Source organism: Kitasatospora sp. NPDC059795, assembly GCF_042732175.1.
Classification (GTDB): domain Bacteria; phylum Actinomycetota; class Actinomycetes; order Streptomycetales; family Streptomycetaceae; genus Kitasatospora.
Genome location: NZ_JBHWID010000009.1, coordinates 114,450 through 170,276 on the forward strand (window position 1 = coordinate 114,450; position 55,827 = coordinate 170,276).

At 73.4% G+C, this 55,827-nt stretch carries 50 protein-coding genes, 2 tRNA genes and 1 pseudogene (2 of these 53 running past the window's edge); 28 read left to right on the forward strand and 25 right to left on the reverse strand.

All coding sequences use genetic code 11. The features are described 5' to 3' along the window. The 5 genes and pseudogenes from ACFV4P_RS19865 to ACFV4P_RS19885 form a co-directional block, all read left to right on the forward strand. Positions 1-210, forward strand: the final stretch of a protein-coding gene (locus ACFV4P_RS19865) for an NAD(P)H-quinone oxidoreductase (RefSeq protein WP_380472809.1). 759 nt of this gene lie to the left of the window's left edge; 210 of the gene's 969 nt are visible here — the last part of the coding sequence; the start codon falls outside the window, past its left edge; the stop codon is at positions 208-210. A 118-nt stretch (positions 211-328) separates the two neighbouring features. Beyond that, positions 329-1,351, forward strand: coding sequence for a hypothetical protein (locus ACFV4P_RS19870; protein WP_380472811.1), 1,023 nt, complete (start codon positions 329-331; stop codon positions 1,349-1,351). Positions 1,352-1,439: 88 nt separating this feature from the next. Further along, on the forward strand, positions 1,440-2,051 hold the full coding sequence (locus tag ACFV4P_RS19875) for a bacterial proteasome activator family protein (RefSeq protein ID WP_380472813.1): 612 nt from the start codon (positions 1,440-1,442) through the stop codon (positions 2,049-2,051). 101 nt (positions 2,052-2,152) lie between these two features. After that, positions 2,153-3,472: pseudogene (locus ACFV4P_RS19880) on the forward strand (protein kinase); the annotation flags it as partial. 206 nt (positions 3,473-3,678) lie between these two features. After that, on the forward strand, positions 3,679-5,361 hold the full coding sequence (locus ACFV4P_RS19885; protein ID WP_380472816.1) for a protein kinase: 1,683 nt from the start codon (positions 3,679-3,681) through the stop codon (positions 5,359-5,361). 16 nt (positions 5,362-5,377) lie between these two features. Here ACFV4P_RS19885 and ACFV4P_RS19890 read toward each other — a convergent pair whose 3' ends face one another. Further along, entirely contained in the window at positions 5,378-6,466 is a 1,089-nt protein-coding gene (locus ACFV4P_RS19890) for a phosphotransferase enzyme family protein (RefSeq protein ID WP_380472819.1), read from the reverse strand. A 58-nt stretch (positions 6,467-6,524) separates the two neighbouring features. After that, positions 6,525-7,184, reverse strand: a complete 660-nt coding sequence (locus ACFV4P_RS19895) for a response regulator (RefSeq protein WP_380472822.1) — start codon at positions 7,182-7,184, stop codon at positions 6,525-6,527. A gap of 312 nt (positions 7,185-7,496) precedes the next feature. Here ACFV4P_RS19895 and pdhA point away from each other — a divergent pair, with 312 nt between their 5' ends. Genes pdhA through ACFV4P_RS19910 form a run of 3 tightly spaced genes read left to right on the forward strand, consistent with a single transcriptional unit; the run spans position 7,497 to position 11,084 of the window. Further along, complete coding sequence (gene pdhA, locus ACFV4P_RS19900) at positions 7,497-8,642, forward strand: pyruvate dehydrogenase (acetyl-transferring) E1 component subunit alpha (protein WP_380472824.1); 1,146 nt, start codon at positions 7,497-7,499, stop codon at positions 8,640-8,642. After that, on the forward strand, positions 8,642-9,616 hold the full coding sequence (locus ACFV4P_RS19905; protein ID WP_380472827.1) for an alpha-ketoacid dehydrogenase subunit beta: 975 nt from the start codon (positions 8,642-8,644) through the stop codon (positions 9,614-9,616). Before pdhA ends, ACFV4P_RS19905 begins: the two co-directional genes overlap by 1 nt. Positions 9,617-9,629: 13 nt before the next feature. Continuing rightward, on the forward strand, positions 9,630-11,084 hold the full coding sequence (locus tag ACFV4P_RS19910) for a dihydrolipoamide acetyltransferase family protein (RefSeq protein WP_380472830.1): 1,455 nt from the start codon (positions 9,630-9,632) through the stop codon (positions 11,082-11,084). A 55-nt stretch (positions 11,085-11,139) separates the two neighbouring features. Here the strand turns inward: ACFV4P_RS19910 and ACFV4P_RS19915 are convergent, their stop codons facing one another. Then, on the reverse strand, positions 11,140-11,403 hold the full coding sequence (locus ACFV4P_RS19915) for a helix-turn-helix domain-containing protein (RefSeq protein WP_380472833.1): 264 nt from the start codon (positions 11,401-11,403) through the stop codon (positions 11,140-11,142). A gap of 305 nt (positions 11,404-11,708) precedes the next feature. Here ACFV4P_RS19915 and ACFV4P_RS19920 point away from each other — a divergent pair, with 305 nt between their 5' ends. Both ACFV4P_RS19920 and ACFV4P_RS19925 read left to right on the forward strand, forming a co-directional pair. Then, positions 11,709-12,908, forward strand: coding sequence for a M64 family metallopeptidase (locus ACFV4P_RS19920; RefSeq protein WP_380472836.1), 1,200 nt, complete (start codon positions 11,709-11,711; stop codon positions 12,906-12,908). 80 nt (positions 12,909-12,988) lie between these two features. Continuing rightward, positions 12,989-14,368 carry a nitrate/nitrite transporter gene (locus ACFV4P_RS19925; protein WP_380472838.1) on the forward strand — a complete coding sequence of 460 codons (1,380 nt, stop codon included), beginning with the start codon at positions 12,989-12,991 and terminating at the stop codon, positions 14,366-14,368. A 7-nt stretch (positions 14,369-14,375) separates the two neighbouring features. Here the strand turns inward: ACFV4P_RS19925 and ACFV4P_RS19930 are convergent, their stop codons facing one another. Then, positions 14,376-15,203 carry a maleylpyruvate isomerase family mycothiol-dependent enzyme gene (locus tag ACFV4P_RS19930; protein ID WP_380472841.1) on the reverse strand — a complete coding sequence of 276 codons (828 nt, stop codon included), beginning with the start codon at positions 15,201-15,203 and terminating at the stop codon, positions 14,376-14,378. Between the two features lie 159 nt (positions 15,204-15,362). Here ACFV4P_RS19930 and ACFV4P_RS19935 point away from each other — a divergent pair, with 159 nt between their 5' ends. From ACFV4P_RS19935 to ACFV4P_RS19945, 3 genes are all read left to right on the forward strand, one after another. Beyond that, on the forward strand, positions 15,363-16,160 hold the full coding sequence (locus ACFV4P_RS19935; RefSeq protein ID WP_380472843.1) for a carbon-nitrogen family hydrolase: 798 nt from the start codon (positions 15,363-15,365) through the stop codon (positions 16,158-16,160). Positions 16,161-16,275: 115 nt separating this feature from the next. Next, positions 16,276-17,172, forward strand: a complete 897-nt coding sequence (locus ACFV4P_RS19940; protein ID WP_380472846.1) for a GntR family transcriptional regulator — start codon at positions 16,276-16,278, stop codon at positions 17,170-17,172. 45 nt (positions 17,173-17,217) lie between these two features. After that, entirely contained in the window at positions 17,218-17,868 is a 651-nt protein-coding gene (locus ACFV4P_RS19945) for a hypothetical protein (RefSeq protein ID WP_380472848.1), read from the forward strand. A 75-nt stretch (positions 17,869-17,943) separates the two neighbouring features. On the opposite strand, the gene ACFV4P_RS19950 is transcribed toward ACFV4P_RS19945, so the two are convergent. Beyond that, positions 17,944-18,729, reverse strand: coding sequence for an SLATT domain-containing protein (locus ACFV4P_RS19950; RefSeq protein ID WP_380472850.1), 786 nt, complete (start codon positions 18,727-18,729; stop codon positions 17,944-17,946). Positions 18,730-19,144: 415 nt separating this feature from the next. Between ACFV4P_RS19950 and purD the strand changes: the two genes are divergently transcribed. The 4 genes from purD to ACFV4P_RS19970 all read left to right on the forward strand — a co-directional run bounded on the left by purD (position 19,145) and on the right by ACFV4P_RS19970 (position 25,025). Continuing rightward, a complete protein-coding gene (gene purD / locus ACFV4P_RS19955) occupies positions 19,145-20,389 on the forward strand; it encodes a phosphoribosylamine--glycine ligase (RefSeq protein WP_380472853.1) in 1,245 nt (414 codons plus the stop codon). 439 nt (positions 20,390-20,828) lie between these two features. Beyond that, complete coding sequence (locus ACFV4P_RS19960; RefSeq protein WP_380472856.1) at positions 20,829-22,322, forward strand: hypothetical protein; 1,494 nt, start codon at positions 20,829-20,831, stop codon at positions 22,320-22,322. Between the two features lie 151 nt (positions 22,323-22,473). Beyond that, a complete protein-coding gene (locus tag ACFV4P_RS19965; RefSeq protein ID WP_380472859.1) occupies positions 22,474-24,018 on the forward strand; it encodes a N,N-dimethylformamidase beta subunit family domain-containing protein in 1,545 nt (514 codons plus the stop codon). 107 nt (positions 24,019-24,125) lie between these two features. Beyond that, positions 24,126-25,025, forward strand: coding sequence for a phosphoribosylaminoimidazolesuccinocarboxamide synthase (locus ACFV4P_RS19970; RefSeq protein ID WP_380472862.1), 900 nt, complete (start codon positions 24,126-24,128; stop codon positions 25,023-25,025). Positions 25,026-25,065: 40 nt separating this feature from the next. Here the strand turns inward: ACFV4P_RS19970 and ACFV4P_RS19975 are convergent, their stop codons facing one another. The 7 genes from ACFV4P_RS19975 to ACFV4P_RS20005 form a co-directional block, all read right to left on the reverse strand. Further along, positions 25,066-25,680 carry a response regulator gene (locus ACFV4P_RS19975; RefSeq protein WP_380472865.1) on the reverse strand — a complete coding sequence of 205 codons (615 nt, stop codon included), beginning with the start codon at positions 25,678-25,680 and terminating at the stop codon, positions 25,066-25,068. Then, complete coding sequence (locus ACFV4P_RS19980; RefSeq protein WP_380472867.1) at positions 25,677-26,927, reverse strand: sensor histidine kinase; 1,251 nt, start codon at positions 26,925-26,927, stop codon at positions 25,677-25,679. Before ACFV4P_RS19980 ends, ACFV4P_RS19975 begins: the two co-directional genes overlap by 4 nt. Before the next feature lie 43 nt (positions 26,928-26,970). Then, on the reverse strand, positions 26,971-27,783 hold the full coding sequence (locus ACFV4P_RS19985) for an ABC transporter permease (protein WP_380472869.1): 813 nt from the start codon (positions 27,781-27,783) through the stop codon (positions 26,971-26,973). Continuing rightward, positions 27,780-28,754 (reverse strand): ABC transporter ATP-binding protein, encoded by a 975-nt coding sequence (locus tag ACFV4P_RS19990; protein ID WP_380472871.1) that lies wholly within the window; start codon positions 28,752-28,754, stop codon positions 27,780-27,782. The genes ACFV4P_RS19985 and ACFV4P_RS19990 overlap by 4 nt, the downstream gene beginning before the upstream one ends. A 157-nt stretch (positions 28,755-28,911) precedes the next feature. Continuing rightward, positions 28,912-28,987: transfer RNA gene (locus ACFV4P_RS19995), tRNA-Gly, on the reverse strand. Positions 28,988-29,024: 37 nt separating this feature from the next. Continuing rightward, a tRNA-Gly gene (locus tag ACFV4P_RS20000) sits at positions 29,025-29,097 on the reverse strand. A gap of 154 nt (positions 29,098-29,251) precedes the next feature. Next, positions 29,252-29,569, reverse strand: coding sequence for an Lsr2 family protein (locus tag ACFV4P_RS20005; protein WP_073807183.1), 318 nt, complete (start codon positions 29,567-29,569; stop codon positions 29,252-29,254). 410 nt (positions 29,570-29,979) lie between these two features. On the opposite strand from ACFV4P_RS20005, the gene purS reads away from it, so the two are divergent. From purS to ACFV4P_RS20025, 4 genes are all read left to right on the forward strand, one after another. Further along, a complete protein-coding gene (purS, locus tag ACFV4P_RS20010; RefSeq protein ID WP_033250393.1) occupies positions 29,980-30,234 on the forward strand; it encodes a phosphoribosylformylglycinamidine synthase subunit PurS in 255 nt (84 codons plus the stop codon). Further along, positions 30,231-30,908 carry a phosphoribosylformylglycinamidine synthase subunit PurQ gene (gene purQ, locus ACFV4P_RS20015; RefSeq protein WP_073807185.1) on the forward strand — a complete coding sequence of 226 codons (678 nt, stop codon included), beginning with the start codon at positions 30,231-30,233 and terminating at the stop codon, positions 30,906-30,908. Before purS ends, purQ begins: the two co-directional genes overlap by 4 nt. Beyond that, on the forward strand, positions 30,908-33,163 hold the full coding sequence (gene purL, locus ACFV4P_RS20020) for a phosphoribosylformylglycinamidine synthase subunit PurL (RefSeq protein ID WP_380472875.1): 2,256 nt from the start codon (positions 30,908-30,910) through the stop codon (positions 33,161-33,163). The genes purQ and purL overlap by 1 nt, the downstream gene beginning before the upstream one ends. 74 nt (positions 33,164-33,237) lie before the next feature. Then, complete coding sequence (locus tag ACFV4P_RS20025; RefSeq protein WP_380472877.1) at positions 33,238-34,050, forward strand: sterol carrier family protein; 813 nt, start codon at positions 33,238-33,240, stop codon at positions 34,048-34,050. Positions 34,051-34,104: 54 nt separating this feature from the next. On the opposite strand, the gene ACFV4P_RS20030 is transcribed toward ACFV4P_RS20025, so the two are convergent. The 3 genes from ACFV4P_RS20030 to ACFV4P_RS20040 form a co-directional block, all read right to left on the reverse strand. Then, entirely contained in the window at positions 34,105-34,965 is an 861-nt protein-coding gene (locus ACFV4P_RS20030) for a DUF3152 domain-containing protein (protein ID WP_380472879.1), read from the reverse strand. 119 nt (positions 34,966-35,084) lie between these two features. Further along, positions 35,085-35,798 (reverse strand): hypothetical protein, encoded by a 714-nt coding sequence (locus ACFV4P_RS20035; protein ID WP_380472882.1) that lies wholly within the window; start codon positions 35,796-35,798, stop codon positions 35,085-35,087. A 44-nt stretch (positions 35,799-35,842) separates the two neighbouring features. Further along, positions 35,843-36,706, reverse strand: coding sequence for a nucleic acid/nucleotide deaminase domain-containing protein (locus tag ACFV4P_RS20040; protein ID WP_380472885.1), 864 nt, complete (start codon positions 36,704-36,706; stop codon positions 35,843-35,845). A gap of 125 nt (positions 36,707-36,831) precedes the next feature. On the opposite strand from ACFV4P_RS20040, the gene ACFV4P_RS20045 reads away from it, so the two are divergent. Together ACFV4P_RS20045 and ACFV4P_RS20050 are read left to right on the forward strand one after the other, a co-directional pair. Next, positions 36,832-37,812, forward strand: coding sequence for a nucleic acid/nucleotide deaminase domain-containing protein (locus ACFV4P_RS20045; protein WP_380472887.1), 981 nt, complete (start codon positions 36,832-36,834; stop codon positions 37,810-37,812). 61 nt (positions 37,813-37,873) lie between these two features. Next, complete coding sequence (locus ACFV4P_RS20050; RefSeq protein WP_380472890.1) at positions 37,874-38,452, forward strand: SUKH-4 family immunity protein; 579 nt, start codon at positions 37,874-37,876, stop codon at positions 38,450-38,452. 21 nt (positions 38,453-38,473) lie between these two features. Here the strand turns inward: ACFV4P_RS20050 and ACFV4P_RS20055 are convergent, their stop codons facing one another. Continuing rightward, complete coding sequence (locus ACFV4P_RS20055) at positions 38,474-39,259, reverse strand: hypothetical protein (protein ID WP_380472892.1); 786 nt, start codon at positions 39,257-39,259, stop codon at positions 38,474-38,476. A 170-nt stretch (positions 39,260-39,429) separates the two neighbouring features. On the opposite strand from ACFV4P_RS20055, the gene ACFV4P_RS20060 reads away from it, so the two are divergent. Continuing rightward, positions 39,430-41,208: a hypothetical protein gene (locus tag ACFV4P_RS20060; protein ID WP_380472894.1), complete on the forward strand. Its 1,779-nt coding sequence runs from the start codon at positions 39,430-39,432 to the stop codon at positions 41,206-41,208. Between the two features lie 53 nt (positions 41,209-41,261). On the opposite strand, the gene ACFV4P_RS20065 is transcribed toward ACFV4P_RS20060, so the two are convergent. Further along, the gene (locus tag ACFV4P_RS20065; RefSeq protein WP_073808251.1) at positions 41,262-41,681 is read right to left on the reverse strand and encodes a DUF3151 domain-containing protein; all 420 of its coding nucleotides are present in this window, start codon (positions 41,679-41,681) and stop codon (positions 41,262-41,264) included. A 98-nt stretch (positions 41,682-41,779) separates the two neighbouring features. Beyond that, entirely contained in the window at positions 41,780-42,802 is a 1,023-nt protein-coding gene (fbaA, locus tag ACFV4P_RS20070) for a class II fructose-bisphosphate aldolase (RefSeq protein ID WP_380472897.1), read from the reverse strand. Positions 42,803-43,065: 263 nt separating this feature from the next. Between fbaA and ACFV4P_RS20075 the strand changes: the two genes are divergently transcribed. Continuing rightward, complete coding sequence (locus ACFV4P_RS20075; protein ID WP_380472899.1) at positions 43,066-43,785, forward strand: DedA family protein; 720 nt, start codon at positions 43,066-43,068, stop codon at positions 43,783-43,785. Positions 43,786-43,935: 150 nt separating this feature from the next. Here ACFV4P_RS20075 and pyrE read toward each other — a convergent pair whose 3' ends face one another. The 5 genes from pyrE to ACFV4P_RS20100 form a co-directional block, all read right to left on the reverse strand. After that, a complete protein-coding gene (gene pyrE, locus ACFV4P_RS20080; RefSeq protein ID WP_380472902.1) occupies positions 43,936-44,472 on the reverse strand; it encodes an orotate phosphoribosyltransferase in 537 nt (178 codons plus the stop codon). 42 nt (positions 44,473-44,514) lie between these two features. Continuing rightward, positions 44,515-45,378 (reverse strand): CoxG family protein, encoded by an 864-nt coding sequence (locus tag ACFV4P_RS20085; protein WP_083646410.1) that lies wholly within the window; start codon positions 45,376-45,378, stop codon positions 44,515-44,517. Positions 45,379-45,492: 114 nt separating this feature from the next. After that, positions 45,493-47,151, reverse strand: coding sequence for a spermidine synthase (locus ACFV4P_RS20090; RefSeq protein ID WP_380472905.1), 1,659 nt, complete (start codon positions 47,149-47,151; stop codon positions 45,493-45,495). 79 nt (positions 47,152-47,230) lie between these two features. Next, positions 47,231-47,872, reverse strand: a complete 642-nt coding sequence (locus ACFV4P_RS20095) for a DUF2617 family protein (protein ID WP_380472907.1) — start codon at positions 47,870-47,872, stop codon at positions 47,231-47,233. Between the two features lie 381 nt (positions 47,873-48,253). Continuing rightward, positions 48,254-49,414 (reverse strand): pyridoxal phosphate-dependent aminotransferase, encoded by a 1,161-nt coding sequence (locus ACFV4P_RS20100; RefSeq protein ID WP_380472910.1) that lies wholly within the window; start codon positions 49,412-49,414, stop codon positions 48,254-48,256. Between the two features lie 198 nt (positions 49,415-49,612). Here ACFV4P_RS20100 and ACFV4P_RS20105 point away from each other — a divergent pair, with 198 nt between their 5' ends. The 3 genes from ACFV4P_RS20105 to ACFV4P_RS20115 all read left to right on the forward strand — a co-directional run bounded on the left by ACFV4P_RS20105 (position 49,613) and on the right by ACFV4P_RS20115 (position 52,895). Next, positions 49,613-50,128 (forward strand): hypothetical protein, encoded by a 516-nt coding sequence (locus tag ACFV4P_RS20105; protein ID WP_380472912.1) that lies wholly within the window; start codon positions 49,613-49,615, stop codon positions 50,126-50,128. A gap of 18 nt (positions 50,129-50,146) precedes the next feature. Continuing rightward, positions 50,147-51,238 (forward strand): peptidase, encoded by a 1,092-nt coding sequence (locus ACFV4P_RS20110; protein WP_380472914.1) that lies wholly within the window; start codon positions 50,147-50,149, stop codon positions 51,236-51,238. A 193-nt stretch (positions 51,239-51,431) separates the two neighbouring features. Then, entirely contained in the window at positions 51,432-52,895 is a 1,464-nt protein-coding gene (locus tag ACFV4P_RS20115) for a DUF2079 domain-containing protein (protein WP_380472917.1), read from the forward strand. Positions 52,896-52,970: 75 nt separating this feature from the next. Here ACFV4P_RS20115 and ACFV4P_RS20120 read toward each other — a convergent pair whose 3' ends face one another. Together ACFV4P_RS20120 and clpB are read right to left on the reverse strand one after the other, a co-directional pair. After that, positions 52,971-53,528: a YbjN domain-containing protein gene (locus ACFV4P_RS20120; RefSeq protein WP_380472919.1), complete on the reverse strand. Its 558-nt coding sequence runs from the start codon at positions 53,526-53,528 to the stop codon at positions 52,971-52,973. A gap of 185 nt (positions 53,529-53,713) precedes the next feature. Further along, a protein-coding gene (gene clpB, locus ACFV4P_RS20125) for an ATP-dependent chaperone ClpB (protein WP_380472921.1) crosses the window boundary here: on the reverse strand, positions 53,714-55,827 show its 3' portion. It continues 490 nt past the right edge of the window; the window shows 2,114 of its 2,604 coding nt (coding positions 491-2,604); its start codon lies beyond the right edge, outside the window; its stop codon occupies positions 53,714-53,716.

Consider the following 55,827-nt stretch of genomic DNA (forward strand, 5'->3'; position numbering starts at 1 on the left):
GCGGCCGTGGTCGCCACCAACCTGCGCGGGCGGCCGCTCGCGGAGAAGGCGGCGATCGTCGCGGCCGTCCGCGAGCACGTCTGGCCGCTGGTCGAGGCGGGTGTGGTCCGGCCGGTGGTGGACCGGGTCCTGCCGATCGCCGAGGCCGCCGAGGCGCACCGCGTGGTGGAGGCCGGCAGCCAGGTCGGGAAGGTCGTCCTGGAGGTGTGAGACCGGGGCCCGGGGCGGCGGAAATGCCCGAAATGCCCGGGTGTGTGAGGCTGGTCGAAAGCTGTTCCGCCTCCGCCCGCACCTCGTTGCGGGCGGCCGTCGGGAGGACCTGCTTTCCATGCTCGCTCGCCGCCGCCCCGTGCCCCCGGCCCCGCGCCGCACCCCCACCGCCCGCCCCGGCGCGCTGCTCCGCAGGGCCGCGTTGACCGGCCTGGCGCTGCCGCTGCTGCTGGCCGCCCCCGTCTTCGCCGTCGATCCGGCGGCCGATGCCCGTCAGCAGACCCAGGCGCAGGTGGACGCCGCCCGGCAGCAGGCCGGGGAGCAGTTCGACGCCGCGCGCGGGCAGGCCGCGGAGCAGCTCGGGCAGGCCGCCGCGTCGGGGCAGTCCGGGCAGCCGGCCGCGCCGACCGACGGCGCGATATCCGGGGCGGTCCCGACCGTCCCCGTTCCGGTTCCGGTGCCCGCCGCTCCCAGCGCGACCCGGACGGCAGGCTCCCCGAGCCCCGCTCCCGTCGCACCGTCCGTGCCGTCCGTGCCATCCGTGCCGTCCCGGACACCGATACCCGCCGCCGCGCCGTCCGCGGCCGGCCCCGCGCCGAGCGAGCCCCCTGCGGCCGAGTCGAAGCTGTCCGAGCCGTCCGAGCCGTCCAAGCCGTCCGAGCCGTCGAAGCCGGAGCCGATGTCGGAGCCGAGCCCGAAGCCGGAGCCCTCCGCCGAGCCCCCGGTGCGGGCGTCGAGCGAGGAGCCGGCCGCCGCCCCGGCGGGCGGACCGCCGCCCGGCCGGCCCGGGCGCGGGCACCACCACCGGCCGGCCGTGCCACCGGCACCGGCTCCGGCTCCGGCTCAGTCGCAGGCCCCGGCCCGGGTGCAGGCGGAGCCGCCCGTGGGGACAACCGGACCGGATCAGGGCGCACAGCGCGAGGGGGCGGCGGGGAGCGACGAGGACGCGGTCGAGCCGGCGGCGGGGGCGGGCGGGGACGATGCGGTGGTCGCGGGCGGTGCGCCGATGGCGGGCCCGGTGGTGCCGGTCGGCCCGCTGCGCCCGGGCGACCCGTCCGCGAAACAGCTGCCGTTGGGCGTCGGACTGGGCATGATCGGTCTGGGTCTCGGCCTGGTCGGAATGCGGCTGCGTCGGCGGTGAGGTCGCGCGACGCGGGTACCCGCAGGGTGGGACGATCCGGGGGCCAGGTCCGTTGACCTCCGCAATGGACGAAGCATATGAAGGAGCTATGACCAACCCGATGAACGAGCGGTCGCAGCAGGAGCCTCGCCAGACGTCGAGCGGGAAGTCCGAGGACAGCCCGACGGTGCTGATCGTCGGACCGGACGGCATGGCGGTGGGCACCGCCCCGGCCGGCGGGCTCGGCCGGGGTGGCGAGGACGACGAGCCGCGCGAGCTGCCGGTGACCGAGATGGTCGAGCAGCCCGCGAAGGTGATGCGGATCGGCAGCATGATCAAGCAGCTGCTGGAGGAAGTGCGGGCGGCGCCTCTGGACGAGGCGAGCCGGGCCCGGCTGAAGGACATTCACGCCAGCTCGATCAAGGAGCTGGAACTGGGCCTGGCACCGGAGCTGGTCGAGGAGTTGGAGCGGCTGTCGCTGCCGTTCGCCGAGGACAAGATCCCCACCGAGGCCGAACTACGGATCGCACAGGCGCAGTTGGTGGGCTGGCTGGAGGGCCTGTTCCACGGCATCCAGACCGCGCTGTTCGCCCAGCAGATGGCGGCGCGGGCGCAGTTGGAGCAGATGCGGCGGGCGCTGCCGCCCGGACTGCACGGCGCGGAGGGCGACTTGGACGAGCCGGGCCCGGGCCGCGGCATGCGGTCCGGTCCGTACCTCTAGGACCTGTCCGGCCGGCTCTCGGGGGCCGCGCTGCGGCGCGGCCCCGAACCGCTACCCTGGCCCCTGTTCGGAAGTACCGCGCGCCGAGGGGGAGCTGGGACATGACTGAGGGCACCACCGAGGGCCACTCGCTCGGCCACGGCCGGTACGTGCTGCAGCGGTTGCTCGGACAGGGCGGCATGGCGGCCGTCCACCTCGCGTACGACACGGTGCTGGACCGTCAGGTCGCGGTGAAGACGCTGCACACCGAACTGGGCCGGGAGGCCTCGTTCAAGGAGCGGTTCCGGCGCGAGGCGCAGGCGGTGGCCCGGCTCCAGCACACCAACATCGTCTCGGTGTTCGACTCCGGTGAGGACCTCGGGCCGGACGGGACGGCGACGCCGTACATCGTCATGGAGTTCGTCGAGGGCCGTTCGCTGAAGGACGTGCTGGACGAGCAGGTGACCACCCGCGGCGCGATGCCGACCGAGCAGGCGCTGAAGATCACCGCGGCGGTGCTGTCGGCGCTGGAGGCCTCGCACGACCAGGGGCTGGTGCACCGAGACATCAAGCCGGCGAACGTGATGGTGTCCACCAAGGGCGTCGTCAAGGTGATGGACTTCGGCATCGCGCGCGCCCTGCAGTCCGGGGTGACGTCGATGACGCAGACCGGCATGGTGGTCGGCACCCCGCAGTACCTGTCGCCGGAGCAGGCGCTCGGCAAGAGCGTGGACGCCCGGTCCGACCTGTACTCGGTGGGCTGCATGCTGTTCGAGCTGCTCAGCGGGCAGCTGCCGTTCGACGGCGACTCGGCGTTCTCGATCGCGTACAAGCACGTGCAGGAGACCCCGCCGGCCCCGTCCACGCTGAACGGGACGGTCACGCCCGCGGTGGACGCGCTGGTGGCGCAGGCGCTGCGCAAGGACCCGGCGCACCGGTTCCCGACGGCGGAGGCGATGCGCGAGGAGGTCGAGCGGGTCGCGGCGGGGGAGCAGGGCAACACGCCGCTGCAGGCGTCCACCCCGCTGGTGATCGGCGAGGGCCCGCGGTCGGTGCACGCCGCGCCGTCGCTGACCAACTTCCCGCCGGTGAGCGGCACCCTGGGCACCCCGCCGCCGCACATGCCGCCGCAGCCGTACCCGCCGGCGCCCGGGCCGCACACGCCGCCGCCGCACACCCCGCCGCCGTACGCGCAGACGCCGCAGCCGTTCCCGCAGGCCCCGCAGACGCCGCAGCCGTTCCCGCAGCCGCCGCCGCAGTTCCAGAAGGGCTTCCCGCAGGCCACGCCGCCGCCCTTCCCGCAGCAGCCGTTCCCGCCGCAGCCGATGCCGGGCCCGCCGATGCCGTACCCGCCGCCGCCGAACAACAGCAATGGCTGTTCGACCGCACTGATCGTGGTCGGTGTGATCGTCGGTGTGATCGTTCTTGCGATCATCATCGTGGCGATCGCGGTGGCCAGCGCCTCCTCGGGCAACTCGACCTTCTGAGTCCGCCGGCCCGAACTCGGCCCCGGAGCAGGCTCGCAGCGCCCGCTGTGAGCCCCGCACACGCCGTCCCGTGCCACGTCGGCGGGCGCGAGGCGGTAGCGTTCTGAGGACGGAACCGACAGGGCGAACGCGTGCCGAGCGAATGCCCGGGGCGAGGAGCGATGGGTCAGAGCGAACGACCGGACGACGGCCGGGCGGACCAGCGGGACGTCCCTGCGCAGTACGGGCGGGACGAGGGCGACGGCCGGGCCCGCGAGGTCACCGGCCCCACCGAGGTGATCCCGGTCGGGTCGGCAACTCCCGGTCGGGGCAACGCGGTTCCCTTCTCCACCGTCGGGGACGGCCGCTACCGGCTGACCGGGCGGCTGGGCCGCGGTGGCATGGCCGAGGTGTTCGCCGCGCAGGATCTTCGACTGGGCCGCACCGTGGCCGTCAAGCTGCTGCGCTCCGAACTCGCCGAGGACGACACCGCCCGGCTGCGCTTCACCCGCGAGGCACACTCGGTCGCCGCGCTCAACCACCACGCGATCGTGGCGGTCTACGACACCGGCGAGGAGCAGCAGGCCGAGGAGTCGACCCCGTACATCGTGATGGAGCTGGTCGAGGGCCGCACCGTCCGCGAGCTGCTGGTGGCCGAGGAGGCGCCGCCGGTCGACCAGGCGCTGATCATCACCGCCGGGGTGCTGGAGGCGCTGGCCTACAGCCACCAGCACGGCATCGTGCACCGGGACATCAAGCCCGCCAACGTGATCATCACCAACGGCGGCGCGGTCAAGGTGATGGACTTCGGCATCGCCCGGGCGCTGACCGGCGCGGCCACCACCATGACGCAGACCGGCATGGTGATGGGCACCCCGCAGTACCTGTCGCCGGAGCAGGCCCTCGGCAAGGCCGTCGACCACCGCTCCGACCTGTACGCGGCCGGCTGCATGCTGTACGAACTGCTCACCCTGCGGCCGCCGTTCGTCGGCGAGACCCCGCTCGCGGTGGTGTACCAGCACGTCCAGGACGCGCCGGTGCCGCCGTCCCGGGTGAACGACCGGGTGCCGCCGCAACTGGACGCGCTGGTGCTGCGGGCGCTGGAGAAGAACCCGGACGACCGCTTCCAGAGCGCCGACGAGTTCCGGGCGCACGTGCAGCACGCGCTGCGGCAGCTGCACGGCGCGGTCGCCGCGGGGTACGCGGCCGACGCGGCGGGCCTGGCGGCCAACGGCTGGGACAGCACCCCGCCGGCCGGCTCCGCCGCGCCGACCGAGGCGTTCGGGGCGGTCGGCTCCCCGACCGCCCGGACCGAGGCCCTGCCGTACCCGATGGCCTCGGGCTACCAGACGCCCGCGCACCCGTACCCGGGCGTGGGCGGCGGCAACGGCGGCAGCCACGACGGCGACGGCGCGGACGAGCGGCCGCGCCGCAACCCGTGGGGATGGGTGCTGGGCGCGGTCGCCCTGGTCCTGGCGGCCACCATCGGGGTGGCGCTGGCGCTGACCGCCAACCACGGCGACCCGTCCAACGACCAGGATCCGAAGCTGCCGGTGACCTCCACCGGCAGCCCGTCCTCCGGTGAGCAGACCGAGCACCCCACCACCGCCCCGCCGACGAAGGGCCAGGGCACCGGCCGCCAGACGGATGCGCCGAGCTGGTCGCCGTCCGCCAGCGCCTCCGCCTCGGCCAGCCCGTCGGCGTCCGCCTCGGCCAGCCCCTCGCACTCGACGAAGCCCTCGCCGTCGGCGAGCGCGTCCGGCGACAAGAGCTCGCCGCCGGCCAGCCCGAGCGAGGGCACCGGGGCGTCGCCCAAGCCGACCACCAGCGCGCCCGGCGGGGTGACCCAGCCGCTGACCGGCTGACCGGGCCGCGGGCAGGTCAGTTCGCGAACGCGTCCATGACCTGCTCGTAGTCCTGGCACCACCAGGTGAGCTGCCCGGCGGAGGCCGGGAACAGCGGGTCTGCCCGGTGGTCGCGGCGCTGGTAGCGCCACTGCAGCATCCACAGGTCGTTCAGCCGCTCCCACCACACCCGGTGGACCGCGGCGGCGACCTGTTCGGCGTTGGCGGCCCCGGTGGCCCGGTAGGCGCGCGCCCAGTGCCGGACCCGGACCAGGTCGAGGACGCCGGTGGCGCGGTCGTTGAACAGCAGCGTGGCGGCCCGCACGGCCTCCTCGGCGACCGGGTGCGGGGCGAGCTTGTCCCAGTCCAGGACGGCGCTGACGGTGTCGCCCCGGTAGAGCACGTTCAGGCCGTGGAAGTCGCCGTGGGTCCAGCCGGTGGGCGGCGCGTCGGTCGGGCCGGGGCGGCGGCGCCGGTGGGTGGCGAGCAGGTCCAGCCGTTCGGTCAGGCGGTCCTCGACGAGCCGGTCGAACGGGCCGTAGGGGCGGTGCGTCCGGGCCAGCTCGCGCAGTTCCAGGACGATCCGCTCGGTCTCCTCGACCTCGGCGCTGAGCACCCCTTCGGGCTGGCGCAGCGGGGCGCAGACGTCGCGGAGTGCGCCGTGCAGTGCTCCCAGGAGGCCGCCGAGTTCGCCGCACCGGGCGGGGTCGAGTTCGGTGCCGTGGCGGTGGCTTCCGGGCACCCACGGGTAGAGCGCGAACAGCCGGCCGCCGTACGAGGTGACGGTCCGGTTGTCCGCGTTGGGGAGCGGCGGCGGCACCGGGAGGCCGAGGGCGGCGAGTGCGGCGGTGGCGCGGTGCTGGCGGAGGACGGCCGTCCGGTTGGCCGTGGCGCGGTCGACGTAGCACTTCAGGAAGTACGTCGCGCCGTCGGTGGTCGAGATCCGGTAGCCGCGGTTGAGCAGTCCTTCCGCGACCGGCGCCACCGTCTCGGGCGGTGCGGTGCGGTAGGCGCGCAGGACCCCGGACACCGCGGCGTGCGCGACCGGGGGGCTGAGGGTGCCGATGGGAGGAGCGGTGGCGTCCGGGCGGGCCGGCGCGAGGGAGAGGGTCTGACCGTACGTCACGGAGCAGAGCGTATTACTCGGCGTGATAGCGACTTGACAGAGCGTGTTCGGTGTGATCTCAGTGCTGCTGGTCCGTCCGGCGGCGCGCGACGTACGCGGCGACCTGGGTCCGGCGCTCCATGCCCATCTTCGCCAGCAGGCTGCTGACGTAGTTTTTTACGGTTTTCTCGGCCAGGTGCAGCTCATTGCCGATCTGCCGATTCGTCATCCCCTCGCCGATCAGATCGAGGATGCGGCGCTCCTGTTTCGTCAACTGCGCGATTCGTTCGTCCTCCTTCTCGCCACCGTCGCGGAGCCGGGCCAGCACCCTGCTGGTGGCGACCGGGTCGAGCAGGGATTTGCCGGCCGCGACATCGCGCACCGCGGAGAGCAGGTCGGTGCCGCGGATCGCTTTCAGGACATATCCCGAGGCGCCTGCCATGATCGAGTCGAACAGCGCCTCGTCGTCGGAGAACGAGGTGAGCATCAGACATTTCACCGACGGGTACTGCGAGCGGATCTCCCGGCACACCTCGACGCCGTTCCCGTCGGGGAGTCGGACGTCCAGCACCGCCACGTCGGGGTGGACCACCGGAATCCGGTTCAGCGCCTCGGCGGCCGTGCCGGCCTCGCCGACGACCTCGATGTCGCCGTCCATCGAGAGCAGGTCGTGCACGCCTCTTCGGACCACTTCGTGATCATCGAGGAGAAACACCCTGATATGTCCGTTATCTGTCATTTGCAAAGCGTCGCACAAATCGATGGGCGTTACCCCCTTTCGCAGCGGGCCGTGCCCGGATACCGTGCGCTGGTGTCCTGACCGGAAGGTAAGCCCCGTCACATCGGCGGTTTCCCCGACCGGAGAACAACTAGGACGTCCTAGCGCAAGAGCGCCAAGGGGTGCCGCTGGGTAACGTTCTCGTGAGGGACGCCGTCGGAAAGGGAACACCGCCTGCCCGTACTGGCGCGCACACCCACGCGCGCGGGTCGGGAGGGCGACCGGACCGGCCACCGGCGACCCCGGGCGGCCGGACAGACCGAGGGAGTGAACGTGACCGTCAAAAGCACGACGAGGGCGCGCAAGAAGGCCGCCCCCGGCGTCCCCGACAAAGCCAGTGCAGGCTCTGCCGCGCCGGAACTCGTCCAGCTGCTGACCCCGGAGGGCGAGCGGGTCGAGCACCCGGACTATCCGCTCACCGTGACGCCGGAGGAGCTCCGCGCGCTCTACCGGGACCTGGTACTGGTGCGGCGCTTCGACGCCGAGGCCACCTCGCTCCAGCGGCAGGGCGAACTCGGACTGTGGGCCTCGCTGTTGGGCCAGGAGGCGGCGCAGGTCGGCTCCGGCCGGGCGATGCGCCCCGGCGACTACGCCTTCCCCACCTACCGTGAGCACGGCGTGGCCTGGTGTCGCGACGTCGACCCGCTGAACCTGCTCGGCATGTTCCGCGGCGTGAACAACGGCGGCTGGGACCCGAACGAGAAGAACTTCCACCTCTACACCATCGTGATCGGCGCGCAGACCCTGCACGCCACCGGTTACGCGATGGGCATCACCAAGGACGGCACGGACGACGCGGTGATCGCCTACTTCGGCGACGGCGCCTCCAGCCAGGGCGACGTCAACGAGGCCTTCACCTTCGCCTCGGTCTACAACTCGCCGGTGGTGTTCTTCTGCCAGAACAACCAGTGGGCGATCTCCGAGCCCACCACCGTGCAGACCCGTATCCCGCTGTACCGCCGCGCCTCCGGCTTCGGCTTCCCCGGCGTCCGGGTCGACGGCAACGACGTGCTGGCCTGCCTCGCGGTCACCCGCTGGGCGCTGGACCGCGCCCGCACCGGCCAGGGCCCGGTGCTGGTCGAGGCGTTCACCTACCGGATGGGCGCGCACACCACCTCCGACGACCCGACCCGCTACCGGCAGTCCGAGGAGACCGAGGCCTGGAAGGCCAAGGACCCGATCCTGCGGCTGAAGGCCCACCTGGAGAAGGAGGGCCTCGCCGACGAGGCGTTCTTCGCCGAGGTCGAGGCCGAGAGCGAGAAGCTGGGCCTGCGCGTCCGTGAGGGCGTCCGTTCGATGCCGGACCCGGACCCGACCCTGATCTTCGACCACGTCTACACCGAGCAGCACCCGCTGGTGGACGAGGAACGCGCCGAGTACGAGGCGTACGCCGCCTCCTTCGAGGGGGAGCAGCACTGATGGCCGGCCAGCTCAGCATCGCCAAGGCGCTCAACGGAGCGCTCCGAAAGTCGCTGGAGAACGATCCGAAGACCGTCCTGATGGGCGAGGACATCGGCAAGCTCGGCGGCGTCTTCCGCATCACCGACGGCCTGCAGAAGGACTTCGGCGACGACCGGGTGATGGACACCCCGCTCGCCGAGTCCGGCATCATGGGCACCGCCATCGGCCTCGCGCTGCGCGGCTACCGCCCGGTGGTGGAGATCCAGTTCGACGGCTTCGTGTACCCGGCCTTCGACCAGATCGTCTCCCAGCTCGCCAAGATGCACGCCCGCGCGCTCGGCCACGTCAAGATGCCGGTCACCGTCCGCATCCCGTTCGGCGGCGGCATCGGCGCGGTGGAGCACCACAGCGAGTCGCACGAGGCGTACTTCGCGCACACCGCCGGTCTGCGGGTGGTCAGCCCGTCCAACGCGCACGACGCGCACTGGATGCTGCGCCAGGCCATCGAGTCGGACGACCCGGTGATCTTCCTGGAGCCCAAGCGCCGGTACTGGGACAAGGGCGAGGTCGGCGAGGACCCGATGCTGCCGCTGCACTCGGCGCGCATCGTCCGGCCCGGCACCGACGCCACGCTGATCGCCTACGGGCCGATGGTGAAGGTCTGCCAGGAGGCCGCGCAGGCCGCCGAGGAGGACGGCCGCCACCTGGAGGTGGTCGACCTGCGCTCGCTGTCGCCGATCGACTTCCCGACCCTGGAGGAGTCCCTCAGGCGCACCGGCCGCGGCATCGTGGTGCACGAGGCCCCGGTCTTCCTCGGCCTGGGCGCGGAACTCGCCGCCCGGCTCACCGAGCGCTGCTTCTACCACCTGGAGGCACCGATCCTGCGGGTCGGCGGCTACCACGCCCCGTACCCGCCGTCGCGGGTCGAGGAGACCTACCTGCCCGACCTCGACCGTGTGCTCGACGCCGTCGACCGCGCGCTCGCGTACTGAGCGGGGAACGAAGATGACCAACGGAACCACTGCGCTCCGCGAGTTCAAGATGCCCGACGTGGGCGAGGGCCTCACCGAGGCGGAGATCCTCACCTGGTACGTCAAGCCGGGCGACACCGTCACCGACGGGCAGGTGGTCTGCGAGGTGGAGACCGCCAAGGCCGCGGTCGAGCTGCCGATCCCGTTCACCGGCGTGGTCGAGGCGCTGCACTTCCCGGCGGGCGCCACCGTGGACGTCGGCACCGCGATCATCGCGGTGGCCGTCGCCGGGGCCGCCCCGGCACCGGCCGCGCCCGCCGCGGCTCCGGCCGCCGCCCCGGCGGAGGCGGAGGCCGAGCCCGAGCGCCGCGAGGTGCTGGTCGGCTACGGCCCGCGCACCGGCTCGGCGCAGCGCCGGGCCCGCCGCACCAACGGCGCTCCGGCCACCGCTCCGGCGGCGCCGGCCGCTCCCGCAGCGCCGGCCGCCCCCGCAGCGCCGGTCGCGCCCGTCGCCCCGGCCGCTCCCGTCGCCGCTCCGGTGGCCGTGGTCGCGGAGGGCGAGCGCCCGCTGGCCAAGCCGCCGGTGCGCAAGCTCGCCAAGGACCTCGGCATCGACCTGCGTACCGTGCGGCCGACCGGCCCGAACGGCGTGGTCACCCGCGAGGACGTGCACGCCGCGGCCGCCACCACGGCCGGGACGGTCGTCGAGTCGGCCGCCGCGCCGGTGGTCGAGCCGGTGGCCGCTCCGGTGGCGGAGCAGCCCGTGCTGCCGGTGCCGACCGCGGCCGGGGACGTCCGGGTGCCGGTCAAGGGCGTCCGCAAGGCCACCGCGCAGGCGATGGTGGCCTCGGCGTTCACCGCGCCGCACGTCACCGAGTTCGTCCAGGTCGACGTGACCCGGACGATGAAGCTGGTGCGCAAGCTCAAGGAGAGCGGCGACCTGGGCGCCGGGGTGCGGGTCAGCCCGCTGCTGCTGGTCGCCAAGGCGCTGCTCACCGCGATCAAGCGGCACCCGGAGATCAACGCCAGCTGGGACGAGGCCGCCCAGGAGATCGTGATCAAGGGTGCGGTGAACCTCGGCATCGCCGCGGCCACCCCGCGCGGGCTGATCGTCCCGAACATCAAGGACGCCGGTTCCAAGACCCTCTCCCAGCTGGCCGTCTCGCTCGGCGAGCTGGTGGAGACCGCGCGGCAGGGCAAGACCTCTCCGGCGGACATGTCCGGCGGCAGCGTCACCATCACCAACGTCGGCGTGTTCGGCGTGGACACCGGCACCCCGATCCTCAACCCCGGCGAGGCCGCCATCCTGGCCTTCGGCGCGGTGCGGGAGCTGCCCTGGGTGCACAAGGGCAAGGTGGTGCCGCGCCAGGTCACCACGCTGGCGCTGTCCTTCGACCACCGCCTGGTGGACGGTGAGCTCGGCTCCAAGGTGCTGGCGGACGTCGCCGCGATCCTGGAGTACCCGAAGCGGCTGATCACCTGGGGCTGATCCGCCCCGGCCGTCGGGCCCCGCTCCGTTCGAGGAGCGGGGCCCGACGCGTTCCTCAGCCCCGGGCGGTGCGCCAGGCGGCGTGCGCCAGGGTGTGGAAGGCGTGGCTGCCGGCCCGGTCCAGGCCGAGCGCGGCGGCCAGCAGCGTGGCGGTGGCCGGGCGCGGGCCGGCCGTGCCGCGTTCCAGGTCGGACAGGGTGCGGATGCCCAGGCCCGCCTTGACGGCCAGTTCCTGCTGGGTCAGCCGGGCCCCCTGCCGCAGGGCCCGCAGGGCCCGTCCGAATGCCCTGCGCGGGTCCGTTTCCGGCCCGTTCTCCATCTCCGCCGCCTTTCCCCCCGGATGATTCCGACCGGCAGAGTACCCCGCTCCGGGGCGGCCCGTTCGACCTTTACAACTCCGTTGTGGGCATTCGGAATTGCGTGCTCCGATCGTTTCCGTGCGGTGATTGCGGCAGGCCGTCGGGGCGGATCGTGCATTGCGCCGCCCGAGGGAGTTTCGCGGCGGGCCGTCCGGGCCCGGGGCTGGGACGGGTACGTCTGTGCGACCAGCCACCCGTGCAGTCGGGCCGGGTGTCGTCGCAACGAGGATGTCCCCGTATGCCGCCTGGTGCTCCCGGTCCCGTGATGCGTGCCGCGGCCGCCCTGCTGCTGGCCGCCGCCGCCGCGCTGCCTGCCGTGGTGGAACTGGCCTCGCCCTCGCCGTCCACGGCGATAGGCCCGCCGCTGCCGGGGCCGGACCGGGCCGCGCCGCCCGCCGCCCGTCCCGACCTGCGGGCCCCCGGCGCGCCCGCCGTGGACCTGCGGCTGTCCGGCGACCCGGCCAACCGGATCACCCTGGTGCTGCTGGGCGACGGCTACACGGCGGCCCAGCAGCAGCTGTTCCACGAGCAGGCGGACCGGGCCTGGCACGCGCTGCTGGACATCGAGCCGTTCCGCACCTACCAGGAGTTCTTCAACATACGGCGGGTGGACGTGGTCTCCCCGGCGGCCGGGATCGCCGAGAGCGAGAGCGCCGGGAAGTCCCCCGACACCCCGCTGGGCATGCACTTCTGGTGCGAGGGCACCGCGCGCCTGCTGTGCGCGGACGAGGCCGCCACCGCCCGCTGGGCCGGGCAGGGCGAGGGCCCGCAGTACCTGATCGCGCTGGCCAACTCGACCGAGTACGGCGGGGCCGGCGGCACCGGGGTGACCACGCTGGCCGGCGGCAGCCCGGACGCCGGGCGGATCATCCAGCACGAGATCGGCCACACCGTCGGCCTGCTGGGCGACGAGTACGACAGTGCCCCGAGCGACCCGGACTACCCGAACCTCTCGACGGCGGACGCCGAGGAGATGGTGCGCGAGAAGATCAAGTGGTGGCGCTGGCTGGGCGCGGTCTCGCCGGACGGCGGCGGCCCGGTGGGCGCGTACCGCAGTGCCAACGGGCTGTTCCGGCCGACCGAGGACTCGGTGATGCGCAGCCTCGGCGGGGTGTACAACCTGCCGTCCCGGGAGGCGATCGTCGAGCAGCTGTACCGCCGGGTGAAGCCCGCCGACGCCCCCGAGCCCGCTCCCGGGCAGGTGGACGGGCGGCCCAAGCTGCACGTGCGGCCGCTGGCCCTGATCGGCCCGCGCCAGCTGCGGATCGGCTGGACGGTGGACGGTCGGCCGGTGGACGCCGGCACCGCGGACGGCACCTGGCTGGACACCGCCGCGCTGGGGCTGCCGCCCGGACACCGGCACACCGTCACCGCGACCGTCCAGGACACCACCGACTGGGTGCGCGACGAGGCGTTCCGCGCGCAGTACATGACCCGCACGGTGAGCTGGACACTCTCCGACTGAGCGGGGCGCGCGGCGATTTCGGGCCGACTTCGCACCCTGGCCGAAATGTCAGGTGATGGGATGACTAGCCTGATTGCACTATGAGCGTGGACCCCGTCCCCACTGCACCGTCCCTGTCCGTACCCGCTCCCCGTCGCGCCGACGACCTCCAAACGGCCCCCCGCGCCGCCGGATTCCCCGCCGCGGTCCTGCACCCGCCCGGTGGGCGGGCCGCCTGGTTCGCCTGGTCGGTCGGCGTCAGCGTTTACGTCCTCGCCGTGGTGCACCGCACCAGCCTCGGCGTGGCCGGCCTGGACGCCGCCGCCCGGTTCGGCATCGGCGCCTCCGCCCTGTCCACCTTCTCGATCCTGCAGGTCCTGGTGTACGCCGGGATGCAGATCCCGGTCGGCCTGCTGGTCGACCGGAGCGGCCCGCGCCGGGTGCTGCTGCTCGGCGTGGCCCTGATGAGCGCCGGCCAGCTGGCGTTCGCGTTCTCCACCGCGTTCGCGCCCGCGCTGGCGTCCCGCGCGGTGATCGGCTGCGGCGACGCGATGACCTTCATCAGCGTGCTGCGGATCGCCGCCCGCTGGTTCCCGGCCGCCCGCAACCCGTTCGTCGCCCAGCTCACCGGGCTGGTCGGGATGGGCGGCAACCTCGTCACCACCGTGGTGCTGGCGCAGGCCCTGCACACGGCCGGCTGGAGCAGCACCTTCGGGGTGATCGCGCTCACCGGCGTGCCGATCTTCGTCGCCGTGCTGGCCCTGCTGCGGGACGCCCCGCCCGGCGCGGTCGCCCCCGTGCTGCCGCAGCAGGGCGGCAGCCGGGTGCCGGTCGGCGGGCTGATCCGGGCCGCCTGGGCCGAGCCCGGGACCAGGCTCGGCCTGTGGGTGCACTTCACCACGGCGTTCCCGGCGTCCGCGTTCGGTCTGCTGTGGGGGCTGCCCTACCTGGTCGAGGGCCAGGGCATGTCCCGGGCCGGCGCGAGCGGGCTGCTCAGTCTGCTGGTGCTCAGCGGGATGGCGTTCGGCCTGCTGTTCGGCCGGCTGCTGTCCCGCTCCGCCCGGCTGCGGCTGCCGGTCGCCTTCATCGTGCTGGGCGCCACCGCGCTCTGCTGGACCGTCACCCTGGCCTGGCCGCACGGCCGGCCGCCGCTGTGGCTGCTGGTGGTGCTGATCCTGGTGATGGGCAGCAACGGCCCGGCCTCGCTGATCGGCCTCGACTACGCCCGCGCCCACAACCCGCCGGAGCGGATGGGCACCGCGTCCGGCATCGCCAACATGGGCGGCTTCATCGGCTCGGTGATCACCCTGCTGGGCATCGGCGTGCTGCTGGACGCCCTCGCCGACCCGGGCAGCGACAGCTACGGCGCGCACGCCTACCAGCTGGCGTTCTGCTTCCAGCTGCTGCCGCTGCTGCTCGGGACGGCGATGATCCTGCGGCTGCGGCGCAAGCTGGCCGCAGCCGCAGCCGGGCGCGACTGACCGGAGGTCAGGGGGTGCTCGTCAGGTGGGCGAGCACCCGGTTGCCCAGTTCCTGGTCGCCGACCACGTTGACCAGCGCGGTCTCGGGGTTCACCCGGCCGCAGCACAGCCGCACGAAGGTCTGCCAGTCCATCGACAGCTGCACGTCCGGGGCCGCGTCCACCGACTCGTCCACGCTGCCCCGGCCGTGCGCGCCGACCCGGACGGTGCGCTGGAACGGCACCGCGCCGGCCACGTCGAACAGCACCGTGCTGCCGATCGGGACGCCCGCCTCCTTGGCCACCTGCTTCGGCAGCGAGTCGATCAGCAGGTCGCGGGTGACCAGGGCGGCCGGGGAGTCCAGGTTGCCCGGCTCGCGCAGCGCCCGGCGCAGGTCCTGCTCGTGCACCCAGACGTCGAAGGCGCGCAGCCGCAGCAGCGTCGCGTACGGGACATCCCGGGACAGCGGGCCGGCCGGCCAGCGCACCATGTCCTCCGCCGAGTGGCGGGAGTTGCGGATCGCCCGCGAGCGGCGGATCACCGTGTACTCCAGCTCGCTGGTGACCTCCACGGAGGTCCAGCAGCGGCGCTTGTCGACCGGCAGCTCCATGTACCGGGTGAAGTCGTTGCGGACGTGCGGCAGGTCTCGGGGCAGCGCGTGGATCGGGCGCGGGTCGCCGAGCAGCTCCGACTCGACGCCGATGATGTGCGACACCACGTCGCGAACCGACCAGCCCGGGCACTCGGTGGCGCGGTTCCAGGCGTCGGTCGGCAACGGGGCGAGCAGCTCGGATATGGACTCGATCGACTGCGTCCACGCATCGGTGTACGCCTGCACAGTCTGGTTGTCCGTCACTGGTATCTCCGGCCCCTCCGTCGGCTTGCGTCGTCCCACGTCGCCCGGGCTGCCGAGACCTTCGCACGGACGCGCATACGGCACGTTACGCTGCCGGGTGAGAGCAGGGCAGCGCTTTCGGGTGACGATCGTAGGACTCTTGTCGTGGACGGTGGTACTGTGCGCGCTTCATTGATCCAACTCGCGGTCTCGGACACCGAGCCGGCCGCCGAACGGCGGGCCAGGGCCGCGGCGCTGGTCCGTGCCCAGGACGGCGCCGACCTGGTGGTGCTGCCCGAGCTGTGGCCGGTCGGCGGCTTCGCGTACGACGCGTGGTCGGACGGCGCGGAACCGCTCGACGGGCCCACCGCCGAGACGATGTCGGCCGCCGCGCGGGCGGTCGGCTGCTGGCTGCACGCCGGTTCGATCGTCGAACGCGATCCCGACGGGCCGATCTACAACACCTCGCTGCTGTTCGCCCCCGACGGCGAACTGGTCCGCACCTACCGCAAGATCCACCGCTTCGGCTTCGACGCCGGCGAGGCCGTGGTGATGGGCGCCGGCCAGGAGATCGTCACGGTGGACGCCGGCTTCGCCACCCTGGGCCTCGCCACCTGCTACGACCTGCGCTTCCCCGAACTCTTCCGGGCGCTGCTGGACGCCGACGCCGAGCTGCTGGTGGTCCCCGCCGCCTGGCCCGCCCGGCGCGCCGAGCACTGGAACCTGCTGGCCCGCGCCCGCGCCGTCGAGGAGCAGGCCTACGTGCTGGCCTGCAACACCGCGGGCACGCACGGCGGCGTCGAACAGGCCGGCCGCAGCCTGGTCGTGGACCCGTGGGGCCGGGTGCTCGCCGAGGCCGGGCCGGACGAGCAGGTGCTCACCGTCGAGTTCGACCCCGCCGAGGTCGCCGAGTGCCGCGCCGAATTCCCGGTCCACCGGGACCGGCTGCTCGGTATTCCGGCACCGGTACAACGCTGATATTTCGCCGCACATCGCCGTACCTTGGTCCGGATTGACCATTCCGGGGTAATCTGTGCCCGTTTTGGGAGCTGGGTCCGGCCGCGGTCGGCACGACCCGGAGAGGGGGTGGGCCATGAACGCTGCGGGAGCCGGGAGCGGCCGCGCCCTGATCCGGCGCAACAGTCTCCGCGAGCAGATCTCCGACGCCCTGCGGGACGAGATGATGGCCGGCCGGCTGCCCGCCGGCCGCAACTTCACCGTCAAGGAGATCGCCGAGATCTACGGCGTCTCCGCCACCCCCGCCCGCGAGGCCCTGGTCGACCTCGCCGCCCAGGGCCTGCTGGTCAGCGAACCCCACCGCGGCTTCACCGTCCCCGAGTTCACCTGGGCCGACTACCTGGAGATCTTCGAGGCCCGGGCCCTGCTCACCGACAACGCGCTGCGCCACCTCGGCCGCCGGGAGCACCCCTACGACTGGTCGCGGACGGTCTCGCTGCGCCGCCGTGCCGTCGCCGCCACCCGCGCCGCCCGGGCCGGCCACCTCGACGTGCTGGTCGGCTGCGACCTGCGGTTCTGGCAGGAGGCCGCGGCGATCCTCTGCAACGAGCGGATCTCCGACTACCTCGGCTGGCTGCGCGTCCAGTCCTGGATGTTCGCCGCCCCGCACCTGCGGGCCGCCGACGACCTGGCCGGCGTCTGCTGGGACCGGCACGGCGAACTCGTCGACCGGATCGAGGCCCGCGACCACGACGGCGCCCGGCGGATGGTCGCCCACTACAACCTGTTCACCATCGAACTGCTCGCCGGGCTGCTCGGGCACTCCCTCGAAGGGTTCGCCGTCCTGCGGCTGCTGCGCGGGACGGACCCGCCCGACACCCCGTCAGCCTCCCCGGTCGACGGCCCGGCAGCAGTCCAACCACCGCACGACGCCGTCGGGTTGGGGCGCGTCCCGCTGCCCAGGTTCGTGCCGCCCGGACGCTTCACCCGGTCGTTCCGGCCGGGGCGCGGAGAGCCCGCCACAGGCCGGTAGGGTTGGGGACCGTTGCCCCGCCCGATCGAGAGGATGAGCCGGCCCATGGCCTGCGACCTCTGGCTCGTCCCGCTCGTGGACGTGCTCACCCAGAGCCCCGAGAACCCGTTCCGGGACGACCTCAACCGCTACAACGGGGTACTCGCCCAGTACGGGCTGCCGCCCGTCCCGGTCAACCCCTACGTTCCCGGCTTCTCCGGCGACGTCGAGACGATAGCCGCGTTCGACTACGACTCGCTCCACTTCCTGCGCCGCGCCTACCTGTTGGGGCTCACCGGCTTCGAGGTGGCGCCGGTGGACGCGCTCGGCAGCGACTACGAACAGCTCCTGGAGATGTTCGAGGCCACCGCCGAACAGTCGCACCTGGTCTGGCACTTCGACCACGCCGGCGCGTACGTTCCGGTGGACTTCGCCGTTCCGCTGGTTGCCGACGAACTCCTCGCCGCGGGCGGGCCGTTGGGGTCCTCGCAGGGGCTGCTCCGCGAACTCCTGGCGGTGGCACCGCTGTTGGGGATCGACCCGCTCAACCCCCCGGCCCCCACCCGGCCGCTCGGCCCCACCCAGCTGGAACAGCCCTTCGGGCCGCCGATCGACGACTTCCAGCACCCCTTCGCCCGCGAGCGCCACGCCTGGGCCGGCCTCTACTCGGCCGCGACCCGCAGCGTCACCCAGGGCTCGATGGTCGTCTTCGCGTAAGCGGGCGGGAAGCAGGGAGAGCACCACCCCGCGCCCCTGTTTGCGCGCCCGCCTGCGCGTGCCCCCGGCGTCCCTTCAGCGCAGGGGTCCCTCCGGGGGACGTTGGCGGGGCATGGTGGGGCGGGTGCCCGGTGGGGGGAGGACGCGGACCTGCGCGCCGGTGCCGACCTCGGTGCGGTTGCTCCACGGGCCCGGGGCCTGGGTGGGGAGCCGGCTCATGCCGGCGCGGAATTCGAGCATCCACTCCGAGGTCTCGCTGCGGACCAGGTCGGAGACGTCCTCGCAGAAGCGGCGCAGCACGCCGAGGCAGCGTTCGGCGGCCTCGCCGGCGGTGCCTTCGGTGGGGCCGAGGACTTCCCGCACGCACTCCGAGGCCCAGTCGAACTGGAAGGCCTCCAGGCGGCGTTGGAGGGCCTGCGAGGTGGAGACGTCGCGCATCCAGCCGGAGGTGAGGCCGAAGGCGCGGTCGGCGAGCAGGGCGGCGGCGGCGAGGGCGAGGCCGGCGTAGCCCCATTCGAGGGCGTGCGGGAGGACGCCGGTGAGGGAGACGATCGGGGCGGTGACGCCGCCGACGGTGAAGACGCCGGCGGCGAAGCGGAGCAGCCGGGCCCAGCGGCGCTTCCAGACGCGGTCGCGGCGGTACCACTCGATGGCCTCGACGGCCCGTTCCTCGGACCAGCGGTAGAGCTCTTCGAGGCGTTCGGCGGGCTCTCCCCAGTCGCCCAGCGGGAATTGACGGGCGCTCAGGTCGGTGCGGCGACGGGTGTGGGTCCGTCCGCCGGAGCCCGGGGCGGGCTGGTCGTCATCGGCGACCTCTTTGCCCCAAGGACTCTCCTCGGGCTGCATTTCCGGCTGGCTCACCTGTGGCGCTCCCTGTGGCGGGGTGACTGCGGAGGCCCGGCGGGTACCGGGACTGGCGGTGCGGTGCGGACAATCGATTCGGTGCGGGGGCGGAGCCGCCCATGGTGCCGTGCCCGGCATGCGGCCGGGTCCTTGTCCAACAGCACTTCTTACCGCCAAATGGCTGACCGTGGGGGCGCTTCCGGAGTGATCGTTATGTGATTTCACCTCCGGAAGCCGAGGTCGGAGGGTTGTGCTGCCCGGCCGGATTTCACCCGTCCGAGCGAGGTGAACCGGGGCCGTCGGTGTGACGGTGCAGCCGTTCGAGCGGTGACTGTGCTTTCGCATGAACGGGGCGGGTCGGATTCGCCGGTCGTTGGAGCTTCGTACGGAGCCGCCGACGGTGCGGAACGGGCCACCGACTAGGCTGCGAGGCGTGAAGGTCCTCGTCATCGGCGGCGGCGCCCGCGAACACGCCCTGTGCCGCTCTCTGTCCCAAGATCCCGCTGTCACCGAGCTGCACTGCGCCCCGGGCAACGCCGGGATCGCGCGGGTGGCCGCCCTGCACCCGGTCGACCAGCTGGACGGCGCCGCGGTCACCGCGCTGGCCCGTGAGCTGGGTGCGGACCTGGTGGTGGTCGGCCCGGAGGCTCCGCTGGTGGCCGGTGTCGCCGACCCGCTGCGGGCGGCCGGCATCCCGGTGTTCGGCCCGAGCGCGGAGGCGGCCCAGCTGGAGGGCTCCAAGGCCTTCGCCAAGGACGTGATGGCCGGGGCCGGCGTCCCGACCGCGCGGTCGTACGTGTGCACCACCGAGCAGGAGGCCGCCGAGGCGCTGGACGCGTTCGGCGCCCCGTACGTGGTGAAGGACGACGGCCTGGCGGCCGGCAAGGGCGTCGTGGTCACCGAGGACCGCGCCGTCGCGCTGGAGCACGCCAAGGGCTGCGACCGTGTGGTGATCGAGGAGTACCTGGACGGTCCGGAGGTGTCGCTGTTCGCGATCACCGACGGCACCACGGTGCTGCCGCTGGTGCCCGCGCAGGACTTCAAGCGCGCGCTGGACGGCGACCAGGGCCCCAACACCGGTGGCATGGGCGCCTACACGCCGCTGCCGTGGGCCCCCGAGGGCCTGGTCGAAGAGGTGCTGGCCACCGTTCTCCAGCCGACCGTCGACGAGCTGCGCCGCCGCGGCACCCCGTTCTCCGGCCTGCTGTACGCGGGCCTGGCGCTGACCTCGCGCGGCACCCGGGTGATCGAGTTCAACGCCCGCTTCGGCGACCCGGAGACCCAGGTGGTGCTGGCCCGGCTGCGCACCCCGCTGGCCGGCGTGCTGCTCGCCGCGGCCAACGGCACGCTGGCCGAGCTGGAGCCGCTGCGCTGGGACGAGGACGCCGCGGTCACCGTGGTGCTGGCCTCCGAGGGCTACCCGGCGAACCCGCGCACCGGCGACCCGATCGAGGGCCTGGACGAGGCGGAGGCCGACGGCACCGCGTTCGTGCTGCACGCCGGCACCACGTCGGGCGCCGCGGGCGAGGTGCTGACCGCGGGCGGCCGGGTGCTGTCCGTCACCGCCACCGGCGCGGACCTCGCCGAGGCCCGGGCCAAGGCGTACGCGGGCCTGGCGAAGATCTCCTTCAAGGGCGCCCAGCACCGCACCGACATCGCGGCGAAGGCCGCGCAGTAGTCAGGCAGGCCTAGTGCCCTCGCGGGGCGCTGCGACCGGACCGACCCGTCCGGACGCAGCGCCCCGCGGTGTTTCCCGAGGTCGCGGCGGAGCGGGCCGCAGCTCGAAAAAGCAGTCCTTCGGGTGATCTGTTGGTCATCCTGCTGACGGGGTGCGAGCCCGCGCCGTAGGGTGCGCTGCATCGCGCAGGGGCGGGGTGACCGGCGCGGGCGCGGCTCGTCGGCGGGATGCGCCCGGGGGATGCTGAGAGCGGTGGCGCGTCCCGCCGTGGTGTCACCAGGACGGGTGGTCTCCCCGGGGTTCCGGAACACCCGCCCGTACCGGGGCGTCGAGACTGGCAGGAAAGCGCCACGCGAGTCGCACCACCGGGTTCGGCACCCGCCGCTTCCCGTACCGGAATTGATCGAGTCGAGTCGGCTGCGAAGGGGGTGCCGCGGCGATGGCTGCATCGGACACCGCACGCGCACGAGCCCGGGCCGTCCTGCGTCTTCGCGGACGGGCCGTGGCCGCCGCCGCGCTGCCCACCGCCTGCGCGGTGGTGCTGCTGGTCGGGCGGTTCACCGGACGGATAGGCGCGGCCGGTTCGCCGGACGCCCCGCTGTGGGACGGCATCCGCTGGGCGGTCGGGGCGGTCGCCGCGCTGACGCTGCTGCTGGCCGCCCTGGTGGCCCGCGCGCACCGCAGGGCCGTCCCCCCGGTCACCCCTGCGGTGCTGCTGACCAGGGCGGAAGCGCCCGAGCTGTACCGCCTGATCGAGGAGCTCGCCGGGCGGTTGGACGTTCCGGCGCCCGCCGCGATCGCGCTCACCCCGGACTGCGACAGCTGGCTGGAGGAGCCGCACCCGGCGGGCCGGCGGTCCGTGCCCGGCGCGCCGGTGCTGGTGATCGGCTCCCCGTTCCTGTGGTGGATGCGGGCCGGTGAGCTGCGCGCCCTGCTGGCCCCGGTGGTGGCGGGCACCGCGGCCGCCGCCGACCCGGACATCGCGGCGGCCCGCCGCTGGCTGCGCACCCTGGACGCCGCGCTCGGCGAGCGGCGCCGGGGCCCCGCCGCACTGGCCGAGCGGGTCGACCGGCGGCTGCTCGGGGCCTGCCGCGAGCACTCCGCCGAGCTGGAGCACGCCGTCGCCGCGTGGGCGTCCGAGCAGGCCAAGGCCGTGGACTACGGGCTGCGGGTGGCCGCCCAGGAGCAGGTCGGCCTGGCGTACGCGGGCTGGGACCGGCTGCTCACCCGGGTCGCGCTGCCCGCCTGGCGGCTCGGCCGGCACCCCTCGCACCTGAACGCGGGCGTGGTCGCCGCGCTCACCGAGCTGTCCCGCCGCGACCGGCTGGCCGACAGCTACGGGGACCGGCTCGGCGACCGTCCCGCCTGCGACCTGCTGGAGGAGCCCGGCGCGGTGGACGCCCGGGTGTCCCTGCTGGCCGCCGAGCTGCTGCACGAGGAGCCGCCGGGCGGCTGGCAGCCGCTGGACTGGGAGGACTACCCGGAGCAGGTGGTGGACCACGGCTGGCGGGAGAGCGCCGCCGCGCTGCAGGCCGTCCTCGGCGACGACGACCGCCCGCACACCGGCCCGGCGCTGGACAAGCTGCTGGCCCGGCTGGCGGCCGGGGAGGCCGAGACCCTGGCGGCCGCACTGGCGGGCAGGGTGGCGCGCGCCGCCGAGGTCGCGCCCCCCTTGCCTCCCGTGCGCAGCGGACGCGACCTGCTGGTCGAGCACCTCACCGCCACGGTCTGCTGCGCGGCCGTGGACGCGGGCACCGCGAGCCCCGGCCTGGACTGGCTGGACGGCCCGGTGCTGCTGTCCCGCGCGGCTCCCCGGGCCACGCTGGCCCCGGTGGTGGCGGCCGCCGCGGAGGCCGGGCAGGACGGTCCGCTGCGGGCCTGGCTGGAGCGGGCCGGGGTGCGGCTGGAACGCCCGGTGCGGCTTTCCGGCTGAATTTCCGAAAGATCCCGGAAAACCCGGTTTCGTCGACACTAATTGCTACGGTGGAGTGACACTGCGCCAGCAGAAGTGGTGTGCTGGTTCGCACGCACATCCGCATGGCAATTGCCACCCTCGGCGGATGCGCAACGGGTGGGGAGGGCGTGTGGGGACGGAATCCAACCGCCGGTGGGAGTCCGGCACGCTGGCGCACGGGGTGTCCGATCCGTTCGGCCAGGGCCCGCTGCCGTGGCTGCGCAGCCCCGACCACTACCTGGCGGACGGCGAGGGCGCGGTGCCCTGGTACGTGAGCGTGGACGCGCCGGGGCAGCGGCCGCTCGAAGGGGCGGCCAGGCCGCCGCGGCCCGCGGTGAGCGGCCCGCGCAACGCGGACGACGTCCGGCAGCAGATCAAGGGGTTCGCCTCGTCGGGCGTGGCCCGGCCCGGCGGTTCGGTGGACTTCCGGGTGACGGTCAATCCGCCGCAGGAGTTCCAGGTCGACGTCTACCGGATCGGCCACGACGCCGGCGACGGCGCCCGGCAGGTCTCCTCCAGCCCGTTGATCTCCGGCCTCGCCCAGCCCGCGCCGATGGTCGCCGACCGCACCGTCTCCTGCCACCACTGGTGGCAGTCCTGGCGGCTGCAGGTCCCCACCGACTGGCGGCCGGGCGCGTACGTGGCGGTGCTGACCACCGCCGACGGCGGCCACCGCAGCCACATCCCGTTCACCGTCCGGGACTTCAACGCGGCGGACCTGCTGCTGGTGCTGCCGGACGTGACCTGGCAGGCGTACAACCTGTTCCCGGAGGACGGGCACCTCGGGGCGAGCCTGTACCACGCGTGGGACGGCGCGGGGCGGCTGGTGTACGAGGAGCAGGCGGCGGTCACCGTCTCCTTCGACCGTCCGCACGCCGGGGCGGGCCTGCCCCTGCACGTCGGGCACGCGTACGACTTCATCCGGTGGGCCGAGCGGTACGGCTACGACCTGGCCTACGCCACCGCCACCGACCTGCACGCGGGGCTGGTGGACGCCGACCGGTACAAGGCGATGGTGTTCCCCGGGCACGACGAGTACTGGTCGGAGCCGATGCGGCGGGCCGTCGAGCGGGCCCGGGACGGCGGTACCTCGCTGGTCTTCCTGTCCGCCAACTCGCTGTACTGGCGGGTCGAGTTGACGGCCGGCGCGAACGGCGAGCCGTCCCGGCTGCTGAACTGCCGCAAACGGCAGAAGGTCGCCGCCGACCATCCGGCCGGCGGTGCGCCGGGCGCGGCGAGCGCGCTGTGGCGGGACGCGGGGGAGCCGGAGCAGCACCTGCTGGGCATCCAGTACGCGGGCAGTGTGCCCACGCCGGTGCCGCTGGTGGCCCGGAACACCGCGCACTGGCTGTGGCAGGGCACCGGGCTCGCCGAGGGCGAGGAACTGCCCGGCATGGTCGCGGGGGAGGCCGACCGCTACTACCCGAAGGTGTCGCTGCCGGTCTGCACCGAGCGCACCCTGCTGGCGCACTCCCCGTACCGGGACGCGGCGGGGCGGCTCACCCACCAGGAGACCTCGCTGTACCGGGCGCCCAGCGGGGCGTACGTGTTCGCGGCCGGGACGTTCGCCTGGTCGCCGGCGCTGGACCGGCCCGGGCACACCGACGAGCGGATCCAGCGGGCCACCGCCAACCTGCTCGACCAGCTCTGCAAGGAGGGGCGCACCGGGCTCTGACCGGCCGCTGACCGGCGGCCCAGGGCGGGGGCCGCACCCGCCCCCGACCGGGCGTGCATGAAAGACTCCCGGCAGCAGAGCCCCCCAGCTGTGAGGACGTTACGACCGTGAGCGGATTCGTCACCAAGCCCGAGCCGGTCCAGGTGCCCGGCCTGGTCCACCTGCACACCGGCAAGGTGCGCGACCTGTACCGGGACGGCGACGGCAACCTGGTGATGGTGGCCAGCGACCGTACCTCCGCCTACGACTGGGTGCTGCCGAACGAGATCCCGGACAAGGGCCGCATCCTCACCCAGCTGTCGCTGTGGTGGTTCGAGCGGATCGCCGACCTGGTGCCCAACCACGTCGTCTCGACCGAGCTGCCCGAGGGCGCCCCGGCCGACTGGGCCGGCCGCACCCTGATCTGCCGCAGCCTGGAGATGGCGCCGGTGGAGTGCGTGGCCCGCGGCTACCTGGCGGGCTCCGGCCTGGAGGAGTACCGGGTCTCCCGCACGGTGTGCGGCATCGCGCTGCCCGAGGGCCTGGACAACGGCTCCGAGCTGCCCGCCCCGATCTACACCCCGGCGCTGAAGGCCGAGGTCGGCGAGCACGACGAGAACGTCTCCTACGAGGAGACCGCCCGCCGGATCGGCGCGGACCTCGCCGCGACCCTGCGGCAGACCACTCTCGCCGTGTACGCGCGGGCCCGCGAGATCGCCCGCGACCGCGGCCTGATCCTCGCCGACACCAAGTTCGAGTTCGGTCTGCTGGACGGCGAACTGGTCATCGGCGACGAGGTGCTGACCCCGGACTCGTCCCGCTACTGGCCGGCCGACGAGTGGGAGCCGGGCCGCGACCAGCCGTCCTTCGACAAGCAGATCATCCGCGACTGGCTGACCTCGCCGGCCTCCGGCTGGGACCGCAAGAGCGAGAACCCGCCGCCGCCGCTGCCCGCCGAGATCGTCGAGCACACCCGGCAGCGCTACATCGACGCGTACGAGAAGCTCACCGGTCTCGACTGGAAGTGACGCCGCCGCGCGGCCGGCTGTGACGGTGCGAGAAGCCCGGTCACAGCCAGCCGTGCTCGCGGGCGATCCGCACCGCCGCGTGCCGGTTCTCCGCGCCGAGCTTGCCGGCCGCCGAGGACAGGTAGTTGCGCACGGTGCCCTGCGACAGCGACGCCCGGTCGGCTATCTCGGCGATCGAGGAGCCGTCCGAGGCCAGTTCCAGCACGTCGGTCTCGCGCGGCGTGAGCGGGGAGTCGCCCGCGCTGATCGCCTCCGCGGCCAGCTCCGGGTCCACGTAGCGGCCGCCCGCCCGGACGGTGCGGATGATGCCGGCCAGGTCGGAGGCGGAGACGGTCTTCGGCAGGAAGCCGCGCACCCCGACCTCCAGGGCCCGCTTCAGGTAGCCCGGGCGGCCGTGCCCGGTCACGATCATCACCCGGCAGTCGGGCAGCCGGTGGCGCAGTTCGGCGGCCACCTCCAGGCCGTCCAGGCCCGGCATCTGCAGGTCCAGCACCGCCACGTCGGGGCGGTGCGCGGTGGCCATCGCCAGGGCCTCCGGGCCGGACGCGGCCTCGGCGACGACCGTCAGGTCGTCCTCCAGGGCGAGCAGCGCGGCCAGCGCTCCCCGGATCAGGTGTTCGTCGTCGGCGAGCAGTACCCGCACCCGGTCGGTCACGCCACGGACTCCCTTGCTGCCATCGGTAGTTCGGCGGTCACCAGGAACCGCCCGGGGCCGGGACCGGCCACCGTCAGGGTGCCGCCGTGGGCGGCCAGGCGTTCGCGCAGGCCGCGCAGGCCGCTGCCGGAGCCCTCGGTGCGGGCCGGCGGTACGGCGGGCACGCCGTCGTTCTCCACCTCCAGCACCGCGAGGCCGCCGGAGACCCGCAGCCGGAACGTGCAGTTGGCGGCCTCGGAGTGCCGCAGCACGTTGGTCGCGGTCTCCCGCACCACCCAGCCGAGCACCGACTGGGCCTCGGTCGGCAGCGCGTCCGCGCCCGCGAGTTCGGTCCGGCAGTCGACGTCGGCGGCGCGCAGCACCGAGGCCGCGCCGATCAGTTCGGTGTGCAGTTCGACGGTGCGGTAGCCGCGCACCACCTCGCGGACCTCGCGCTGCGAGTCCTGGGCGATCCGCTGCACCTCGGTCATCTGGTCGACCGCCTCGGGTCGTTGACGGCGGGCCAGCTGCACGGCCAGTTCGCTCTTCAGCGCGATGGTGGCGAGGTTGCGGCCCAGCACGTCGTGCAGGTCGCGGGAGAACCGCAGCCGCTCCTCGGCGACCGCGAGCCGGGCCTGGGCCTCCCGGGCCCCGTCCAACTCCCAGACCACCTTGGCCATCCAGGCCGAGCAGCGGGCGGCCGCCGCGGCCATCGTCGCGCCGATCGCGGTTCCGACGGCGATGCCGAGCAGCGCCGCCAGGTGGGCGCCGGCCACCGCCGACGGCACCGTCAGGGCGGCCACCAGGGCCAGCCCGCCCAGGAGGGCCCAGCGGGTCGGCAGGGCGACGGTCGCGGCGGTGATCCAGCAGGTCGCCGCCATCGTCGCCATGACGCCGGCGGCGGGCGCGGTCGGTGCGTCCGGCGTGAGCGGGCCCCCGACCAGCATCGCCGGAAGCGCCAGGCCGGCCGACACCGCCGCGGACAGCGCCGCCCAGCCGTACGGGCGCGGGCGGCGGCCGAGGTACGCGGCCAGTCCGGTGCGGAACAGGACGATGTTCAACGCCCCCGCCGGCACCATGCCGAGCACCACCAGCCGGAAGCCGGAGGCCAGTTCGTCCACCCCCGCGGCGGCGGCCACCGAGCCGAGCGCCAGCAGCGGCTGCGCCACCGCCACGAGGTACAGCGACCACCGCACGTACAGCTCGATGCGCTGCGGCTTGGACATCGCCCGCCAGTGGCGGATCGGTCGTGGCCTGCTCAACCGCACGGCGTGATTCCTCGTTCCCGGATCTTCGACGACTCGGCCGAATCTATCGGCGCGGCTCCCAGCGGAACCAGCGGCGGGCCGCCCAGGCCGCCACGGCCGTCCACGCCACGGCCAGCAGCAGCGGCGTCGCGGCCTGGCCCCAGGTCGATGGCGTACCGGCAAGCCCCTCGGCGGGGCCGGAGCCGTCGGTGCCGAACCAGCCGATCCGCAGCAGTTGCAGGGCCGGGGTGGTCGGCAGCAGGCGGCAGACGTTCGCCACCGAGTCCGGCAGCGACTCCAGCGGGACCATCAGGCCGGAGCCGAGCTGCGCCACCAGCAGCAGCGGCAGCGTGGTGATGCCGGCGGTCTCCACGGTCTTGGTGACGGCGCTGGACACCGCGGCCAGCGCGGTCAGCAGGGCCGCCGTGAGCGCCAGCCCGGCCAACAGCAGCAGCGGGTTCACCGGGGCGGGCAGGTCGAGCAGCAGGGCGCCGCCGACGCCCAGCAGCAGGCACTGGGTGAGCGCCAGCCCGATCGACGGGACGGCGGTGCCGAGCAGGATCTCGGTGTCGGTGGCCTCGCCGGTGCGCAGCCGCTTCAGCACCAGGTCGCTGCGCCGGGCGGTGTAGGCCGAGGTCAGGTTGCAGTAGACGACGATCAGCAGCACCACGCCCATCGCGCCGACCACCATGTTGGCGTTCACGTCCAGGCCGGGGGTGTGTTCGGCGGCGGCGTTCAGGACCGAGCGGAGCGTGCCGACCAGCACCAGCGGCAGTGCCAGGGCCATGAACATCGCGGTGCGGTTGCGGCGCAGCAGGGTGGCCTCGGCGCGGCCGAGGGCGAGCAGGCGTCCGGCGGGGGTGGTCGCGGCGGTCATGCGGCACGTCCGATCTGCGGCGGGGTGGCCGCGTCGGACGCGGCGATGGCGAGGAAGGCCTCTTCGAGCGAGGCGCTGCGGGCGTCCAGCCGGCCCAGCGGGACCCGGTGGCGGGCGGCCCAGCCGAGGAGTTCGGTCAGGGTGCCCTGGAGGTCGGTGGTGCGCAGGGTGATCCGGCGGCCGTCGATGGTCGGTTCGGCGCCGGGCAGGGACGGCAGATCGAGCGCGGCGTGCGGGCCGGAGCGCTCGGGCAGTTCGAAGCCGATCCGGGCGGGGTGGTCGGCCAGCACCTCGTCGACGGTGCCGCCGGCCACCACCCGGCCGCCGTGCATGATGGCCAGCCGGTCGGCGAGTTCCTCGGCCTCTTCCAGGTAGTGCGTGGTGAGCAGCACGGTGGTGCCGGCCGCGCGCAGCTCCCGGATCAGCCGCCACACGGAGGCGCGGGCCTCCGGGTCCAGGCCGGTGGAGGGCTCGTCCAGGAACAGCACCTCGGGGCGGCCGAGCAGGGCCATCGCCAGGTCGAGGCGGCGGCGTTCGCCGCCGGACAGCTGCTTCACGCGCACCGAGCGGCGGGGGAGCAGGCCGACCAGGTCGAGCGCCTCGTCCACGGTGCGGCTGTCGGTGGTCAGCCCGGACCAGCAGCGGCCGGTCTCGGCGACGGTCAGTTCGCCGGGGAAGCCGCCCTCCTGGAGCATGATGCCGATCCGGGGCCGGAGCGCGGCCCGGTCGCGGGCCGGGTCCAGACCGAGCACCCGGACCTCGCCGGCGGTCGGCGCGGCCAGGCCCTCCAGCACCTCCATGGTGGAGGTCTTGCCGGCGCCGTTGGTGCCGAGCAGCGCGAACAGCTCACCGGGGGCGACGGTGAGATCCAGGCCGCGGACGGCCTCGAAGCCGGCGGCACCGGACGGTCCGTAGCGGCGGTGCAGGCCGCGGGCCTCGACGGCGGGGCGGGGACGGCTGGTGTCGGTCATGGCTCCAGCCTTCCGCCGGGCCGGGCCGTCCAGTAGTGCGGGCCGTCACCGGGTGCCGGTGGAGTTCCACGGGTCGGCGGTGACAAATGTCATCGGGTGCCGCGGAAGTGTGCCCGGGAACGCCGAAGGCCCCCTCGATCGAGGGGGCCTTCGGAACTGGAGCGGACGACGAGATTCGAACTCGCGACCCTCACCTTGGCAAGGTGATGCTCTACCAACTGAGCCACGTCCGCATGATATTGATTTGTACAGCTTGTCGTGCTAACTGCGAGCGGACGACGAGATTCGAACTCGCGACCCTCACCTTGGCAAGGTGATGCTCTACCAACTGAGCCACGTCCGCACGGTGCCTGGGCACCGGCCGCCCCGCTCGGGTTGTTCCCCCGGTTGCGGCGACGAGAATTACTCTACAACATCAATCGCCGTGCTCGCCCCACCCTTCCCCGGCGGCGTGGCCGGGGAAGGGTCGACGGCCCTCAACGGGCCGTCGGACAGGGTCAGTTGTTCTCGGAGAACGCCTCGTAGACGTGCTTCGGGATGCGCCCGCGGGCGGGCAGCTCCATGCCGTTCGACTGCGCCCAGGCGCGCACGGCGGCCGGGTCCGGGGTGAGCGCGGTGCGGCGGAAGGACTTTCCGCTGCGGCTCTGCCGGCGGCCGGCGGCGACGAACGGGGCGAGGGCCTCCCGAAGCTTTTCCGCGTTGTCGGCGGACAGGTCGATCTCGTACGACTTCCCGTCCACGCCGAAGTGGACGGTTTCCGCGGCGGCGCCGCCGTCCAGGTCGTCGGAGAGCGTGACGACTACACGCTGAGCCATGGGTGTCAATCCTCTCGGGCAATTCGGCCGACGGTGGTCTCGGATGCCCCGCCGGTCCGTTGGGCCGGGATCACGGCATCCGTCGGCGGGCAGGGGAGCCCACGCCGAGATGCGGCGCGTTCGGCTGCCGGTCGCCCTATTCTGCACCCGGAACCTGCTGAAATCGAAGAGTTCGGGATTCCTTTTTTCCGGATATTCACGGGGTTCCCTCGGATGCCGATACCGCCTCGTTACAGACGGGATTAAACCGACGAAATGGGATGCCGACCGGGGTTCGGAGAGCCTCGGAAGCCTTGCCTCGTAAGGGGCGTGGGTCTACGCGCGTTGCCGCTGGTGGGCCGCAAGATGGCCGTCCGGCCCAGGTAGGCTGAAGGTCCCCCGCCTGAACGCAATCACCACCGGGAGTGCCAGTGGCACGCGTCGTAGTCGACGTCATGCTCAAGCCGGAGATCCTCGACCCGCAGGGACAGGCGGTGCAGCGTGCACTGCCCCGTCTGGGATTCGCCGGGATCGCCGATGTCCGCCAGGGCAAGCGTTTCGAACTGGAGCTGGAGGGGCCGGTCGACGACGCCGCGCTCGCCCGCATCCGTGAGGCTGCCGAAACCTTCCTCGCCAACACCGTGATCGAGGACTTCACCGTCCGCGTCGAGGAGGAGGGCAAGTGACCACCCGCATCGGCGTCGTCACTTTCCCCGGCTCGCTCGACGACCGCGACGCCCAGCGTGCGGTCCGCCTGGCCGGCGCCGAGCCGGTCGCCCTCTGGCACCGTGACAAGGATCTCCACCAGGTCGACGCCGTCGTCCTGCCCGGCGGATTCTCTTACGGCGACTATCTGCGCTGCGGCGCCATCTCCCGCTTCTCGCCGGTGATGGACACCATCATCGAGCAGGCGAAGCTCGGAATGCCGGTCCTCGGTATCTGCAACGGCTTCCAGGTGCTGTGCGAATCGCACCTGCTGCCCGGCGCGCTCACCCGGAACGACTCGCTGCACTTCATCTGTCGCGACCAGAAGCTCCGCATCGAGAACGCCGACACCGCCTGGACCCGGGATTACTCGGCCGGCCAGGAAATCGTCGTTCCGCTGAAGAACGGCGAAGGCCGGTTCGTCGCCGACGCGCACGTCCTCGACGAACTCGAGGCGGAGGGCCGCATCGTGGCCCGGTACCTCGATGTGAACCCGAACGGTTCGTACCGCGACATCGCCGGCATCACCAACGCCGCCGGCAATGTCGTCGGCCTGATGCCGCACCCGGAGCACGCCGTGGAGCCGCTCACCGGTCCGACCACCGAGGGCCTGGGCTTCTTCACTTCCGTCCTGAAGCAGCTGGTGAACGCCTGATGAGCCTCGACACCGTCAAGAACGCCGAGCAGACCCCGGACGACGCCCAGCCCTGGGCCGAGCTCGGCCTCAAGAAGGACGAGTACGCCCGGATCCGCGAGATCCTGGGCCGCCGTCCGACCGGCGCCGAGCTGGCCATGTACTCGGTGATGTGGTCGGAGCACTGCTCGTACAAGAGCTCCAAGGTCCACCTCAAGCAGTTCGGCGACAAGGCCCCGAAGAACGACGCGATGCTCGTCGGCATCGGCGAGAACGCCGGTGTGGTCGACGTCGGCCAGGGCTACGCGGTCACCTTCAAGGTCGAGTCGCACAACCACCCGTCGTACATCGAGCCCTACCAGGGCGCGGCCACCGGCATCGGCGGCATCGTGCGCGACATCCTGGCGATGGGCGCCCGCCCGGTCGCCGTGATGGACCCGCTGCGCTTCGGTGCGGCCGACCACCCGGACACCCGGCGCGTGCTGCCCGGGATCGTCGCGGGCATCGGCGGCTACGGCAACTGCCTGGGCCTGCCGAACATCGGCGGCGAGGTCGTCTTCGACTCCTGCTACCAGGGCAACCCGCTGGTCAACGCGCTGTGCGTCGGCGTGATGAAGCACGAGGACATCCACCTCGCGAAGGCCTCCGGCCCCGGCAACAAGGTCATCCTGTACGGAGCCCGCACCGGCGGCGACGGCATCGGCGGCGTCTCGGTGCTCGCCTCGGAGACCTTCGACGCGACCGGCCCGGCCAAGCGCCCCGCCGTCCAGGTCGGCGACCCGTTCCAGGAGAAGCTCCTCATCGAGTGCACCCTGGAGATCTTCAAGGAAGACCTCGTCGCGGGCATCCAGGACCTCGGCGGCGCCGGCCTGTCCTGCGCCACCTCGGAGCTGGCCTCGGCCGGCACCGGCGGCATGCGGATCGAGCTGGACACCGTGCCGCTGCGCGACCACACGCTCTCGCCCGAGGAAATCCTCATGAGCGAGTCGCAGGAGCGCATGTGCGCGATCGTCGAGCCCGGCAAGGTCGACCGCTTCCTGGAGATCTGCGAGAAGTGGGACGTCATCGCCACCGTCATCGGCGAGGTGACCGACGGCGAGCGCCTGGAGATCTTCTGGCACGGTGAGCTGGTCGTGGACGTGCCGCCGCGCACCGTCGCCCACGAGGGCCCGACGTACCAGCGCCCGTACGCCCGCCCGTCCTGGCAGGACGCCCTGCAGGCCGACGCCCCGACCGCCGAGCGGCTCGCCCGTCCGGTGGGCGGCGCCGAGCTGAAGGACGCGCTGCTGAAGGTCGCCGGCTCGCCGAACCAGGCCTCCAAGGCGTGGATCACCGACCAGTACGACCGCTACGTGCTGGGCAACACGGTGCTCGCCACCCCCGAGGACTCCGGCATGATCCGGATCGACGAGGAGACCAACCTCGGCGTCTCGGTCGCCACCGACGGCAACGGCCGCTACGCCAAGCTGGACCCGTACACCGGCGCCCAGCTGGCCCTGGCCGAGGCCTACCGGAACGTCGCGGCCGGCGGCGCCAAGCCGCTCGCGGTCTCCGACTGCCTCAACTTCGGCTCCCCCGAGGACCCGGACGTGATGTGGCAGTTCGCCGAGGCCACCCGCGGCCTGGCCGACGCCTGCCAGGTGCTCGGTACCCCGGTCACCGGCGGCAACGTCTCGCTGTACAACCAGACCGGCGACGTCGCCATCCACCCGACCCCCGTGGTCGCGGTGCTCGGCGTCATCGACGACGTCACCCGGCGCACCCCGGTCGGCTTCGCCGAAGAGGGCCAGCTGCTCTACCTGCTCGGCGACACCGCCGACGAGCTGGGCGGCTCCGCCTGGTCGCAGGTCGTGCACAACCACCTCGGCGGCCTGCCGCCCAAGGTGGACCTGGAGCGCGAGCGCCTGCTGGGCGACATCCTGATCGCCGCCTCCCGCGACGGCATGATCGACGCCGCCCACGACCTCTCCGACGGCGGCCTCGCGCAGGCCCTGGTGGAGAGCTGCCTCAAGGGCGGCAACGGCGCCCGGGTCGTCGTGCCCGAGGGCATCGACCCGTTCGTGTTCCTGTTCTCCGAGTCCGCCGGGCGCGCCGTGGTGGCCGTCCCGCGCAGCGAGGAGCTCCGGTTCAACGACATGTGCGGCGCCCGCGGCCTGCCCGCGGCCCGGATCGGCGTGGTCGACGGCGACGCCCTGGAGGTCCAGGGTCAGTTCACCGTCACCCTGGCCGAGCTGCGTGACGCCCACACCGGCGTCATCGAGGCGCTGCTCGCCTGACGCGGCACCGTTTCGACGGGCGGCCGGTTCGGAGTTCTCCGGACCGGCCGCCCGCCTTTTTGTACGCTGCGGGCATGCCGACTGTGAAGCCCCGAACCTACGACCCGGTGAAGGTGCGCGCCGCGCTCACCGGGCAGCTCGACGCGATCGCCGCCGCCGTCCGGGAGTTGGACGACGAGCAGCTCGCCCTGCCGACCCGACTGGAGGGCTGGCGGGTGCGTGAACTCGTCGCCCACCTCGGGATGGTGGCCGGTTGGGTGCCGCTGCACCTGCACGACCCGCTGCCGCCGCAGGCCCCGATCACGCCGCTGTACTGGGCGTCGCGGACCCGCACCGCGGCGGCGGCGATCAACTCCACGGCGGTGGAGCTGGTGGCCGAGCAGTTCGCCGGGGACGCTGCCCAGGTGTCCGGTGAACTCGACCGGCAGATCGGCGAGTTGTGGAAGGCGCTGGACAGCGAGGAGGGCTGCGAGCCCGGCCGGGTCATCCTGATGCGCTTCGGCCCGATCCTGCTGGCCGACTTCCTGGTGACCCGGCTGGTGGAGACGGTGGTGCACGCCGACGACCTGGCGGACGCGCTGGGCCTGGCGGCCTTCCCGCACGACCGCTTCGCGCTGGCCTCCGCGACCCGGCTGCTCGCCGACGCCTTCGCCGTCCAAGTGCCTGGCGGCTCGGTCGAGTTGCGCATCCCCCCGCACGCCGTGGTGCAGGCCGTCGAGGGCCCCCGGCACACCCGCGGCACCCCGCCGAACGTGGTCGAGACCGACCCGCTGAGCTGGATCCGGCTGGCCACCGGCCGCCTCGCCTGGGCCGACGCGCTGGACGCCACGCTCAGCGCGAGCGGCGAGCGCAGCGACCTGTCCGGCTACCTGCCGGTGCTGGGCTGAGCGCGGCGTCCGGTGCCTCGGGCCGGCCGATGCCAGTCCGGGGCGGCCGGCGCCTCAGGGCACCGAGGGGCCCTTGAGGTAGCTGCCGTTGGCGTCGTAGGGCCAGGCGTTGGCGGTGCAGCCGTTCAGGCCGTAGATCTGCTGCATCATCGCGGGGGCGGGCTTGCCCGGGCCGGGGCAGCCCTCGTGGCCGTGGCCGATCCGGTGGCCGACCTCGTGGTTGACGATCAGCGCCCGGTAGTCGTCCAGGCTGCCGTCGAACTGGGGTGAACCGGTCAGCCAGCGCTTGGAGTTGACCACCACCTGCTTGCCGACGTCGCAGTTCACCTCGCCCTTGGTGTCCAGTCCGCCCGCGCCGCAGAGCTTGTCGGTGGTGTCGGGCGAGGCGATGATCACGGTGAAGTCGTAGGTGCCGGAGGAGACCAGCTTGAAGCTGTTGCGCTTGTCGGAGATCCAACTGCGCTTGTCGCCCAGCACCTTGTGGATCGCGTCGGCGGCGGCCTTCGGATCGATGTTGATGCCGTCCTCGACCTGGACCTGGTAGCGGCGCACGGTGCCGCCGGTGCCGACCGTGCCGCCGGTGGCGGCGGCGGTGCTGAGACTGCCGCTGCCGTGCTGGACGATCTGCGTGTCGTTCTTGGGCGGGTCGCTCTTCGGGGGCTCGGTCTGCGGCGGGGCGCTGCTCTCCGCGGACTTGGCGGGCTCGGGGGAGTCGCTGACCGGGGGGACGGGCCGGGCCTGGGTGGTGGATCCGGTGTCCTGCGGCTGCCCGCCGGCCGGGCCGAACCGGTTGAATCCGGCCACGCCGAGCACGACCAGCGCCGCGGTGCCGCCCAGCGCGAGGGCCAGCCGGCGGCGGCGCGAACGGGCGCGGCGACGGGCGGACCTGCCGGGTGACCTGCGGGCTGCGGGCATCTGGTTTCCCTTGGAGCGACGACAGTTGCGGGTGTGCGGTCCGGTGGCCCGTTTCGCACGCTTGTGCTGCATCGTGAACATACGCAGTATGGCCGCGGTTGGTTCCCTCGAACGGGGTCTCAGCCGTGGATCCGGCCCTGGAGGTGCTCCAGCACCTTGGCCATCGGTTCCCCGGTCAGGGCCGGGTCGGCCGGGCCCGCGTCGCCCTGGGAGAGCAGCAGCACCAGGTCGCCGTCGCCCTTGAGCGGCACCCGGGCGATCGCGGCGAGCCCGCCGCCGGGCAGCAGCACCGGCTTGCCGCCGGGCTTCGGCCGGCCGGTGACCACCTCGTCGAGCTGGTCGACGGTCAGCTGCCCGGTGCGCTGGAGGGTCGGCAGCAGCACGCTCACCCCGACGTCGCTCAGCGGCACGGCCTCCAGGTCGAGCCGGACGGTGGCGGCGCCGGCCGTCCAGGTGCAGGTCACCCAGGCGTGCGGCGGGAGGCCGGGAGCGGAGGCGGTGCTCGGCGACGGGCTGATGCCGGACGGCCACGGGTAGGGCGGGGTGCCGTCGCCGAGCTCGCCCTCGACCGCCTTCGCGTCCTCGGCTCCCGGGGTGACGGGCCGGTCGATCCCGGCGTCCTGGAGCGCGGCGGCCAGCCCGTCCAGACCGAACGGGCAGGCGGTGGACGGCTGTTGGCGGAGCTGCTCGGCGGTGGAGCGGACCTTGGCGTAGGAGAGGCCGGTGCCGGAACTGTCGCCCGAGCAGGCGGCCGCCCCGAGGGCGACGGCCGCAGCGGCGGGCAGGGCGAGCAGCCGACGGGCGGCCGGGCCGGATATGCGGTCAGCGGTCACCGGCCCAGGCTATGCCCTTGCTGCACGCGGAAGTTGAGGTTGGGTCAGCCTCGTCCGGCGAGCGCCTCGGCGAGTTCGCGGATGCCGGCCTCGCGCTCGGCGGCGGTGTCGCCGTAGTCGTAGCTGTGGGTGAACGCCGCCTCCGGGAAGGTGTCGGCCATCCACACCGAGCAGTAGTGGCCGGGGAGGAAGCAGGCCTGCAGCTCGGTGTAGATCTCCACGACCTGTTCGGGCTGGACGCCGAGGGCCAGGGCGCGGTGCCAGAGCGCCTCCTCGGCGTGCAGGGCGAGCGAGCCGCCGGCCGTGATGATCTGCGGCTCGCCCTTGGCGTCCAGGTACTTGAAGGAGGCGTAGCTCGGCACGCCCCGGGTGTGCCGGACGTCCTCCAGGACCCGGGGCCACCACAGTTCGTCGTCCTCGAAGGCGCGCAGGTCGGTGGCGCGCAGCCGGCTCTCCACGGCGGTGAACTCGGCGAAGACCTGGTCGGGCTGCTCGGCGGCGGCCAGTGCGGCCAGGCTGCGGTCGAGTTCGGCGAGCGAGGAGAGGAACGCCTCCAAGCTGGTGTTCACCAGCACGGACGGCTCCTCGAAGTCGACGAAGACCGACCAGACCCGGCCCTGCGGGTCCAGGCAGAGTTCGGAGCCCCGGTCGGTGCCGAGCCGGGCCCACTGCTCCTCGCCGTTGCGCGGGCCGGGCCGGTCCTGGCCGGCCGTGAGGTCGCCGAGGGCGAGCGCGTCCCCGACGGAGGTGCGGAAGTAGGGGCCGACCTGGACGGGCAGACCGGCGGCGGCCAGCAGCTCGGCGGCCGCGGCGGGAACGGTCACCCGGGCGAACTCGGCAGCGTCCGGGCGGCGGAGGCCGGCGGGGCCGAAGCGGTCGAGCAGGCGCTGGGCGAGTTCTGCGGTCATGGCAGCAGTGTATGCGCGGGGCGTTCGGTCGGCGCCGGACCGGTCGCGGTCGGCGGATCGGTGCGATGATACGGCGAGCACCCCGAGCGGGGGTGTCAACTGCGGTGGGCGGGACGGGGGTTGATGTGAACGACATCGCGCACGACTACGACAACGTGGAACGGGCCGCGGCCGAGTTCGACAAGCTGCACGCGAAGCTGAGCGCCAAGAAGCACAAGGTCAACAACGGCCATGCGAAGGCGAGTTCGACCGGTCGCGGGGACGGGCTGGGCGAGGTGGTGGCCAAGGCCGCCTCCACCGCCCTGCAGAGCATCGAGAAGGCCCTGGACTCCCTGGCGGACCACGCCGACAAGGCCTCCAAGGGTCTGCTGAAGATGAACAAGAACCACCGCGAGAACGAGGAGCGCCTCGGCCAGGAGTTCCAGCGGATCGTCGCCAAGCACGACACCACCCCGGTCTACCTGCTCAGTGCCGACGGCAGGATCCAGCGGCTGCACAGCGACGGGAGCGCCCCGAAGCCGATCACCGGCCACGAGGCGGGCATCCGGGACCTGCTGTCGCCCGACCCGAACGGGCCGGGCAACCTGACCACCGTCGGCCCGCCCAACGACCGGACGAAGTTCCCGTTCACGCCCAAGCGGCGCCCGAAGGAGGGCCGCCCGCAGGTTCCGTCGACCAAGATCGACCCCGGTAGCTCCGAGCTGGCCCGCGCCACCCAGCGCGCCCGGCGGGCGACCAACCAGTACGGCGGCGGCGTCCTGGAGAACCCGAGCGCCAACTACGCGGCCTTCCACTACGACAACGGCACCGGGAACCCGGTCATCGTGGTGGCCCAGAGCATTCCCCGCAGCTCCCATTCCGAGATCGTGCTCGGCCTGCCCTTCCTGCGCAAAGGCCTGCAGGACAACGTCGACGCGGTCTACACCGAGCGCCAGCCCTGCCCGACCGGCAGCACCTGCGGGGCCTGGCTCAAGCAGTACTTCCCGAAGACCACCGACGTCACCCACAGCTTCGACTACAACGGCCAGGCCTCCTCGGACGGCAACGTCCAGCACAACCGCTATCTGATAAACCTGAAGCGCAGACACCAGCAGATCTACGGCTGAGCCGCGCCCGCCCGCACCACCGGGCCGGGCGGGGCCGTGGCGCACGGCGGGAGGCCCCGGGGTGGCAGTGACACGCGCGGAGATGGAGCGGGAGTTCGGGCCGGACGGGCTGGTCCGGCCCCCCGCGGAGCGGATCGCGGAGGCGGTGGCCGACCCCGGCGCGCGGGAGTTCCTGACCACCGTCGGGCTGCCGGCCGGCCGCACCGCGGTGTTCGAGGCGGAGGAGCACCTGGCCACCGGGCCGGTGCCGCTGCGCGAGCACGTCGGGGACTGGGACTCGGCGCAGGACGAGTACCTGGACCTGTTCGGCCCCGGCGTCGGCTCCTGGCTGATCCTCGGCGAACTCGCCACCGGCACCCTGGCGTTGAACGGCGCCACCGGCGGCGTCCACGCCGTCCCGCTGGACATCGCGGAGGACGGCCTGGACCGCCCGTACCACGCCGACCTGTCCTCGCTGGCGGCCTTCCTGCTGGCCTTCCAGCGCGAACTTCCGCACTACGACGAGGGCAGCGGGGCGGACGAGCTGCGCGACTCGGTCGAGCGGCTCACCGCCGAGCTGACCGCCCTGGAACCGCGCGCCATGGCCGAGCCGGAGGGCGTCTGGCGGCTGCTGCTCGACGAGATCCGGTACGGCGCCTGACGGGACGTCCGGTGTGCCGGGTCAGCGTCCGCGCGGGTGCGGGGCGTTGCCGGACGGGGCCGTGCCGCCGTTGGTGACGGCGCCGGTGACCACGTTCTGGCCGAACTGCTCGGCGGAGCCCAGCGGGTCGGCGGCGTAGCCCTTCACCTGGTCGACGGACTGCTGCACACCGTCCTTGAAGCCCTGCTCGCCGGCCCGCGCCGTGCGGCCCAGGTCGATCCCGTGCTGGGCGCCGACCGCGTTCATCGTCAGCTGCACCACCAAGTCCTGCGCCATGCCGCCGAGGGCGGCGAACACCGGGCCCTCGACCAGCGACATCAGCTGCGACAGCAGCTGCTGCTCGGCCTCCTTGAGCAGGCGTTTGACGATGATCCGGGTGGCCTGGGTGGCGCCCACCGCGCCCGCCTCGGACAGCCCGAAGGTGAACGGCGCGGCTGCCTGCGCGGCGATCAACTCGGCGGCCATGATGACGAGTTGGGCGATCGCGGCGAGCTTCGCGCCGGTGATCACCAGCGCGGCGCCGTCCAGTCCGGTGGCGAACAGGTCCAGTGCCTTGCCCACCTGCGGCAGATGGGTGCCGACCACCTTGTCGAACTTCGCCTGGAACGCCTCCGCGGCCGGTCCCTGGTTCATCCCCATCAGGCTGCCGACCGCGCCGGACAGAACGTCCCGGTCCTCGGCGAGCGAGGAGGCGAGCTCACGGAGCTCGTCCGCCATCTCGCGGTACTCGTCCTCGTCCACGTTGGGCCAGTTCACGCCGATCAGGTCGAGCACCCAGGCGAGTTCACCCGGCAGTACGACACCCATGCGCTTCCCTTCCCCCGTCGTCCGGAACGACTATTCAGTCTGCACCGAGACCCGGTCAACTCCCTTGCCCGGGACGGATTCCCGATCGGTACGCTCCGACCGGGACAGTGCCGGGAAACCGAACTGACGAGAACCGAACGGAACGGGGCCAGGGAATGGACGAGCACCGGATGCCACCGCTGCGTGCCGGCCGCAGAGCCGCCGGAGCGGCCTTGCTCGGCTGGCTGGGGGACCGGCGGGCGCCGCGCCTGTGCCGGGTCTCCGGGTCGCCGGGCAGCGGCCGGACCCACCTGCTGGCCTGGCTGATCGCCGGCGGCACCGCCCCCGACACCCCGATGGAGCGGCGGATCAACGCCTTCCTGCCCGCCGACGGGTACGGCGTCCGGGCCGCGGTCTGGCAGCTCGGGCAGCAGCTGGACGTGCCGGCCCGTACCCCCGGGGACCTGCTCGACCGGCTGGCCGCCGATCCGCGGCGCACCGTGATCTGCGTGCCCGAGCTCGACCTGGCCCTCGACCCGGTCCGACTGGTGGCCGAACTCCTCGACCCGCTACTGGAGTTGCCGCACGTCCGGCTGGTGGTCGAGGCCACCTCGGACCTCGTGTTCACCGCGGCCACCGGGCCCGCCGAACTCGACCTGGACGACCCCCGCTGGACCGACCGCGAACGCTGGGACGCCTGGTGCGAGCGCGAGGGCCTCGACCCGGCCGGGTACCCGAACCCCGGGCGGGCCCTGGGCGCCGAACCGCCCCGGCCGCCGGCCTTCGCCGACCTGCTGGCCGGCGTCCCGCTCCGCCCCGACGGTGGGCCCGACCTTCCCGCCGCCGGGACGGAGCTGCTCACCGCCCTGTGGGCGGCGGCGGCCCGCACCGGCGACCTCGGCCCGCTGGCCGCCGACCCGCTGCTGTACGTGCTGGCCGAACCGGTCGCCGTCACCGCCGCCCTGGAGGGCGCGGCCCCGGGCACCGCCCCCGCCGCGCTGGACGCCGCCTGGCGGGCCGCCGGCCCCGCGCTGATCGACACCCCCCAGCCCGGTGTCCGGGCCCACCAGCTCCGCGCCCGGCTGCTCGGCACCGACCCCGCGGACCCGGCCGTGGCTGCCGCCGCGGCTTTCGCCGCCGACCGGCTCGGCGCCGCCCCCGGCCGCTGGGCCGCCCGCTGGGCCCGCCGCCACCCCGGCGCGGCCGCCGCCGCGCCCGGCGCCGGTCCGTACCGCGGCCAGTGGCTGCTCGCCGACGCGGGCGGCGCGGTGCACGCGCTCTCCCCGGCCGACGGCACGGTCGTCGGCCGGATCGCCGTCCCCGGCCCGAAACCGCTGCGCGCCCTTGCCGCCACCCCCGGCGGCAGCCTGGTCCTGCTGGACGCCTGGGGCGGTCTCGACCTGGTTGCGCCCGGGGTCGCGTCCGGCCCGACCGCGCCCGGCCTCGATCCGTACGCCCTGGACGAGGCGCTGGCCCGGCTGCGCGCCGCCGCCGACGGCGAACCGCTCGTGCTGGCCGCCGCCCCCGGCCTGCCCGACGAGGCGCCGGCCCTCGGCGACAGCGGCGGCGGCGTGCACTGGTACCAGGGCGGCGCGGTGCTGAGCGAGAAGCTGCACACCGGCCCGGTCACCGCGCTGGCCGCCGACGCGGCCGCTCCCGGCGTCCCGCTGCTGGCCAGCGGTGGCCTGGACGGTGCCGTCCGGCTCTGGGGGCCCGGCTCCGAGCCGATGCCCGAACCCGCCGACCGCCGCCGGTGCCCCGTCACCGCGCTCGCTCTCGGCAGCGGGCCGTCCGGGCTGCTGCTGGCCGCCGCCTGGTCCGACGGGCTGATCCGGGTCCGGCGCCCGGAGCGGCCCGACAGCGTGCTCGACCTCCGCCTCGGCTCCCCGGCCGGCGGGCTGTCGCTGGTCGGCGACGTCCTGCTGGTGGGCCTCGACGAGGGCCCGCTCGCCCTCGACCTGCGGGACTGACGGGAACGGGCCGCCCCCACGAGGGGGGCGGCCCGTTCGGTGCGGTGCTTCCGCTACTGCTTGAGTTCGGCGTACGCCTCGGCGCTGCTGTCCTTCAGGAACTGCCAGCAGCGGGCCTCCTCCTCGGTCTCGCCGATCGAGCCGGCGGCCCGGGCGAGCGCGGCCAGGCAGCGCAGGAAGCCGCGGTTGCCGCGGTGCTCCCACGGGACCGGGCCGTGTCCGTGCCAGCCGTTGCGGCGCAGCTGGTCCAGGCCGCGGTGGTAGCCGGTGCGGGCGTAGGCGTAGGACTCGACGGTCCGGCCGGACGCGAAGGAGTCGTCCGCGAGCATCGCCCAGGCCAGGCAGAACGTCGGGTACTCGGCTGCCACCTGCGTCGGGGAGGCGGACTCCTCGGCCAGCATCCGGTACGGCTGCTCCTCCTCGGGCAGGAGGGTCGGCTCCGGTCCGTCGAGCAGGTTCTTGTGCATCTCCATGGTGTGCCAGTCTGCCACTCGAACGGCCGATGGTCGCCGCTTCCGGGAACGACGGCGCCCCGGACCCGGGCGGGTACGGGGCACCGTCGGTGCTGCGGTTACTTCATGCGCCTGCCGGCCGAGCGCAGCTGCTGCGCGGCCTCCAGCACGCGGGCGGCCATGCCGGCCTCGGCCAGCTTGCCCCAGGTGCGCGGGTCGTAGGTGTTCTTCTTGCCGACCTCGCCGTCGACCTTCAGCACGCCGTCGTAGTTGCGGAACATGTGGTCCACGACGGGGCGGGTGAAGGCGTACTGGGTGTCGGTGTCGAGGTTCATCTTGACCACGCCGTTCTCCAGCGCGATGCCGATCTCCTCCGCCGTGGAGCCGGAGCCGCCGTGGAAGACGAAGTCGAACGGGTCCTGCTTGCCGTACTGCTTGCCGATCTCGGCCTGCAGGTCGGCGAGCAGCTCCGGGCGGAGCACCACGTTGCCGGGCTTGTACACGCCGTGCACGTTGCCGAACGAGGCGGCCAGCAGGTAGCGGCCCTTCTCGCCCAGGCCGAGCGCCTCGGCGGTGCGGACCGCGTCGTTCACGGTGGTGTACAGCTCGTCGTTGATCTCGTGCGTGACGCCGTCCTCCTCGCCGCCGGTCGGGGTGATCTCGACCTCAAGGATGATCTTGGCGGCGGCGGCCTGGGCCAGCAGCTCCTGCGCGATGGACAGGTTGTCGGCCAGGGTCTCGGCCGAGCCGTCCCACATGTGCGACTGGAACAGCGGGTTCTCGCCGCGGGCGACGCGCTCGGCGGAGACCGCCAGCAGCGGGCGGACGTAGCCGTCCAGCTTGTCCTTCGGGCAGTGGTCGGTGTGCAGGGCGACGGTGACGTCGTACTTGGCCGCGACGATGTGCGCGAACTCGGCCAGCGCGACGGCGCCGGTCACCATGTCCTTGCTGTGCTGGCCACCCAGGAACTCCGCACCACCGGTGGAGATCTGGATGATGCCGTCGCTCTCGGCCTCGGCGAAACCGCGCAGGGCGGCGTGCAGAGTCTGCGACGAGGTGACATTGATGGCCGGGTAGGCGAACTTGCCCGCCTTGGCCCGGTCGAGCATCTCGTTGTAGGCCTCGGGAGTTGCGATGGGCATGCGAATCCGCTCCTGTCGGTGTGGGGCGATCGGACGACGCTGTCCGAAGGCTCGGTACGCCTGTGGTTCACGACGGATGCGGTACGAGCTGAGGGTGGTTGCTCGACCGCGGGCCGGACACCTCGGTCATCTTCCCAGACTCGCCCCGCAGACACACCCAGCGGCCCGCCACTTGGGACGGCCGTCCGGGCGGGCGGTCCGGAGCGGGGTCCGCGGGCCGCCGAGTAAGGCATTCGCAAAGCAGTACGGGCTATCCTGCGCGCGTGGAACACATCCAGCTCGCCGTCAACGTCCTTGACGCCAAATCGCTCGTCGCCTCCGTCGGCGCCATCGGGATCCTGGCGATCATCTTCGCCGAGACCGGCCTGCTGGTCGGGTTCTTCTTCCCCGGTGACTCGATGCTCATCCTGGCCGGTGTCGCCGCCTCCAGTGCCGCCCCCGCGGTGCTCGGCGACGGCGCCCAGATGAACATCGGGCTGCTGCTGGTCGGCGCGCCGCTCTGTGCGATCGCCGGAGCCCAGCTCGGTCACCTGCTCGGCCGCAAGGTCGGCCCGAAGATGTTCGACAAGCCGAACTCGAAGATCTTCCGGCCCGAGTACGTGGAGAAGGCCGAGGAGTACTTCGAGAAGTTCGGCCCGGCCAAGGCCGTGATCCTGGCCCGCTTCATCCCGATCGTGCGGACCTTCCTCAACCCGGTGGCCGGCACCCTGCAGATGCCCGCCAAGACCTTCCTGGCCTGGAACGTGGTCGGCGGCGTGCTGTGGACCGAGTCCATGCTGCTGATCGGCTACTTCACCGGCGACCAGCTCGCCCCGGTGATCGACAAGTACCTGCTGCCCGCGATGGCGCTGATCATCCTGGTCTCGATCTCGCCGATCATCGTCGAGGTGATGCGCGAGCGGAAGAAGAAGAAGGCCGGCGGCGCCACCGCCGAGGACCGGACCGCGGAGACCGTCGCCGGCGGCCGCCACCGCAAGCACTGAGCGCGCCCCGCGAGCACTGAGCGCGCCCCGCGAGCGCTGAGCGCGCCCTGCGCGTGCCGACTGCGCCCCGTGCCCCGCAGACAGCGCGAGAGGCCCCGGCCACCTTCGGGTGGTCGGGGCCTCTCGCGTTGTTCCACGTGGAACCGGGGGTCACAGACCCAGGTCGTCCAGGGTGTACGCGGTGATGTACGGCAGGCCGGTCTCGGCGATCGCCGGGGCCGCGCCGCGCTCCACGATCACCGCGACGCCGACCACCTCGGCGCCCGCCTCGCGCAGCGCCTCGACCGCGGTCAGCACCGAGCCGCCGGTGGTCGAGGTGTCCTCCACCGCCAGCACCCGGCGGCCCTTCACGTCCGGGCCCTCGATGCGGCGCTGCAGGCCGTGCGCCTTGCCCGCCTTGCGGACCACGAAGGCGTCCAGCTTCCGGCCGCGGGCAGCCGCCGCGTGCAGCATCGCCGCGGCGACCGGGTCGGCGCCCAGGGTCAGGCCGCCCACCGCGTCGAACTCCAGGTCGGCGGCGGCGTCCAGCATCACCGTGCCGACCAGCGGGGCCGCCTCGGCGTCCAGGGTGATCCGGCGCAGGTCGACGTAGTAGTCGGCCTCGCGGCCGGAGGAGAGGGTGACCTTGCCGTGCACGACGGCCTTGTCCTTGATCTGCGCCAGCAGGGCGTCGCGGTCGTTGCTCATGGGCAGCAAGCTTAGGGCCTGTCCGGTCGATCGTGCCGGGGCTCAGCGTCGCCGCAGGGCCCTGACCAGCACCACCGCGCCGCCGAGCAGCGCCACCCCGCCGCCGATCACCCACGGCAGCGCGCTGCGCTCGCCGCCTCCGCCGGGCAGCAGGGCCGGCTCCACGCCGCCCCAGCGGGTGGCCGCGCGGGCCCGCGCGCTGTGCGCGGGCGGGGCGGGCGCGTACCGGCCGTGCGGCGGGGCGTGGTCCACCTCCTCGGCGGAGCGGCCGACGATGCTGCGCCGTACCGGGGCGCTCTCCTGCTCGAACGCCGCCTCCGGGCGCGGCACCGGCACCGGCTCGGGCAGGTCGTCCTCGCTGAACGCGATCAGGTCGGAGAGGTCGTCGTCCAGGTCGGGGCCCTGCGCGCGCTCGTCCAGGAAGACCACGGTGGCGCCGTCCGCCGGGTCGTCCTCGGCGTCCTCGCCGGGGTCGGACAGCTCGGCGACCAGGGCCGCCGCCGCCCGGTCGATCAGTCGGCGGCCGGCCGTCTCCAGCGCCGGTGCGTCGAAGCCCGCGAGCCGGCCGGAGGCGGTCAGCGCGGTCGTGAAGCACATCACGGTCTCGCCCGGCTGCTCCCGCAGGGTGATCCGCAGCTCGGCGGTGACGGGTGCCGCGCCGCGGATCTCCTCGCCGGTCAGCCGCAGGCGCAGCGCGCCGTCCTGCCAGTCGTCCACGGACATCCGGCCGGCGAAGGTGATGGTGGAGCCCGCGATCCGGACCCGGAGCCGGCTGTCCGCCGCCGAGGGGGCGGACGTGGACGCGACCGCGCTCAGCCCCGGCACGCAGCGGGCCACCAGTTCGCGGTCCAGCAGCGCTTCCCGGACCACCTCGGCGGGCACCGGGACGACAACCTCATGCTCCATACCGGCGAGCCTACCGACCGGCCGCCGTCGTGCCGAGCCCCGCACCCGAAGCGGGGCCGGGAGTGCCGCGAACGGGCGCACGGCGGACGGTCGTTCGCGGTGCGCCCGGTCGGTTCAGGGGCCGATCAGCGAGTGCGGCGGGGGCAGCGGCGACGGCCGGTGGGCGGACAGCCGGGCCGCCGTGCCGCGCAGCGCGTCGACGGTGAACGAGCGCGGCGCGGGCGCGTCCGGGGCCAGTGCCAGTGCGGGCGCGGCGTGGCCGGCCAGCAGGAACGCCGGGGCGGGCCCGGCCTGCCCGCAGTCCTCGGCGGCCGGGGCGACGCCCTGGTACGGGACGGCGTCCAGCCCGGCGGCGGCCAGTCCCGCCTCGGAGCTCCACAGCACGCCGTCCGGGGCGCCGCCGCGCACCGCCAGCCGGCCGTTCGGGCCGAGCCGCCGGGCGGCCAGGCCGTAGAACTCGCGCGAGCGGTACTTGCCGTGCGCGGCCTCGTCGTCCAGGTCGGAGACGATCACGTCGAACTGGTCGGGGGTGCTGCGCAGCCAGCCCATCGGCTCGGCGGTCACCAGCCGTACCCGGGGGTCGTCCCAGGCGTGCTCGGTCAGCGCGTCGTAGGCGCCGTCCCGGTGGGCCAGTGCGGAGAGCTCCGGGTCGCGCTCGACCACCAGCACGCTGCGCACCGCCGGGTGCCGCAGCACCTCGCGCAGCGCCAGGCCATCGCCGCCGAGGACCAGGACCCGGGCGCTGGGGCCGCCGGCCAGCGCGGGGCGGACCAGTGCCTCGTGCTCGCGGTACTCGTCGGGGCCGCAGACGGCGAGCCGGCCGTCCAGGAAGAGCTTCAGCGGGGTGCGGGACCCGGTGTCGGGCGGGCCGCCGGTGAGGACGATCTCCTGGTAGCGGCTCTGCGCGACCAGCCGGATCGGCCCGCCGTACAGGGCGTGCCGGGCGGCGCGCTCCAGGACGCCGGTGCAGGCGGCGGCCAGCCCGAGGGCGGCGAGCACCAGGCCGCAGCCGGTCCACAGCAGCAGGCGGGCGCGCGGGGTGGGTTCGGCGCGGAACAGCCAGAGCACCACCACCGCCCCGGCGACGGCGTTCACGGCGCCGGTGACCAGCGCGCCGGCGGCCTGCCCGAGTGCGGGCAGCAGGACGAACGGGAAGGCCAGGCCGCCGATCAGCGCGCCCACGTAGTCGGCGGCGAACAGGTCGGCGACGGCCCGGCCGGCGTGCTCCCGGCGGATCCGCTGGATCAGCGTCATCAGCAGCGGGATCTCGGCGCCGATCAGCAGTCCGATCAGCACGGTGGCGGCGATCAGCGCGATCAGCGTGGCGTGCGGTTGGCGCAGCCAGGCCCAGCCGCAGTACAGGGCGAGGGCGGACAGGCCGCCGGTCAGCGACAGCGCGAACTCGACCAGGGCGAAGGAGGTGGCGGGGCGGCGGGTGAGGCCCTTGGCGAGCAGCGAGCCGATGCCCATCGCGAAGACCATCACGGAGAGCACCACGGAGGTCTGGGTGACGGAGTCGCCGAGCAGGTAGCCGCCGAGCGCGACCAGTTCGAGTTCGTACACCAAACCGCAGGCCGCGCAGACGAACGCGGCCAGCAGTACCAGGATCCGGGCCGGACGGGCGGGCAGGGCGAGCGGTATGGCGCCGCCGGCCCGGACCGCGCCGCCGAGGCCCGCGGTGCGGGGGGCGGTGGGCCGAAGTGCGGCCGTCGGCGGGAGAGCGGGGGCGTCCGGAGCGGGCTGCGCGGACCGTCCGACCGGATGGTTGATCATGAAATGAACGCTAGGCGAGAGCCCGGGTGAGTGGCTGCGCCCAATCGGGGGACTGCGGGCGGTGTCCGGTTGACGGTGGTCACCACCCGGACTGCGGTTCCGGGCCGCCGTCCCCGTGCCGGGCGGACGGGCCGAGATGGGCGCTCCGGCCGCCCCGCCCGGGGCGGCCGCCGACGGCCTCCACGGTGCGGCGCAGCGAGAGCGAGGAGCGGGTGCAGACCAGGCGGCCCTCCTGCGGGTAGGCGTGCCAGGTGCGCCAGTGCACCCGGCGCTCCCCGCAGTGGGCGACCAGGGCGGTGAAGGCGCTCGGGTCGCCGGGGAAGATCCCGGCGAGCGCCCGCGGGTGCCCCTCGACCAGGGCCAGCAGCTCCTGGGCGCGGGCCGCGAACACGTGCGGCGGCAGCTCCTCGATCCGGGCGGCGAACTCGTACTCCCAGCCGGCCACCTGCTCGGCGACCCGGGCGGGCAGCGGGGTGCGGCGGCCGGGCAGACAGGCCACCGTCTCCAGGCAGTCGCCCCGGGCGCCTCCCGCCAGGACGACCTGGTGGGAGGCGCCCAGCAGGCGCAGCTGCAGGGTGCCGCCGAGGGCATCGGTCCGGCCGGCGCCGTCGTCGAGTTTCAGGTCACGGACGGCCAGTGCGGGCAGGGGGTCGCCGCCCAGTTGCCAGGCCAGGTCGCCGGCGCGGGTGTCCGTGTAGGAGGTCTGCAAGGTGGTGAGCATGCTCGGCTCCGCGTTTCAGCTCCGTACGCGCCCCAACGGCCGGAGTCCGTCCCTCAGTGCGTGAGGCTGTTCGAGACTGTCCGATCCGGGGCGCGGCCGACCGTGGAAGGAAGGATTCCGGCTGGAGATTCAGCAGCAGAGAAGCACGAATTCTCCGGGTCCGTCAGGGATTTACCCATGTTTGGCACTCATTCACCGTTCTGAGGCCTGTGCCCGACTGGGTGTGATCGGTCCCGGGTTGGACTCTGTCCGGTGAGCGCCCCTACGCCGGTCTTGCGCGCCGTGCACTCCTGGAGCGCACTCGAACCCACCGGCGTCCGGACACGCCAGGACGCCCGGCGGCGTCCCTCCGGCCGCCGGGCGCCCCGTCCGCTGCGACGGCTACCGGCCGCGCAGCCGCTCGACGGCCTCCCGCAGCACGGACTCCCGCTTGCAGAAGGCGAAGCGGACCTGGCTGCGCCCGATGTCGGTGTTGTCGTAGAACACCGCGTTGGGAATCGCCACCACCCCGCAGCGGGCGGGGAGTTCGCGGCAGAACTCGATGCCGTCCTTCTCGCCGAGCGGGGTGATGTCGGTGGTGATGAAGTACGTGCCCTGCGGTTCGAACACCCGGAAGCCGGCGTCGGCCAGTCCGGTGGCCAACAGGTCGCGCTTGCGGCGCAGTTCGGCGCGGAAGTCGTCGTAGTACGCGTCGGGCAGGCGCAGTGCCTCGGCGACGGCGTACTGGAACGGCCCGGCCGAGACGTACGTCAGGTACTGCTTGGCGGTGCGGACGGCGGCGACCAGCTCGGGGGAGCCGGTGACCCAGCCGACCTTCCAGCCGGTGAACGAGAAGGTCTTGCCGGCCGAGGAGATCGCGACGGTGCGCTCGCGCATCCCGGGGAGGGCGGCGAGGGGGTGGTGGGCGCCGGTGAACACCAGGTGCTCGTAGACCTCGTCGGTGATCACCAACAGGTCGTGTTCGACGGCGAGTTCGGCGATCGCGGCGAGTTCCTCGGCGGTCAGCACGGTGCCGGTCGGGTTGTGCGGGGTGTTGATCAGCAGCAGCCGGGTGCGCGGGGTGATCAGCGAGCGCAGCTCGTCCAGGTCGGGCCGGAACGCGGGCTGGCGGAGCGTCAGCGGGACGCGGACCGCGCCGGCCATCGCGATGCAGGCCGCGTAGGAGTCGTAGAACGGCTCGAAGGCGATCACCTCGTCGCCGGGCTCCAGCAGGGCGAGCAGCGCGGCGGCGATGGCCTCGGTGGCGCCCGCGGTGACGAGGACCTCGCGGTCCGGGTCGTAGCTCAGCCCGTAGAAGCGCTGCTGGTGCTCGGCGACGGCGGCCCGCAGCTCCGGAATGCCCGGCCCGGGCGGGTACTGGTTGCCGTGCCCGTCCCGCAGCGCCCGCACCGCCGCCTCCCGGACCTCCTCCGGCCCGTCGGTGTCCGGGAACCCCTGTCCGAGATTGATCGAGCCGGTGGCGGTGGCCAGGGCGGACATCTCCGCGAAGATCGTCGTCCCCATGCCCGCCAGTCGGCGGTTCAGCAGCGGCCTTGCACCCATTGCGGCTCCTCGCGAGTTGTGTTCGGCCAATCCTGCGACGGGCGCCGGTCGCGGACAAGCGATCCGATCCGGCCGCAGTGCGGTGGTCCCGATGGCGGAGCAGGTCGTGGGCCGGGTTGCGGGCGCGGGCCGCACTCGATTGTCTGACGATGCGTCAACCGGCATGTCCATCGTTGGGGGGCTACTTCAGGAGTCATCGTGCGTGTGCGCATCCTGTCCGTCGCGGCCGTGTCCGCCGCTCTCGTCCTGGTCCAGCCGGGCCTCGCCACCGGTGAGGACGATCCCTCGACCACCGTCACGTTCGTCGTCACCTCGGGCGCCCTGTCGCTGTCGGTGCCGGCGTCCACCGATCTCGGCTCGGGGGCGCCCGGCGCCACCGTCAGCGCGCCGATCGGGCCGTGCACCGTTGTCGACGACCGGGCGCTGCTGTCGGCGTCCTGGACGGTGACCGCGGCGGAGACGGACTTCGTGAACGGGGTGTCGACGATCCCCGCCACCGACGCGGACTACTCGGTCGGGTCGGTGACCACCACCGGCACCATCACCGTCACCTCGACCGATGTGACGCTGTCCAACTCTTCGCAGACGGTGCTCACCGGGTCGGAGGGGGTCGGCGACAACACCGCGACCTGGGACCCGACCGTCACCGTGCACGTGCCGCCCAGTGCGGTCAGCGGGCTCTACACCGGAACGCTGACCCAGTCCGTTGCCTGACGCGATGAAGGGGATGCGATGAAGGGGATGCGCCGCTACGTGGTGCCGCTGCTGGCGCTGGCCGCCGTCCAGGCGGTCGGGGTGCTGCCGGCGGCGGCGGACGGGATGCCCACGCCGGTGCCCGGCCCGGTGGAGCCGGTCGAACCGATGGAGCCGATGGAGCTCGCGCCCGCACCGTCCGCGGAGTCGAGCCCGGGGACGCGGACCGTCGGCATCAGGCTGCTCGACGCCCCGGAGGACCGCCGGGCCGACCCCCGGGCTCAGGCGTACATCGTCGACCACCTCGCGCCCGGCGCGACCATCGAGCGGCGGGTGGAGGTCAGCAACCAGTCGTCCGAGCCGATGCACGTCGACGTCTACGCGGCGGCGGCCGGGATCACGAAGGGGCAGTTCGCGTTCGCGCCGGAGCGCACCCCGAACGAGCTGACCGGCTGGACCTCGCTCGACACCTCGGGACTCGACCTGGCCGCCCACGAGTCGGCGCAGGTGCGCGCCGTGATCCGGGCGCCCGGGGACGCCGCGGCCGGCGAGCGGTACGGCGTGATCTGGGCGCAGACCGGCCCGTCCCCGGACCACGCGCACAACCTGAAGATCCTGGGCCGGGTGGGCGTGCGGATGTACGTCGACGTCGGCCCGGGCGGTGAGCCGGCCTCGAACTTCGAGATCGAGCAGGTCACCCCGGCGCGGGGCCGGGACGGGCGGGCGGAGTTGCACGCCCGGGTCCACAACACGGGCGGACGGGCCCTGGACGTCGGCGGGGCGCTCGCGCTCCTGGACGGGCCGGGTGGGCTGCGGGCCGGGCCGTTCTCGGCGAAGACCGGCACCACGCTGGCCCCGGGCGAGCGCGGGGAGGCGGTCGTCCCGCTGGACCCGCGGCTGCCGGAGGGCCCGTGGACGGTGCGGCTCACGCTCCGCAGCGGCCTGGTGGAGCACGCCGCGGACGCCACCGTCACCTTCCCGGCGGCTCCCGGCGGCACCGGGCCGGCGGTCACCGCGTCGGCCGCCGAGCCGGGGAGCCTGCCCACGTCGGTGGTCGGCGGGCTGTCCGCGGTCGGTCTCGCCGCCGGGAGTCTGCTGTTCCTCAGGTACCGCCGCCGGCACCGCCGTTGACGGTTCGGGGAGGCGAGGCGAAGCCGAGGGCCGTGGCCCTCGGCTTCGCTCCTTGTCCAAACGGATCGTCGGGTCGTGGCGGCTGACATAGTCTGCCGCCACAGGGGTGATCCTCGTTCGGGGATCCGCGGGCCGGGGGGAACCGGGCCCGTGTGGGGCTATCGGAAGTGAAGCAATGGCGTCCGGAACTGTCGTGTCGTCGTCTTCCGTCCGGCTGCGCGGGGGCGACGACGGCCCGCCGGCCGGGTGGCGCGGGGTCAACTGGCCGCGGCTGCTGCCGTGGGGCCTGGCCGCCGGGTTCTTCGTGTTCTACGCGCTGTTCTGCCTGCGCCGCCACGGCCTGCTGCTGACCACCGGGTACGACCTGGGGATATTCGAGCAGGCGGTGCGCGGCTACGCCCACGCCGGGATGCCCGTCACCCCGCTGAAGGGGGACGGCTTCAACCTGCTCGGCGACCACTTCTCGCCGATCCTGCTGGCGCTGGTGCCGTTCTACCTGGTGTGGCCGGCCGCCGAGACGCTGCTGCTGGCGCAGGCCGCCCTGCTGGCGCTGGCGGTGGTGCCGATCTCCCGTTGGGCGCAGCGGGAGTTGGGGCCGGCGGCGGCCGTCGCGGTGGCGCTCGGGTACGGGTTCTCCTGGGGCGTCGGGTCGACGATCGGCTTCGACTTCCACGAGGTGGCGTTCGCGGCGCCGCTGCTGTCCTTCTCGGTGGTGGCGCTGGCGGAGCGGCGCTGGGCGGCGGCGGCGGCCTGGGCGGCGCCGCTCTGCCTGGTGAAGGAGGACCTCGGGATCACCGTCGCCGTGATCGGCGGCTGCATCGCCTGGCGCGGGGCACGGCGGATCGGGGTGGCGACGGCGCTGTTCGGCCTGCTGGCCACCGCGCTGGAGCTGCTGGTGCTGCTGCCGGCGATGAGCCCCAGCCACGCCTACAACTACTGGGACAACATGGAGAGCGCGCCGGGTGCCCAACCCGGCCTGCTGGAACGGCTGTTGTCGGTGCCGGGGCACCTGCTGACGGCCACCGTCGAGGGACGGCTGCTGTTCTTCCTGCTGGTGCCGACGCTGCTGCTGGCGGTGCGCTCGCCGCTGCTCCTGGTGGCCGTTCCGACGCTGGCCTGGCGGCTGCTCAGCAAGAACCCGGCGTACTGGGGCACCAACTACCACTACAGCGTGGTGCTGATGCCGATCGTGTTCGCCGCCTTCGTCGACGTGCTGATCCGGCTGCGCGCCGCGAAGCCGCACTGGGGCCGGTGGGCGACGGCGCCGTTCCTGTGCGGCAGTGTGGCGGTGACGGCGGTGCTGTTCCCGCTCTTCCCGATGGCGTCGGCGACCGACGCCGGTTTCTGGCGCAGTTCGGCGCACGTGCGGACGGTGCAGTCGGTGCTGGCCGACATACCGTCCGGCGCGCGGGTGGCGGCCGGCAACCGTCTGGTGCCCCAACTGACCGGCCGCTGCACGGTGTTCGAGTTCGGCTGGCCGAACGACTGGCGCACCGCGGAGTGGGTGGTGGTGGACACCCGCAATCCGATGGGCTGGCCGCTGAACGGCGCGCAGGAGACCGCGGAGATAGCCCGGCTGCGCGCGGACGGCTTCCGGACGGTCCGGGAGGACGAGGGTGTCCTGCTGCTGCGCGCGCCCTCGTCCGAGGGACGCTAGCGAGGGCCGTAGTGGCATGCGGAAGGGCCCGCCACCGATCCGGTGGGCGGGCCCTTCTGGTGTCCGTGCGGAGGATCAGGCCTCGTCGGCCGGGCCGTCCTCGCCGTCCTTGTCGTCCTCGACCTGCTCCTGCAGGCCCAGGCGCTCGACCATCCACTGCTCGAAGCCGACCGCGGCCTGCGTCCAGTTGGCGGTGGTGCCGACGAAGTACTCCAGGCTGACGCCGTTGCCGACGATCATCTGGGACTCGCCGATCAGGCGGACCACGCCGTCCTCGTGGGTGTGGGTGTAGACCTTGGGCCACAGGGTCTCGCGGTTCCACTCGTCGATCAGGTCGAGGATCTCGCCCTTCTTCTCGAGCGGGAAGGAGCGGTCGTAGAAGGCGCGGACCGCGAACAGCTCCTTGTGCTCACCGCGGAACATGTAGTAGACGCGGAAGTTCTCCCAGGGGGCGGTGAGGTCGCCCTCCTCGTCCACGACGTGCTTGAGCTGCATCTGGTCGAGCAGCTGGGCGACCAGGTTCTGGTCCGGGACGATCACCGGCGGCGGCCCGGCCGGAGCGCCACCGGGCTGCCCGCCCTGCGGCGGCTGCGGCAGGCCGAAGGACGGGATGGACGACGGGTCGATGCTCACGGGGATGTCCCTTTCACGGTGCACAAGGTCGGCTGCCGATGGGGGGCCGCCTTCTCATGCCCCCATCCTGCCTCATTCGGAGGCTGCGGCACAGAGTGACATCGGGGTGTTCCCGCCTGGTCCCGCACGGTGTGCAGACGCCGGCGGGCGGAGCCTCGGAGGGAGGCTCCGCCCGTCGGCGGACGTCACTTGACCAGCGAGGGCTTCGGGCCGACGCTGAGCCGGTCGTTCGCCTCGTCCCGGTCGACGAGCACGGTGTCGCCGTCGTGGACGCGGCCGGAGAGGATCTCCTTGGCGAGCTGGTCGCCGATCGCGGACTGCACCAGGCGGCGCAGCGGGCGGGCGCCGTACGCCGGGTCGTAGCCGGTCAGCGACAGCCAGTCCCGGGCGGCGGGGGTGACGTCCAGGGTGAGCCGGCGCTCGTGCAGGCGGCGGGCCAGGGCGCCGATCTGGAGGTCGACGATCCGGCTGAGCTCGGCGGTGCCCAGCGGCTCGAAGACCACGATGTCGTCGAGCCGGTTGAGGAACTCCGGCTTGAAGGACTGCCGGACGGTCTCCAGCACCAGCTCCTTCTTGCGCTCCTCCGGGGTGGCCGGGTCGACCAGGAAGGCGGAGCCCAGGTTGGAGGTGAGGATCAGGATGGTGTTGCGGAAGTCGACCGTGCGGCCCTGGCCGTCGGTGAGGCGGCCGTCGTCCAGCACCTGGAGCAGCACGTCGAACACCTCGGGGTGGGCCTTCTCGACCTCGTCGAGCAGCACCACGCTGTACGGGCGGCGGCGGACCGCCTCGGTGAGCTGGCCGCCCTCCTCGTAGCCGACGTACCCGGGCGGGGCGCCGACCAGGCGGGAGACGGAGTGCTTCTCGCCGTACTCGCTCATGTCGATCCGGACCATCGCCCGCTCGTCGTCGAACAGGAAGTCGGCGAGGGCCTTGGCGAGTTCGGTCTTGCCGACGCCGGTCGGGCCGAGGAACAGGAACGAGCCGGTCGGGCGGTCCGGGTCGGCGATGCCGGAACGGGTGCGGCGCACCGCGTCGGACACCGCCTGGACGGCCTCCCGCTGGCCGATCAGGCGCCTGCCCAACTCGTCCTCCATGCGCAGGAGTTTGGCGCTCTCGCCCTCCAGCAGCCGGCCGGCCGGGATGCCCGTCCAGGAGGAGACCACGTCGGCGATGTCGTCCGGGCCGACCTGCTCCTTGACCATGGTGGTGTTGGGCTCGTCCGCCGCGCGGTCCTGGGCCTCCGTCAACTCGCGCTCGGCGGCCGGGATTTCGGCGTACATCAGCTTGGAGGCGCGCTCGAAGTCGCCGTCGCGCTGGGCGCGGTCGAGGGCGCCGCGCAGGTCGTCGAGGCGTTCCTTGAGCTCGCCGACCCGGTTCAGCGACTTCTTCTCCTGCTCCCAGCGGGCGTTGAGGGTGCTCAGCTGCTCCTGCTTGTCGGCGAGGTCTCGGCGCAGGCGGCCGAGGCGCTCGACCGAGGCCGGGTCGGACTCCTTGTCGAGCGCCAGCTCCTCCATCCGCAACCGGTCGACGGCGCGCTGGAGTTCGTCGATCTCGACCGGGGAGGAGTCGATCTCCATCCGCAGCCGGGACGCCGACTCGTCGACCAGGTCGATCGCCTTGTCGGGCAGGAAGCGGGAGGTGATGTACCGGTTGGACAGCGTGGCGGCGGCGACCAGCGCGGCGTCGGTGATCTCCACCTTGTGGTGCGCCTCGTAGCGGCCCTTGAGGCCGCGCAGGATGGCGATGGTGTCCTCGACGGTGGGCTCGCCGACCAGCACCTGCTGGAAGCGGCGCTCCAGGGCCGGGTCCTTCTCGATCCGCTCGCGGTACTCGTCCAGCGTGGTGGCGCCGACCATGCGCAGCTCGCCGCGGGCCAGCATCGGCTTGAGCATGTTGCCCGCGTCCATCGAGGAGTCGCCGCCGGCGCCCGCGCCGACCATGGTGTGCAGCTCGTCGATGAAGGTGATCACCTGGCCGTCGGAGTCCTTGATGTCGTTCAGGACGGCCTTCAGGCGCTCCTCGAACTCGCCGCGGAACTTCGCGCCGGCGACCATCGCCGCCAGGTCGAGCGCGACCAGGCGCTTGCCGCGCAGCGACTCCGGCACGTCTCCGGCGACGATGCGCTGGGCCAGGCCCTCGACCACGGCGGTCTTGCCGACGCCGGGCTCGCCGATCAGCACCGGGTTGTTCTTGGTGCGGCGGGAGAGCACCTGCACGACCCGGCGGATCTCCTGGTCGCGGCCGATCACCGGGTCGAGCTTGCCGTCCCGCGCGGCCTGGGTGAGGTCGGAGCCGTACT

What these genes read in the sequence shown, in the direction of transcription:
- ACFV4P_RS20110 (WP_380472914.1), top strand. Translation starts at nt 50,147, where the DNA reads ATGAAGGGGATGCGCCGCTACGTGGTGCCGCTGCTGGCGCTGGCCGCC.
- ACFV4P_RS20065 (WP_073808251.1), bottom strand. Translation starts at nt 41,681, where the DNA reads ATGGAGATGCACAAGAACCTGCTCGACGGACCGGAGCCGACCCTCCTG.
- ACFV4P_RS20095 (WP_380472907.1), bottom strand. Translation starts at nt 47,872, where the DNA reads ATGCTCACCACCTTGCAGACCTCCTACACGGACACCCGCGCCGGCGAC.
- ACFV4P_RS19895 (WP_380472822.1), bottom strand. Translation starts at nt 7,184, where the DNA reads ATGACAGATAACGGACATATCAGGGTGTTTCTCCTCGATGATCACGAA.
- ACFV4P_RS19875 (WP_380472813.1), top strand. Translation starts at nt 1,440, where the DNA reads ATGACCAACCCGATGAACGAGCGGTCGCAGCAGGAGCCTCGCCAGACG.
- pyrE (WP_380472902.1), bottom strand. Translation starts at nt 44,472, where the DNA reads ATGAGCAACGACCGCGACGCCCTGCTGGCGCAGATCAAGGACAAGGCC.
- ACFV4P_RS19985 (WP_380472869.1), bottom strand. Translation starts at nt 27,783, where the DNA reads ATGACCGCCGCGACCACCCCCGCCGGACGCCTGCTCGCCCTCGGCCGC.
- ACFV4P_RS19940 (WP_380472846.1), top strand. Translation starts at nt 16,276, where the DNA reads ATGAACGCTGCGGGAGCCGGGAGCGGCCGCGCCCTGATCCGGCGCAAC.
- ACFV4P_RS19990 (WP_380472871.1), bottom strand. Translation starts at nt 28,754, where the DNA reads ATGACCGACACCAGCCGTCCCCGCCCCGCCGTCGAGGCCCGCGGCCTG.
- ACFV4P_RS20055 (WP_380472892.1), bottom strand. Translation starts at nt 39,259, where the DNA reads ATGGGTGTCGTACTGCCGGGTGAACTCGCCTGGGTGCTCGACCTGATC.
- ACFV4P_RS20040 (WP_380472885.1), bottom strand. Translation starts at nt 36,706, where the DNA reads ATGACCGCAGAACTCGCCCAGCGCCTGCTCGACCGCTTCGGCCCCGCC.
- ACFV4P_RS19920 (WP_380472836.1), top strand. Translation starts at nt 11,709, where the DNA reads ATGCGTGCCGCGGCCGCCCTGCTGCTGGCCGCCGCCGCCGCGCTGCCT.
- purL (WP_380472875.1), top strand. Translation starts at nt 30,908, where the DNA reads ATGAGCCTCGACACCGTCAAGAACGCCGAGCAGACCCCGGACGACGCC.
- ACFV4P_RS19925 (WP_380472838.1), top strand. Translation starts at nt 12,989, where the DNA reads ATGAGCGTGGACCCCGTCCCCACTGCACCGTCCCTGTCCGTACCCGCT.
- ACFV4P_RS19870 (WP_380472811.1), top strand. Translation starts at nt 329, where the DNA reads ATGCTCGCTCGCCGCCGCCCCGTGCCCCCGGCCCCGCGCCGCACCCCC.
- ACFV4P_RS20060 (WP_380472894.1), top strand. Translation starts at nt 39,430, where the DNA reads ATGCCACCGCTGCGTGCCGGCCGCAGAGCCGCCGGAGCGGCCTTGCTC.
- ACFV4P_RS20025 (WP_380472877.1), top strand. Translation starts at nt 33,238, where the DNA reads ATGCCGACTGTGAAGCCCCGAACCTACGACCCGGTGAAGGTGCGCGCC.
- ACFV4P_RS19960 (WP_380472856.1), top strand. Translation starts at nt 20,829, where the DNA reads ATGGCTGCATCGGACACCGCACGCGCACGAGCCCGGGCCGTCCTGCGT.
- ACFV4P_RS19885 (WP_380472816.1), top strand. Translation starts at nt 3,679, where the DNA reads ATGGGTCAGAGCGAACGACCGGACGACGGCCGGGCGGACCAGCGGGAC.
- ACFV4P_RS19915 (WP_380472833.1), bottom strand. Translation starts at nt 11,403, where the DNA reads ATGGAGAACGGGCCGGAAACGGACCCGCGCAGGGCATTCGGACGGGCC.
- ACFV4P_RS20090 (WP_380472905.1), bottom strand. Translation starts at nt 47,151, where the DNA reads ATGATCAACCATCCGGTCGGACGGTCCGCGCAGCCCGCTCCGGACGCC.
- ACFV4P_RS19945 (WP_380472848.1), top strand. Translation starts at nt 17,218, where the DNA reads ATGGCCTGCGACCTCTGGCTCGTCCCGCTCGTGGACGTGCTCACCCAG.
- ACFV4P_RS19905 (WP_380472827.1), top strand. Translation starts at nt 8,642, where the DNA reads ATGGCCGGCCAGCTCAGCATCGCCAAGGCGCTCAACGGAGCGCTCCGA.
- ACFV4P_RS20085 (WP_083646410.1), bottom strand. Translation starts at nt 45,378, where the DNA reads ATGGAGCATGAGGTTGTCGTCCCGGTGCCCGCCGAGGTGGTCCGGGAA.
- ACFV4P_RS19910 (WP_380472830.1), top strand. Translation starts at nt 9,630, where the DNA reads ATGACCAACGGAACCACTGCGCTCCGCGAGTTCAAGATGCCCGACGTG.
- ACFV4P_RS20030 (WP_380472879.1), bottom strand. Translation starts at nt 34,965, where the DNA reads ATGCCCGCAGCCCGCAGGTCACCCGGCAGGTCCGCCCGTCGCCGCGCC.
- fbaA (WP_380472897.1), bottom strand. Translation starts at nt 42,802, where the DNA reads ATGCCCATCGCAACTCCCGAGGCCTACAACGAGATGCTCGACCGGGCC.
- ACFV4P_RS20100 (WP_380472910.1), bottom strand. Translation starts at nt 49,414, where the DNA reads ATGGGTGCAAGGCCGCTGCTGAACCGCCGACTGGCGGGCATGGGGACG.
- ACFV4P_RS20005 (WP_073807183.1), bottom strand. Translation starts at nt 29,569, where the DNA reads ATGGCTCAGCGTGTAGTCGTCACGCTCTCCGACGACCTGGACGGCGGC.